Origin of the sequence: Rossellomorea oryzaecorticis, from assembly GCF_038405515.1 — a bacterium.
Classification (GTDB): Bacteria; Bacillota; Bacilli; order Bacillales; family Bacillaceae_B; genus Rossellomorea; species Rossellomorea oryzaecorticis_A.
In genome coordinates this window covers 57,473-115,143 of record NZ_JBBYAF010000001.1, presented here as the reverse complement: position 1 = coordinate 115,143, position 57,671 = coordinate 57,473, and the positions used below count along the sequence as shown (strand labels likewise).

50 protein-coding genes and 1 riboswitch (1 of these 51 cut by a window edge) are annotated in these 57,671 nt (G+C 40.0%); of the genes, 12 read left to right on the top strand and 38 right to left on the bottom strand.

All coding sequences use genetic code 11. The features are described from left to right. The first annotated feature begins 106 nt into the window (after positions 1-106). Complete coding sequence (treR, locus tag AAEO50_RS00560) at positions 107-829, top strand: trehalose operon repressor (protein WP_341979300.1); 723 nt, start codon at positions 107-109, stop codon at positions 827-829. 255 nt (positions 830-1,084) lie between these two features. Here the strand turns inward: treR and AAEO50_RS00555 are convergent, their stop codons facing one another. Together AAEO50_RS00555 and AAEO50_RS00550 are read right to left on the bottom strand one after the other, a co-directional pair. Next, positions 1,085-1,762 (bottom strand): response regulator transcription factor, encoded by a 678-nt coding sequence (locus tag AAEO50_RS00555; RefSeq protein WP_341979296.1) that lies wholly within the window; start codon positions 1,760-1,762, stop codon positions 1,085-1,087. A 32-nt stretch (positions 1,763-1,794) separates the two neighbouring features. After that, positions 1,795-2,937: a sensor histidine kinase gene (locus tag AAEO50_RS00550; protein WP_341979295.1), complete on the bottom strand. Its 1,143-nt coding sequence runs from the start codon at positions 2,935-2,937 to the stop codon at positions 1,795-1,797. A 551-nt stretch (positions 2,938-3,488) separates the two neighbouring features. On the opposite strand from AAEO50_RS00550, the gene AAEO50_RS00545 reads away from it, so the two are divergent. Both AAEO50_RS00545 and AAEO50_RS00540 read left to right on the top strand, forming a co-directional pair. Then, positions 3,489-4,124, top strand: a complete 636-nt coding sequence (locus AAEO50_RS00545; RefSeq protein WP_341979293.1) for a YigZ family protein — start codon at positions 3,489-3,491, stop codon at positions 4,122-4,124. 134 nt (positions 4,125-4,258) lie between these two features. Continuing rightward, positions 4,259-5,272 carry an LCP family protein gene (locus tag AAEO50_RS00540; protein WP_341979291.1) on the top strand — a complete coding sequence of 338 codons (1,014 nt, stop codon included), beginning with the start codon at positions 4,259-4,261 and terminating at the stop codon, positions 5,270-5,272. Between the two features lie 47 nt (positions 5,273-5,319). On the opposite strand, the gene AAEO50_RS00535 is transcribed toward AAEO50_RS00540, so the two are convergent. From AAEO50_RS00535 to AAEO50_RS00455, 17 genes are all read right to left on the bottom strand, one after another. Beyond that, entirely contained in the window at positions 5,320-5,985 is a 666-nt protein-coding gene (locus AAEO50_RS00535) for a hypothetical protein (RefSeq protein WP_341979289.1), read from the bottom strand. After that, entirely contained in the window at positions 5,957-7,450 is a 1,494-nt protein-coding gene (locus tag AAEO50_RS00530) for an O-antigen ligase family protein (RefSeq protein WP_341979287.1), read from the bottom strand. Before AAEO50_RS00530 ends, AAEO50_RS00535 begins: the two co-directional genes overlap by 29 nt. Before the next feature lie 49 nt (positions 7,451-7,499). Next, on the bottom strand, positions 7,500-8,210 hold the full coding sequence (locus AAEO50_RS00525) for an acyltransferase (protein WP_341979285.1): 711 nt from the start codon (positions 8,208-8,210) through the stop codon (positions 7,500-7,502). A gap of 12 nt (positions 8,211-8,222) precedes the next feature. After that, complete coding sequence (locus AAEO50_RS00520; RefSeq protein ID WP_341979283.1) at positions 8,223-9,335, bottom strand: DegT/DnrJ/EryC1/StrS family aminotransferase; 1,113 nt, start codon at positions 9,333-9,335, stop codon at positions 8,223-8,225. Further along, entirely contained in the window at positions 9,332-10,579 is a 1,248-nt protein-coding gene (locus tag AAEO50_RS00515; RefSeq protein WP_341979281.1) for a glycosyltransferase family 4 protein, read from the bottom strand. Before AAEO50_RS00515 ends, AAEO50_RS00520 begins: the two co-directional genes overlap by 4 nt. A gap of 22 nt (positions 10,580-10,601) precedes the next feature. Next, positions 10,602-11,726: a glycosyltransferase family 4 protein gene (locus AAEO50_RS00510; RefSeq protein ID WP_341979279.1), complete on the bottom strand. Its 1,125-nt coding sequence runs from the start codon at positions 11,724-11,726 to the stop codon at positions 10,602-10,604. Positions 11,727-11,793: 67 nt separating this feature from the next. Further along, on the bottom strand, positions 11,794-13,125 hold the full coding sequence (locus AAEO50_RS00505; protein ID WP_341979277.1) for a nucleotide sugar dehydrogenase: 1,332 nt from the start codon (positions 13,123-13,125) through the stop codon (positions 11,794-11,796). 14 nt (positions 13,126-13,139) lie between these two features. Continuing rightward, positions 13,140-14,153 carry a Gfo/Idh/MocA family oxidoreductase gene (locus tag AAEO50_RS00500; protein ID WP_341979275.1) on the bottom strand — a complete coding sequence of 338 codons (1,014 nt, stop codon included), beginning with the start codon at positions 14,151-14,153 and terminating at the stop codon, positions 13,140-13,142. A gap of 95 nt (positions 14,154-14,248) precedes the next feature. Then, positions 14,249-15,577, bottom strand: coding sequence for a flippase (locus AAEO50_RS00495; RefSeq protein ID WP_341979274.1), 1,329 nt, complete (start codon positions 15,575-15,577; stop codon positions 14,249-14,251). Further along, positions 15,567-16,838 carry a glycosyltransferase gene (locus AAEO50_RS00490; protein WP_341979272.1) on the bottom strand — a complete coding sequence of 424 codons (1,272 nt, stop codon included), beginning with the start codon at positions 16,836-16,838 and terminating at the stop codon, positions 15,567-15,569. The genes AAEO50_RS00495 and AAEO50_RS00490 overlap by 11 nt, the downstream gene beginning before the upstream one ends. A gap of 51 nt (positions 16,839-16,889) precedes the next feature. Beyond that, positions 16,890-17,948: an MraY family glycosyltransferase gene (locus AAEO50_RS00485; RefSeq protein ID WP_341979270.1), complete on the bottom strand. Its 1,059-nt coding sequence runs from the start codon at positions 17,946-17,948 to the stop codon at positions 16,890-16,892. Positions 17,949-18,145: 197 nt separating this feature from the next. Continuing rightward, entirely contained in the window at positions 18,146-20,359 is a 2,214-nt protein-coding gene (locus AAEO50_RS00480; protein ID WP_341979268.1) for a cell wall-binding repeat-containing protein, read from the bottom strand. 86 nt (positions 20,360-20,445) lie between these two features. Next, a complete protein-coding gene (locus AAEO50_RS00475) occupies positions 20,446-21,945 on the bottom strand; it encodes a cell wall-binding repeat-containing protein (protein ID WP_341979266.1) in 1,500 nt (499 codons plus the stop codon). Between the two features lie 33 nt (positions 21,946-21,978). Continuing rightward, positions 21,979-24,300: a cell wall-binding repeat-containing protein gene (locus AAEO50_RS00470; protein ID WP_341979264.1), complete on the bottom strand. Its 2,322-nt coding sequence runs from the start codon at positions 24,298-24,300 to the stop codon at positions 21,979-21,981. A gap of 22 nt (positions 24,301-24,322) precedes the next feature. Next, complete coding sequence (locus AAEO50_RS00465) at positions 24,323-24,646, bottom strand: hypothetical protein (RefSeq protein ID WP_341979262.1); 324 nt, start codon at positions 24,644-24,646, stop codon at positions 24,323-24,325. Positions 24,647-24,974: 328 nt separating this feature from the next. Continuing rightward, positions 24,975-25,919 carry an NAD-dependent epimerase/dehydratase family protein gene (locus AAEO50_RS00460; RefSeq protein WP_341979260.1) on the bottom strand — a complete coding sequence of 315 codons (945 nt, stop codon included), beginning with the start codon at positions 25,917-25,919 and terminating at the stop codon, positions 24,975-24,977. A gap of 114 nt (positions 25,920-26,033) precedes the next feature. Then, complete coding sequence (locus tag AAEO50_RS00455; protein ID WP_341979258.1) at positions 26,034-27,761, bottom strand: cell wall-binding repeat-containing protein; 1,728 nt, start codon at positions 27,759-27,761, stop codon at positions 26,034-26,036. A 279-nt stretch (positions 27,762-28,040) separates the two neighbouring features. Here AAEO50_RS00455 and AAEO50_RS00450 point away from each other — a divergent pair, with 279 nt between their 5' ends. After that, positions 28,041-29,099: a LysM peptidoglycan-binding domain-containing protein gene (locus tag AAEO50_RS00450; RefSeq protein ID WP_341979480.1), complete on the top strand. Its 1,059-nt coding sequence runs from the start codon at positions 28,041-28,043 to the stop codon at positions 29,097-29,099. Between the two features lie 113 nt (positions 29,100-29,212). Here the strand turns inward: AAEO50_RS00450 and AAEO50_RS00445 are convergent, their stop codons facing one another. Then, complete coding sequence (locus tag AAEO50_RS00445) at positions 29,213-30,094, bottom strand: helix-turn-helix domain-containing protein (protein ID WP_341979256.1); 882 nt, start codon at positions 30,092-30,094, stop codon at positions 29,213-29,215. 199 nt (positions 30,095-30,293) lie between these two features. Here AAEO50_RS00445 and AAEO50_RS00440 point away from each other — a divergent pair, with 199 nt between their 5' ends. From AAEO50_RS00440 to AAEO50_RS00430, 3 genes are all read left to right on the top strand, one after another. Continuing rightward, positions 30,294-30,425, top strand: a complete 132-nt coding sequence (locus AAEO50_RS00440) for a hypothetical protein (protein ID WP_341979254.1) — start codon at positions 30,294-30,296, stop codon at positions 30,423-30,425. A 294-nt stretch (positions 30,426-30,719) separates the two neighbouring features. Continuing rightward, complete coding sequence (locus AAEO50_RS00435; RefSeq protein WP_341979252.1) at positions 30,720-31,049, top strand: hypothetical protein; 330 nt, start codon at positions 30,720-30,722, stop codon at positions 31,047-31,049. Positions 31,050-31,209: 160 nt separating this feature from the next. Beyond that, positions 31,210-31,731 carry a DUF6843 domain-containing protein gene (locus AAEO50_RS00430; protein WP_341979250.1) on the top strand — a complete coding sequence of 174 codons (522 nt, stop codon included), beginning with the start codon at positions 31,210-31,212 and terminating at the stop codon, positions 31,729-31,731. 77 nt (positions 31,732-31,808) lie between these two features. On the opposite strand, the gene AAEO50_RS00425 is transcribed toward AAEO50_RS00430, so the two are convergent. From AAEO50_RS00425 to AAEO50_RS00345, 17 genes are all read right to left on the bottom strand, one after another. Then, complete coding sequence (locus AAEO50_RS00425) at positions 31,809-32,804, bottom strand: hypothetical protein (protein WP_341979248.1); 996 nt, start codon at positions 32,802-32,804, stop codon at positions 31,809-31,811. Then, positions 32,797-33,324, bottom strand: a complete 528-nt coding sequence (locus AAEO50_RS00420; RefSeq protein WP_341979247.1) for a sigma-70 family RNA polymerase sigma factor — start codon at positions 33,322-33,324, stop codon at positions 32,797-32,799. Before AAEO50_RS00420 ends, AAEO50_RS00425 begins: the two co-directional genes overlap by 8 nt. Before the next feature lie 259 nt (positions 33,325-33,583). After that, positions 33,584-34,525, bottom strand: a complete 942-nt coding sequence (gene hutG / locus AAEO50_RS00415) for a formimidoylglutamase (RefSeq protein ID WP_341979244.1) — start codon at positions 34,523-34,525, stop codon at positions 33,584-33,586. Beyond that, the gene (gene hutI, locus AAEO50_RS00410) at positions 34,503-35,783 is read right to left on the bottom strand and encodes an imidazolonepropionase (RefSeq protein ID WP_341979243.1); all 1,281 of its coding nucleotides are present in this window, start codon (positions 35,781-35,783) and stop codon (positions 34,503-34,505) included. Before hutI ends, hutG begins: the two co-directional genes overlap by 23 nt. Before the next feature lie 4 nt (positions 35,784-35,787). Further along, positions 35,788-37,458, bottom strand: coding sequence for a urocanate hydratase (hutU, locus tag AAEO50_RS00405; protein WP_341979241.1), 1,671 nt, complete (start codon positions 37,456-37,458; stop codon positions 35,788-35,790). After that, positions 37,451-38,974 carry a histidine ammonia-lyase gene (gene hutH, locus AAEO50_RS00400; RefSeq protein WP_341979239.1) on the bottom strand — a complete coding sequence of 508 codons (1,524 nt, stop codon included), beginning with the start codon at positions 38,972-38,974 and terminating at the stop codon, positions 37,451-37,453. Before hutH ends, hutU begins: the two co-directional genes overlap by 8 nt. A gap of 210 nt (positions 38,975-39,184) precedes the next feature. Further along, positions 39,185-39,631 carry a hut operon transcriptional regulator HutP gene (gene hutP / locus AAEO50_RS00395; protein WP_425383129.1) on the bottom strand — a complete coding sequence of 149 codons (447 nt, stop codon included), beginning with the start codon at positions 39,629-39,631 and terminating at the stop codon, positions 39,185-39,187. A gap of 232 nt (positions 39,632-39,863) precedes the next feature. Next, positions 39,864-40,367 carry a hypothetical protein gene (locus AAEO50_RS00390; protein ID WP_341979235.1) on the bottom strand — a complete coding sequence of 168 codons (504 nt, stop codon included), beginning with the start codon at positions 40,365-40,367 and terminating at the stop codon, positions 39,864-39,866. A 143-nt stretch (positions 40,368-40,510) separates the two neighbouring features. Continuing rightward, complete coding sequence (locus tag AAEO50_RS00385) at positions 40,511-40,840, bottom strand: hypothetical protein (protein WP_341979234.1); 330 nt, start codon at positions 40,838-40,840, stop codon at positions 40,511-40,513. Positions 40,841-40,975: 135 nt separating this feature from the next. Continuing rightward, on the bottom strand, positions 40,976-41,857 hold the full coding sequence (locus AAEO50_RS00380; protein ID WP_341979232.1) for a helix-turn-helix transcriptional regulator: 882 nt from the start codon (positions 41,855-41,857) through the stop codon (positions 40,976-40,978). Positions 41,858-41,980: 123 nt separating this feature from the next. Beyond that, complete coding sequence (locus AAEO50_RS00375) at positions 41,981-42,637, bottom strand: 4'-phosphopantetheinyl transferase family protein (protein ID WP_341979229.1); 657 nt, start codon at positions 42,635-42,637, stop codon at positions 41,981-41,983. A 73-nt stretch (positions 42,638-42,710) separates the two neighbouring features. Continuing rightward, on the bottom strand, positions 42,711-44,900 hold the full coding sequence (locus tag AAEO50_RS00370; protein WP_341979227.1) for an MMPL family transporter: 2,190 nt from the start codon (positions 44,898-44,900) through the stop codon (positions 42,711-42,713). Positions 44,901-44,911: 11 nt separating this feature from the next. Beyond that, entirely contained in the window at positions 44,912-45,859 is a 948-nt protein-coding gene (locus AAEO50_RS00365; RefSeq protein ID WP_341979225.1) for a tetrahydrofolate dehydrogenase/cyclohydrolase catalytic domain-containing protein, read from the bottom strand. Positions 45,860-45,871: 12 nt separating this feature from the next. Continuing rightward, positions 45,872-46,375, bottom strand: coding sequence for an HXXEE domain-containing protein (locus AAEO50_RS00360; protein WP_341979223.1), 504 nt, complete (start codon positions 46,373-46,375; stop codon positions 45,872-45,874). Then, entirely contained in the window at positions 46,372-49,734 is a 3,363-nt protein-coding gene (locus tag AAEO50_RS00355; protein WP_341979221.1) for a type I polyketide synthase, read from the bottom strand. Before AAEO50_RS00355 ends, AAEO50_RS00360 begins: the two co-directional genes overlap by 4 nt. Next, positions 49,718-52,858, bottom strand: a complete 3,141-nt coding sequence (locus tag AAEO50_RS00350) for an amino acid adenylation domain-containing protein (protein WP_341979219.1) — start codon at positions 52,856-52,858, stop codon at positions 49,718-49,720. The genes AAEO50_RS00355 and AAEO50_RS00350 overlap by 17 nt, the downstream gene beginning before the upstream one ends. Positions 52,859-52,902: 44 nt before the next feature. Next, on the bottom strand, positions 52,903-53,058 hold the full coding sequence (locus tag AAEO50_RS00345) for a hypothetical protein (RefSeq protein ID WP_341979217.1): 156 nt from the start codon (positions 53,056-53,058) through the stop codon (positions 52,903-52,905). 224 nt (positions 53,059-53,282) lie between these two features. On the opposite strand from AAEO50_RS00345, the gene AAEO50_RS00340 reads away from it, so the two are divergent. After that, entirely contained in the window at positions 53,283-54,005 is a 723-nt protein-coding gene (locus AAEO50_RS00340) for a thioesterase II family protein (RefSeq protein WP_341979215.1), read from the top strand. Positions 54,006-54,061: 56 nt separating this feature from the next. On the opposite strand, the gene AAEO50_RS00335 is transcribed toward AAEO50_RS00340, so the two are convergent. Further along, on the bottom strand, positions 54,062-54,220 hold the full coding sequence (locus tag AAEO50_RS00335; RefSeq protein ID WP_341979213.1) for a hypothetical protein: 159 nt from the start codon (positions 54,218-54,220) through the stop codon (positions 54,062-54,064). 200 nt (positions 54,221-54,420) lie between these two features. Beyond that, positions 54,421-54,495: riboswitch (cyclic di-GMP riboswitch) on the top strand. Between the two features lie 24 nt (positions 54,496-54,519). On the opposite strand from AAEO50_RS00335, the gene AAEO50_RS00330 reads away from it, so the two are divergent. From AAEO50_RS00330 to AAEO50_RS00315, 4 genes are all read left to right on the top strand, one after another. Beyond that, complete coding sequence (locus AAEO50_RS00330; protein ID WP_341979211.1) at positions 54,520-54,648, top strand: hypothetical protein; 129 nt, start codon at positions 54,520-54,522, stop codon at positions 54,646-54,648. A gap of 125 nt (positions 54,649-54,773) precedes the next feature. Continuing rightward, positions 54,774-55,439 carry a hypothetical protein gene (locus AAEO50_RS00325; protein WP_341979209.1) on the top strand — a complete coding sequence of 222 codons (666 nt, stop codon included), beginning with the start codon at positions 54,774-54,776 and terminating at the stop codon, positions 55,437-55,439. 22 nt (positions 55,440-55,461) lie between these two features. Continuing rightward, on the top strand, positions 55,462-56,694 hold the full coding sequence (locus AAEO50_RS00320) for a hypothetical protein (protein WP_341979207.1): 1,233 nt from the start codon (positions 55,462-55,464) through the stop codon (positions 56,692-56,694). A 105-nt stretch (positions 56,695-56,799) separates the two neighbouring features. Then, positions 56,800-57,671, top strand: the 5' portion of a protein-coding gene (locus tag AAEO50_RS00315; RefSeq protein WP_341979205.1) for an alkaline phosphatase. It continues 742 nt past the right edge of the window; the window shows 872 of its 1,614 coding nt (coding positions 1-872); it begins with the start codon at positions 56,800-56,802; the stop codon falls past the right edge of the window.

The following is a 57,671-nucleotide window of genomic DNA, read 5'->3' as shown; positions in this document are numbered from 1 at the left end:
CTTTTCTAAAATTTGCACTATCTCCATTCTATTGAAAATATTCACAACACTCAAGTTCAATCTCATTTCCAGTTGAAATTATGGTAAAATAATAGATGGTGATACTATGACAAAGAGTAATAAATACAAACAAATCTTTGAAGATCTGTCTGAAAAAATTCAAAATGCGACTTATAAGGCGAATACCATCCTTCCCTCGGAGAATGAGCTCGCAGTGATGTACGCCACTTCTCGTGAGACTATCAGGAAAGCGCTTACACTCCTGGCTCAAAAAGGACTTATCCAAAAGCTGCGCGGTAAAGGCTCCCTGGTCCTTGATGTATCGCGAATGGACTTCCCGGTCTCAGGTCTGGTGAGTTTTAAGGAGCTGCAGTCTTCTATGGGACGGGAGGGCATCGAAACGACTGTTCATGAGTTTGGACTTGTAAATGCCAATCAAAACCTCTCTTCCATTTTTGGTGTTTCAGAAGACACTGAAATCTGGAATGTCGTGCGCGCCCGCCAGATTCAAGGTGAAAGGATCATCTTGGATAAGTCTTACTTCCTGAAGTCGGAGGTTCCACTTCTGACAAAAGAAATCTGCGAGAACTCGATTTATGAGTATCTGGAGAATGAACTGAAGCTGCCGATCGATTTTGCCAAAAAGGAAATCGTGGTTGAAGAATGTACCGATGAGGACCGGAAGTATCTTGATCTGGATCAGTATGATCATGTCGTAGTCGTGAAGAATTATGTACATTTGAAGGATGCTACGCTGTTTGAGTATACGGAGTCGCGGCACAGGCTGGATAAGTTCCGGTTTGTCGATTTTGCGCGGCGGAAGCATTAATAAAGTCCACTTCCTTGGATGGGGAGTGGATTTTTTGTGAGGTTGGTTGGTGCCAGGCACAGAAACCACACATTGAGCCAGGCTCAATCTGCCTAATTTGAGCCAGGCTCAATTCCGCTATTCCGAGCCTGGCTCAAACAGACCACTTTGAGCCAGGCACCCCTCTCCCCCCTAATAGACAACTGACACAAAAAAAACAGCCCTCTATCAAAAGGGCTGCTCTCCTAACAACAAATTACTAATCCTGTATTCTATTTATCGCACCTCTACCCAGCCATTCTTAATCGCTGTAACAACAGCCTGCGTACGATCGTTCACATTCATTTTCTGAAGAATATTACTCACGTGGTTCTTGACGGTTTTTTCACTGATGTACAGTGCTTCACCGATGCCGCGGTTGCTTTTTCCGTCAGCAAGCATCTGAAGAACTTCGCACTCACGACGTGTTAATAGATGTAACGGGCGGCGAACTTCGGATTGCTGGAATCCACCTGTATTTTGTGCATTTGCCAGGCGCTTGTATTCTGCAACCAGGTTATGCGTAACTTTTGGATGAACATATGATCCACCATCCGCAACCACTTTGACAGCGTCAATCAGCGCTTCTGAATCCATTTCTTTCAGCAGGTAGCCAAGTGCACCTGTTTTTAATGCGTGGTTTACGTAGTTTTCGTCATCATGGATAGACAGGATGATGACCTTTGTTTCAGGATATTTGTTCATCAATTCGCGAGTGGCTTCCACTCCGTTTGTTTCAGGCATGTTGATGTCCATCAATACGACATCCGGTTCGTGGCTTTCAACCAGGTTGATGGCTTCTGAACCGTCGTCTCCTTCAGCTACTACGTTGAAAGATGGTTCGAATTCAAGAATGCGTTTAACTCCTTCTCTGAATAACTGGTGATCGTCAATGATAACAATATTTGTTGCCATGTCATTCGCCTCCCTAATCCTTCGAAAAAAATTTACTTATTGAGCGGAACGTGAATCAGTACAACGGTCCCTGCCCCAACTTTTGAGTCAATCGTGATGTCTCCTTCGAGAAGGTCGACACGTTCTTTCATCCCCATGATGCCAAAGGATCCTGTTTTTTGTAATTCTTTATCGAATCCTTTGCCGTTGTCTTTGACGACAACTGTTATTTTGTCTTTCTTTACTTCTACTTTAACTTGTATTTGTGTCGATTCAGCATGCTTCAGTGCATTCTGTACACATTCCTGAACCAATCGGAACAAGGCGACTTCATATTTTGACGGAAGCCTCATATCTAGGCCAATGTTCACGAATTGAATACTAGTCCCATGGTTATACTCTTCGATGGTGCTTAAGTATTTTCTGAGGGTCGGAATCAATCCAAGGTCATCGAGCGCCATCGGTCTTAAATCGTAGATGATGCGACGGACCTCATATAGCGCGGACCGGACCATCTTTTTCAAGTCCCTGATTTCTTTGATCGCTTCGTCTGATCCTTTTTCCCTGTACACTCTGTCGATCAGATCGGATCGCATCAGGACGTTCGCCATCATCTGCGCCGGACCGTCATGGATTTCACGGGATAACCGCTTTCGTTCATCCTCTTGTGCTTCAATGATCTGAAGCCCGAAATCCTGCCGCTGTTTCGCATCTTCAAGCGCTTCATTCACTTGCCTCAAATCACTATTGAGGTAATTAAGGACAACAGAGATCTGCGTGCATAGATGCTCGGCGCGGTCAATTGTGTCTCCCAATGACTGTAAGCGTCTTTGGAGTTCATCTCGGCGGTCACGCAGCTGCTTTTCAAGCTGTCTGTTTATCGAGATCTTTACTTGCAGGTCATGCGCCACTTCATACGCTTCTCTGACTTGAGTCTCCGAGTATGTCTGGAAATGCTTGCTCACTTCAGAAAGCCGGAGTCTCGCCTGCCGTGATTTCCGGGTCAGTTCATCACCTTCATCAATGACCTTGACTACCATCTCTTTTACTTCTGCCAATTCTTTTGTCAGTTCTTCAAAATCATTTCGACATTGTTCACCGATATGAAAGATTTCATCCTTACTCTGGTCGACCGTATCCACCATTTTCTCAAGAATGACATCCAACAGCTTGGTGTTAATTTTTTTTAGTGACACGGTACACCCCTCTTTTGGTTCCACATTTCGTCTTACACCCAGAAGATAATATGACTGATATTCACAAAGTATTATCCTTCTATACTAATTTATCGGTTATTTTAAAACTGAGGCCGCACACGGATTCGTGTCCAACTACCTATAATCTCATTTATAAAATATACCTATTAATATTTCAATGCAAAATCATAAATCTCCTTTATTCATCTAGGCATATTTCGATGCAATACTTCTATACAAGGGATTTCACGGTCTTTCTATTATTTTCGCAAGCCGGTCCCAAAAGAGACCATTCACCTACGAACAGTAAATAGGAACACAAGAAGTATTACTTTCAGCGTCAATTATACCATGTCACATATTGTCGGAGATTAAAGTTTCGTTACATTGTATTACCATTATTTCATGTAGAACCATTTATTTCCTTGTCGAACTTTCAGAACCTGTGCAATTTTTCTCTATGTCCTTTATAGTAGAAAGAGAAATAAAACCTATGATATATACCCTTTTTACATAATCGTTAAACATCTTTAAAAGGAGGAGAATGAAATTTGTTACATCACTATAATACCGTTAAAGGCTACGGGGAAAATGAAATCAATATAGAACGCTCACGATTCACCGCATACGTTAATCGTGCGGAAACCGAAGAAGAGGCACAAGCCTTCATAGCTGATATCAAGAAAAAACACTGGGACGCGAATCACAACTGCTCTGCTTATATGATCGGGGAAAATAACCTGATCCAGAAAGCGAATGATGACGGGGAACCAAGCGGAACTGCAGGAGTTCCTATGCTAGAAGTGTTAAAGAAACGCGATCTTAAAGACACCGTGGTTGTTGTCACACGCTATTTCGGCGGAATCAAGCTTGGGGCAGGCGGACTGATCCGGGCTTATGGGAAAGCCACGTCTGAGGGGTTGAATGCCACAGGGATTGTGGAAAGAAAGCTGATGCGGATCATCAATACGAAGATTGATTATACTTGGCTTGGGAAAGTCGAAAATGAAGTCCGTGGCTCCAGCTACCAGCTGAAGGAGATTCATTACCTTGATGCAGTGGAAGTCGAGGTCTACGTCGAAGAAGCCTCTAAAGGACAATTTCATGAGTGGATGACTGAACTCACTAACGGACAAGGAGAAATTACAGAAGGCGATGTCGAATACCTGGAAACTTTAGCACAGTAACAATTTTGGTACAACAAGAGACTTTTAATGCAATTACCACCTAAGAGTAACTGAATCGTAATATTACTTATTATTTTAAATCCTCCTCCAATCGTTTATAATGAATAATGGATAAAACTTAAAGGATGATACGAATGCAGGACTTCAATCAGGAGAGACTTCGGCATCGAAGGACGATCCGACGAAAAAGAAGAAAGAGAATCATACTATCGATTGTTACTTTATTCCTCATCATTACGACTGCAGGATTGAGTTTAATGGCATACAAATCCTATTCAGCTCTGGATGGGACTTACAAGGAAATAGAACGTGGTGAGAAATCCAAGATGCGTGATGAACAGGTCTATGTTTCTGACGACCCTTTTTCTGTTCTTTTACTCGGAGTTGAGGATTACTCAGATGAATACGATCAAGGCAGATCCGATACGATCATGGTAGCCACTTTTAACCCTAAAGATCAAACAATGAAATTAGTCAGTATCCCCAGGGATACATTAGTGGATATTCCCGGTTATGAAGAGAACAAAGTCAATCATTCCTTCTCCTATGGAGGGAAAGAGTTGGTCATTGATACAGTAGAAGACTTCTTGGAGATACCGATTGATTATTATGTAACAGTGAATTTTGACGGATTCAAAAATATTATAGATGAAGTGGGCGGAGTCACCGTTGACGTTCCTTTTGATTTCTATGATATAAATAAGGATTGGGAAAAGTTCACCTTTAAAGAAGGGAAACAAAAGCTGAATGGCGAAGAAGCACTGGTTTATGCCAGAATGCGTAAGAAAGATCCCCGTGGTGACTTTGGCCGTAATGAAAGACAGAGACAAATTGTAACGAGCCTTATGGATAAGGTTTTATCTCCTAAGACGTTCTTAAAAGCTGATGATTTGGCTGAAGAAGTTGGAGATAATATTGAGACGAACATGAAAATCAAAGAAGGTTTGGCCTTCGTTCAAAAGTATAATGATTTCTCAAAATCTTCACTTGAGCAGATTGAATTCAGTGGTACTGATCAATACTACAGCGGCGTTTATTATTTTATTCCTGATGAAGAAAGAACTGAAGAAATTAAAGAAGAACTGCAAAATCACTTAGATTACACGGAACCTGAGAATACAGCTGAAAATGAGGAAACTTCATACTAAGAAAAAAAGTGAGCTATCAGATAACTGATAGCTCACTTTTTTCTTGTTTAATCTCTATATTCTTTAAAGAGTTCAGGGACAATGAGGAGGAACAGGCTTAGCATAGCACCTACTAAAAATCCAAATACAGCTCGTTTGAGAGGGTTTTTATAAGATGCTTCCGAAGCAACTTTTTCTAGAGGTTTGGTTTCTCTGATATTTGTGATCGTCATTTCAGTGTCTTTTTTAAACTCGAATTCTTCTTCAATCAAGTAACCCCTAGCTTCTTCGGTTTTTTCCACTTTTTCTACATAATCCTTTAATAATGTTAATTTTTCATTATACTTTTCTTTAGATATTTCTAAAAAGTAGTCGGATATCGCTTGAACAATTTCTTCAGATTCTTTCTTATCAGCAGAAGTATGTTTAAAGACGACTATATATTCGCCACCTTCTTCAATATTTAATCCATTTTTCATTTCTTCAATTGAATAGTCTAAGTTAGAAGCTTTTTTTACTTTTTGAAGATATTCATCCTTTTGGAAATAGTCTTTAACTTTACTTTTACCCGTCAGCTTCTCATTCTCAAAATTCCCTAATTCAAACGGAACACTGGCAGTATAAGTTGTTTCCTTTCCCATTTCCATAAAGAAAGCTACTCCAGCAGTAATAAGGGGGATAATCAAAAGCAATATAAAAAATCGTTTAAGTCTGTGAATGATTGACAAACCCATTTTTTTTAGCACTTACATCTTCACCTTTCGTTTTCATATAAACAAATCCAATACAAACACCTACAAACAGCCAATTATAATGAAGAGCCATGAAAGAATTGGGACTTATGCTGGCCATGGTAAATGCACCAAGTCCGCACAATAATGCTTCCGCCATCAACTGTTCACTTCGGTGGGTACACTTCTTTAAAATTTTAACCAGCTGCACAAATAAGTACGCTAATAGTACAACATATCCGGTAAAGGTTATAACACCGTAGTGGACAAGAACTTCTGCCCACCAATTATGAACGTTGTAATCTCCGAATGTATTGTAGAATTGGAATTTTTTCATATATAATTCGATGTTACCCGGGCCCACGCCGAATCCATAAGTATTCTCAATAAAGACTTTTACATTTTTCAGGAGATTCCCTCTAATACTGATGGAATCTTCCTGTCCCTCGGTTGGAAGCAAGGTCTTTATGACACCGTACACTTTTTCAGCTCCCGCAGCCACTTTTTCCGGCATAAAAATGAAAACAGGAACCGCCAAGATAATACCCATAATAACCATTTTAAGTCTATGAAGGGGCTTTAAAACAAAGATAAACCATACAAACAGCCCAATTAATATAGCAATATAATTGGCCCGGGATGAAGCCGCACCGATCAAATAGACAGAAAGAAGCAAACCTGTACCGCCTACAACTTTATAGAAAAATGCCCTTCCATTTTTAAGCAAAGATAGAAAGAAGAAACTGGCAATTGCCAAGAAGCTGGCAAAGTCATTTTCGTTGGTGAAGACTGCTGTAGGGATATGTTTCTGATATTGAGCAACCGTATTTATTCTTGATACTGGAAGATGAATTTGAAAAAAATGATTAATTAGTCCAATAGCAATGAGTAAAAGAGACATCACAATCCAATAAAAGAATAACTCTTCATAATCCTTCTTATTCCTATATACGAGAAGGATGAAGTAGATTGTAAATAGCCCGCTCAGGAGAAAGATAATATCCTGAATGGTGTTCATTGTATTGACCGACCAGGCAAGTGACAAAAAAGCATAAAAAATCCAAAATAACCCGAGGTAAGTGAAAGAGTTATCTTTCAGGGATTTCAGGGAATGTATAATCGTTTGATTCTGGTAATAGAAAAATCCTGCCAACATAAAAGCACAGATGCCGAGTAAGATTCGAAAAGGATAGATGGTAAATCCGGCGACCGTAAATAAAGGCAGAGCCGCGCCTATAAATGATGAGATGACCAAAAGACTTACAAGGAGGTGAAATCTATGGGCCCCTCTCCACCATTTATGCCAAATGAAAGTTAATCCGGCCAGTCCGATTACTCCGCCAAATGTAAGGAGGAAAAGCTTTTGAAGGCTAATCCCTTTAAGCATGGCAGCCAGGTAAAGGATTAGGAGGATTGCTCCCCCCATAGATATACCTATATTTTTTTTTGATTTCCAATATGTATTCATAGAGTATCACCTAATAATTAGAGGCTGTACGAAACAGCCTCTAACAAGATTATTGATTTCTTAACAATTGATCATCCGGTACTTTGCGGAGAGGCTTGGCAGGAGAGCCCACAACGAGGGTTTCCGGTTCGACATCCCTGGAGACGATGCTTCCTGCAGCCACTGTTCCATCCTCGTGGATCACTTTACCTGGAAGAATTAAAGCATTCGCTCCTATTCTTCCGCCATCTTTGACTGTTACACCTTTAAATTTATCATATCGTTCTTTAGAACGTGCCATGTAATTATCGTTGGTGGTGACAACGTAAGGTGCGACAAAAACATAATTGCCCAGAGTGGAATAAGCAGTGATATAACAGTTTGTTTCCAGCTTGCACTTCTCTCCCACTGTACAATCATTTTCTACAGATACGCCGCGTCCAACGATTGTCTGTCTCCCAATCGTCACCCTCTCTCTCACGGTGGCCAGATCGGCAACAAACACTTCTTCTCCTAGTTCTGCATTTGCATAAATGATAGAAGATGTTCCCAAGGTCGTTCCGTCCCCGATGACACACGGCGGCAGTTTCTTCACTTCAGGAAGAATTGAATTCTTTGCGCGGGCCGGCTGTTTTCCGATGACCACGTTATCTTGGATCATGACATTGTTTCCAATTTTGGAACCAGCATAAATGATGACATTGTGTCCAACCGAGACGTTCTCTCCAAATTCCACACCGTCTTCAATAACAACATTTTGTCCTATTTTTACAGGCTTCATTTTATTTCCCCTTTATCCTTTGTAGAACTCTTTAATATTAGCCACTACATATTCCTGCTGTTCTCTCGTTAACTCAGGGAACATCGGTAAAGAAATCGCTTCTTTTGCCGCTTTTTCCGTTTCAGGAAGGTCCCCTTCTTTGAAACCTAATTCTTTGAACACAGGCTGTAAGTGAAGCGGCTGAGGATAATAAATCATCGTCGCAACACCTTGTTCTTTCAGATGAGCCTGTAACTCATCACGTTTCGGTACTCTGATTGTGTACTGGTGATACACATGATGGTTGAATTCCTCTTCATAAGGAGTAACAACGATATCACTCAGTTCTTTATTAAGTAATTCATTGTAATAATAAGCATTTTCACGTCGTTGATCACTCCAATCATCCAAATGCTTGAACTTTACATTTAGGATGGCAGCTTGAAGTTCATCAAGACGACTGTTGTAACCAAGTACATGGTGATAGTACTTTGGCTTACTTCCGTGTACACGGAGCACACGCATACGTTCACCGACTTCGTCGTCGCTAGTAATGATCATACCCGCATCTCCGTAAGCACCCAGGTTCTTTGTAGGGAAGAAGCTGTAACATGCTGTGGTACCAAGTTCTCCTACTTTCTTGCGTTTATAGGTTGAACCGATAGCCTGCGCAGCGTCCTCGATGATTGCGATGTTGTGCTTGTCGGCAATTTCTTTGATTCTATCCATATCGGCCATTTGACCATAAAGGTGTACTGGAATGATTGCTTTCGTCTTAGGGGTGATCGCAGCCTCAATTTTTTCTGGATCTATATTGTAGGTTTTAGGATCAATATCTACAAATACCGGCGTTGCTCCCGTTCTTGCTACAGCTCCAGCTGTCGCGAAGAAAGTGAATGAAGGAACGATCACTTCATCATCAGGACCAATCTCCAGCCCTAGAATCGAAATGTTCAAAGCATCTGAACCATTCGCTACCCCGATACCATGCTTGGCATTACTGTATTCAGCAACTGAAGCTTCTAAATCTTTCACATTTTGCCCTAGAATAAAATGTGCTTTGGACATAACATCTTCCATTGCTGTGTGAATTTCTTCTTTTAAATTTTGATATTGTTCAGTTAAATCTAACATAGGTACTTTCATTGGGCATTCTCCTTGTTTTTAGAATGATTTTGCTTACAAACCGAAAGAAATTGATCTGAGAGTTTCTCAATATTGTGGTGTTCGTCCAAATAACGGTATCCATTCAGCTTTATCGCTTGTTTCTCTTCACTTGTTAAGTTTAATAAAGACTCCAACCCTTTTGCAAATTCTTCCGGTGCTTCAGGAGTGACAGTGATCCCTGCTTCTGCATTTGCCACAATATCATTGAATACCCGGCCGGAAAAGATGATCGGCTTGCCTGCCAACAAATAATCATTCAGCTTATTTAAGCTGATTCCATATTGATATAGATTCGTATCAAGCATCGAAACCATTAAGACATCGGCAAGGTTCAAAGTGGAAAGCACTTCTCTCTTAGGGATGCCGTCCAGAAAATATACATTGTCCAGACCCAGCATTTGTGCTTGTTTTTTTAAGTTCCCTTTTTCAGGGCCCTCTCCTACAAATACAAATGCAGTATCTTTTCTTGGTAATTTAGAAGCGGCACTTACGACTGTTTCTAATGAGTTGGCAACGCCATGAGAGCCTAGATACATGGCAATATTCGAATAATTTTCTCTTATCTTATCCAAAGTCGGTTCAAGGGATGCCGCATTTTCCAATTCATGAATCTTGTCCAAATCTATTCCGTTCGGGATATACACGATCTTATCTTTTGGAATCCCCAAAGAAGTAATATATTTATAAGCTCCAGGGAGCGTCACGATGATCTTCTCGGATTTTTTATAAACAAATTTTTCAATCCATCCGAACAGTAAAGCTACGGGATGATTCTTGGAAAATGCGCCAAAATCAATCAATGTCTTTGGCCATAGATCACGAATTTCAACAATGAACGTTGAGCCCTTAAGCTTGCTTAAAATGTATGCTGCCAAACAAGCAAACAGATGGACGGAGGAACCTACAATCACGTCAGGTTTCTCTTTTTTCTTCATCCCTCTTTTAACAGCTGTCAGCATATAGCTCATCATATTCAAGAGCCTCTTTGGACCGTTCCCGTTATAAGGAAGTGTCCATACCCATTCGAACAAGACTCCATTTACATTCTCTGAGTAATTCTTCTTTTTAGGGTCCCGCCATTTAAATAGATAGACTAAGAAACTGCTGGCGAATATGGTGATCTCATGACCCTTATCCGCCATATGCTTAGATAAGTCATAATGACGTGTTATCCCTGTTTCATTAGGTTTTAATGCTACTGCATTGAGTATCCAAATTTTCAACAATTTTCACCCTTTAAAGCCATTATAAACTCTTATAAAGCTCAACTAACCGGACACTTTCCTGTTCCCAGTTATATTTATTCATGATTGCCTTTCGGCCGTTCTCACCCATTTTTCTTGCTTCTTCTTTGTTATTTAATAGATATCTGACTGCATCCGCAATTTCACCAGGGCTCATTGGATCAACACAGATTCCGCATTGGGCATCTTCGACGATCCCCCTCCATAGCGGGAAGTCACTTGCTATGACAGGTAATCCGGCAGACATGTATTCAAATAATTTTATCGGGTAAGAAACAACATAGCGTGGTTCAGGATGAAGAATGACTAAACCTACTGAAGAAGTATTCAATAAGTCCGACACTTCTTTTCGGTTCAGATATCCCTCGAAGTTGACATGCTTCCACCCTTCTAATTGTTCCATTTCTTCCTGAAGGGAAGGAGGCGCAAACGCCCCGGCTAAATGTAGGGTGACGTCAGAAGAAGCGGTATCTTTGTTCAGCTCCTCCATTGAGCGAACCATCTCTTCTATTCCACGCAGTCTGGTTATCCCGCCGATGTAAACTATTTTGTTTTTATCCATTGGCTTCACTGCATCCGCAGAACCCTCTCCTATTAATTCGTTCATAATCGGAAAGTTATGAATCGTAACGGAGTTCTGTTGATATGTAAGGAACCGTTCATTGATTGTAGGGGTAGCTGTCACGACAGCATCGAATCTATTGGACGCGTACCTTTCCAGTCCTTCTACCATTCTGGATACTAGTTTTCTCAATGGCTTCGGAATCCATTGTTTCGAGAGTACTTGCTGCGGTACATCCTCATGTACGTCGTAAATCACTTTTTTACCCTTGGATTTTAAGAGCAGTCCGACTGGAAGCAGTTCGGGATCATGGAAGTGATAGACATCAGCATCCACTTCAAGTGCTTTCTTATAAACACTCTGAGGACCCTTGAGCATTCTAAGATAACGATTAGATGATCTTACTGGCGCCCCTATGATGTCTACACCATTCTTCGTATATGATTCACTGTTTCCTACTACCAGGCTCACGTCAAATCCCGCTTCGCTCAGATAAGAACATTCTTTCACAAAAATTCGAATATCTTCAGTTGGATGAACAGAAGTTAAATGACAAACTTTCAAGTTAGATCCCTCTTTCGGAGAACACTGGTAAAAAGAGTCCAGACGTGAGGACTCTTTTTACTGTAATTTATAAACGATAATAATTTTTGATATCATCGCGATAGTTCTTCATAGCATTTCTTGTATCAAAAATAACCGGTGATTTTTCTGCAATCATCTTGTAATCAAAGCTGCTATGGTTAGTAGTGATAAGGACAAGATCTGCATTAACAAGTGCTTCTTCAGTCAGGTCTACAGGCTCGATCACTTGGCCGTTTAATCTGAACTGCTTCACATGCGGATCCACCACAGTAAAGTCAGCACCTTCTTTACTCATTTCACTTAAAATATCTAAAGCTGGAGATTCCCGGACATCATCAATGTCCTTCTTGTACGCAACACCCAGAACAAGAACTTTAGCCCCATTAAGTGATTTTTGATTCTTATTCAAGATTTGCATAGTACGGCTGACCACATATTCCGGCATCGCGTTGTTGATTTCACCAGCAAGTTCAATAAGTTTCGTATGGTATTTGTACTCCCTTGCTTTCCATGTTAAGTAGAACGGATCGATAGGGATACAGTGTCCGCCCAGTCCAGGACCAGGATAGAACGGCATGAAACCATATGGCTTTGTTGCTGCTGCATCAATGACTTCCCATACATCGATCCCCATACGGTTGCACAGGACGGCCATTTCATTTGCAAGAGCAATGTTGATATGACGGAATGTATTCTCAAGAATTTTTTCCATTTCAGCAACTGCAGGTGATGAAACTTCATGTACATCGCCTTCAAGAACACTCTTATATAATTCAGCAGCTACTTTTGTACAGTTAGGTGTTATGCCGCCAACCACTTTTGGAGTGTTTTTAGTATTAAAGTCTTTGTTACCCGGATCCACACGCTCAGGAGAATATGCAAGGAAGAAATCTTCTCCTGTTTTTAATCCTGTTCCTTCAAGAATTGGCTTAAGGATTTCCTCAGTCGTGCCAGGATAAGTCGTGCTTTCAAGAACAATCAGCATACCAGGGCGCATGAATTTAGCAATTTCTTTACCGGAACTTTCAACATAAGAGGTATCCGGCTGCTGGTACATATCCAATGGGGTAGGGACGCAAATAGCTACTGCATCCACTTCCTGGATCATTGAGTAATCTGTTGTTGCTAGAAGTTTCTTATCCTTGATTATTTCTGCAAGTTCTTCGTCCACCACATCTCCAATGTAATTGACGCCGTCATTCACCATGTCCACACGTTTTTGCTGGACATCGAATCCAATAACGTTATAGCCGGCTTTTGCTTTCTCAACAGCAAGCGGTAAGCCTACGTAACCCAGACCTACTACGCCGATTGTCGCTTCTTTGTTTGTTATTTTATCAAAAAGGTTTTGAGCTTGTGCTGATAAGGTCGTTTCCATTGTTGATCCCATCCTTAATTAAGAATAATTGGTTTATTGTGTTCAGCTGATTCATATAAAGAAATGACTAATTCCAGAGCTTTCCGTCCATCTAATCCTGTAACTACCGGCTCACGATCCTCTTTGATCGCTTCTACCATATCTTCAATGATTCGCTGGTGTCCAGGCTTGCCCCATGGGTCATTTTTTATATTTTGGATTAACTGCTCAATTTCTGATTCGTCCATTCCTTCGATTGTAAGGTGTTCGATGTGAAGGGCATTAGCTCCACTGATCTTCACTGTCCCTTTTTCTCCAAAGATAGTGATGGATTCCTCAAAATTTTTCGGGTATATGGTTGTGGCTGCTTCAATTACGCCAAGCGAACCGTCTTCAAAGCGGGCAAGACCCGTTGAAACATCTTCCGCCTCAATATTTCTCAATCTTGTGGCAGCCATGCTGTAGACCTCTTTTACATCTCCCATTAACCAAATAAGAAGATCCAGATTATGAATAGCTTGATTCATTAATACCCCGCCATCCAGTGACTTGGTCCCTCTCCAAGGTGCCTGGTCATAATATTCCTGGTTCCGGTTCCAGCGCACTGTGGCGTTGGAGTGACTGATCTTGCCGAATACGCCGCTTTGCACGAGCTCTTTAAGCGCAACAAATGCCGGTCTGAATCTGTTCGGATGCACGACTGCAAGTTTTACGTTATTTTCTTCACAAGCTGTAATGATTTTGTCCGTATCCTCTAATGTGAGAGCAATTGGCTTTTCAACGACTACATGCTTATTCGCTCTAGCGATTTGGACAGCGATATCGGCATGGAAGCCGCTTGGAGTACAAATATTCACCACATCTATATCAGTATTTAACATTTCCTCCAGGCTGGTATAACCTTTTACATTAAATTCACTTGAAAACGTTTCTACTCTTTCAGGTTGAGTATCGCACACCGCTGCCAGGGTTGCTCCATCCGCTTCCTGGATTGCAGTAATATGTTTCTTTGCAATATGCCCACAACCGACTATGCCAAACTTGATCATTCCATTACCACCTATCTCAAATATACTCAATTGGTCGCACTACCTATCATACACAAAATGATAGAAATTTGGGTTATAAATATTTTTCAATTTGGTTACATAAAAGATTTTGTTAATTTTTTTGCTGTATTCCTGAGTAATATAATGTCCGCCTTCCTCAGAATCAATAAACTGAAAGGGGTCACTTTCGTTTCTCGAGAATATATTATCACTTTTATCACAAAACTTAAAATATAAGTAATAGTAGAAGCAATTGCCGCTCCTTTCATTCCTATAGACGGGATGAGAATCAAGTTAAGAATAACATTTAACACAACATTGAATATTGATACGTACATATTGAGTTCTGGTTTACCGCGACCGGCTAAATCATTTGATAATAGTTTCTCTACTGCCAGAACAACTATACCCGGAATTAATAATTGAAGCATCAACGAGCTGCTCTCGTACTCATTGTTTAAGAGAACATCAAAGATAAAATCGGATAATATAAATACTGCAACACCCAAAAGGATCATAAATAATGTCATGATTCTTGTAACCAGGCCGGTTATCTTGTTTCGATCAATGGTTTCTGTCGACGATGAAATCCTTGGCAGCAGCACACTGGAAATGGATTGCGAAAAGATCGACAGCCGCTCACCGATATTTACAGCGGCTGAGTATATCCCTACCGGTCCCTTACCCAAGAAAAATCCTAACAGGAAAATATCCAGGCGGTAATTCAAAAACGTCATAACGTTACTGATATGAGCTTTGATTCCATACGTAACAGCTTCTTTTAAATAGGTTTTTGAAAAACTGTGGAAATCCAGCTTCAGCTTGTCCTTAAGAAATAGATTCATTAAACAATACGTCACACTGCAGAAATATCCAAACCCGAAAGAAAAGACTGCAGCTTCCAGCCCCAAATCCATCAAAAACACCAATATCAATACTGATACAACAGTACCCATCTGTTGTATCAACAATGCGGTATTAAAGGTCTTGAATTTTTGCTGGCCCTGGAAAATCGTTTGTAAAAAGATCATCCCCAGCATAAATGGCAAAGCAAATAAACTTGCAAATAACAGCGCCAGGTTCAACTCTTCAAACTTGGATTCTTTAAACATGAACATGACGATCGTTCCGATAAGGATCCCTGATAAAGACAATAAACCCGCCATTATGACATTGGTATTAAAGATTTCCCGCAGCGAGTATTTTTCTCTGCTGACAAAATAAATCGTCGAGGAATTCAGCCCTAAATTCAGGAATGTCATAATCATGAGAGGAACATACGTGATTAAGGTGTACTCACCGTACCCTTCCTTCCCAAGCGTCCGACCCAGTACCGAAATAAGCGTGATACCAATGACAATACTTGCAACCTGTCTCGTCAATGTGATTAAGCTATTTGAGAAAAAAGAACCTTTAGTATTCATGGTCGTATAAAGCTCCTAATGATTGTAGATTTTCTGCAAATCGAACATAGTTGTCATCACTGGAATATTTATTCTTCCACGTGTGATAAGCCTCTTCCCTCTTAGGCTGCAAGGTTCCAGGCTGCATAAATAAATCATTTAGAATCTGTGTGATCTGTTCAGGATCAAAGTCTTTGTCCAAAAGCCAACCATTTCTTTCATTCACTACCTCGGTGGTGCCGCCTACATCGGTTGCTATAGCAGGGATTTTTGCGCTGAATGCCTCCATGATCGTCACAGGAATTCCTTCACTTTCACTGACATTCAAGAACACATCAAATGGTTGGCTTCCCAAAGTCTGAATGACTTCATCATTGGTGAGATTTCCTGCCAACTCTCCTTTACTTTGTTCCGGAAATTCTTCAATGATGTTTTGAATCCTTTCTTTCTCTGGTCCATCTCCTATATGTACCCAGTGAATCGGGACTGCTGCCTTTTTGATTGCTTCCGCTATCAAATGTACCCTCTTAACCGATTTTAAGTAGGAAACAGAAACGAGTTTCAAAACGTCAGACTTTCGCTCCATCTCTCCATACGAAAGTTCTATTCCCTTTGTACCCAATCGGTTAACCTCAATTTTATGATTTATTTCCGAGAACTTATTTGTTAAATATTGTTTTCCATTCCCCGAAATGCTGAACGTTTTATCCAAAAACCGGATGACTTCTTCCTGTAATGGTAAATAAGGAGGCGAGTGTCTTTCGGAGTATAAATCTCCTCCATGCACCCTTGATACAGCCTTGATAGACCGCCTTTCTTTTTCCATAGCCAGGGAAGCCGCGGCAGGGGTCAGCCAATACGAGTAGTATATACTGCCGCCCTCTGCTTTTTTCTCAATAGGGCCTATTTGATTTCGAATTTGATTGGCATCTGCCACCCATTTATACAACTTGATTTTGCCTTTTAAGCCAAATTTCCCGGCATTATGCACATCCTTTTTATACCAGGACCGTACCTGTGAATTAGTAAGCCCTTTAACGAGGTTCAGCATTTTTCTGTACTTGATATTTTTAATTGGGCTTTTGAGAATTTCCACTTTTACATTACCAGGTAATTCCCTGTTATGTGGTTTATCTAGATTCCAGCACTCTTGATTCGTAGGAACAATGATGATCTTATCGAATTTCTCAGCCAGAACCTTCACTTCGTTATAAATAAATTCTTCTCCTGGCGAATAAGGAAAGCGGCTTGTGAGAAGAATAAGACTTTGAACTTGTTTCATTGCAAATCTCCTTAGAAATAAGATAAAAAGCTGCAGGAGTGCTCCCACAGCTTATTGACGCCCTAAGATTTTCTTATAAAAACTTAGGAAAGGTTTATGTTTTTCATTTACCAAGCCAATAACTTCAGCAATCGTCTGAATCGTAATCAATAATGCCGCTATTAATAAAACGGAGCCCCACAACGTAGCTTTTGTAAAGATAATGGCAGATATACTAAAGAATAACCCAAGAGCGTAAATGATCAATACTGTTTCTCTATGCGAAAACCCCAAACTGATCAGGCGATGATGCAAATGGGATTTATCCGGAGCTGATATCGGTTTCTTATTGACAACCCTTCGGATAATGGCAAAGATTGTATCAAATAATGGAACACCCAATATCAATACCGGAACAACGAAACTGAAGAGTGTCACACTCTTATAAAGACCTAATAAAGATAATACAGCTATCATATAACCTAAAAATAATGAGCCTGTATCCCCCATGAAAATCTTGGCAGGATGAAAATTATAAAAGAGGAACCCTACAGCACTTGCGAGTACAATCAAGGCAAGTGTCAATATAAGGACTTTCCCATTCATAAATGCCATGAAGGCTATTGTGGCCAAACTTATGGATGATATCCCGGCTGCCAATCCATCGAGTCCATCAATCAGATTAATCGCATTGGTGATTCCAATCACCCATAAAATTGTCATAGGGATTGCCAGGAATCCAATATCGATGCGATCGAAAAATGGGATGTATAAAAACTCAATCGTTAATCCAGAATATACCACAATACCGGCTGCAAGCAGCTGACCCAGCAATTTGAGTTTTGGAGACAGTGCGAACTTGTCATCCAATAAACCAACAGCGACGATTACCAAAGCGCCTACTGTAATAGAAGCGATCGGTTCTTTATATAATCCGGACGCGAAATACCCGGCAAGGACTCCGATGAAGATGGCAAGTCCACCCATCCTCGGCATTGCCTTGGTGTGCACCTTCCGTTGGTCGGGCTGGTCAACCACGCCGATAAGCTTAGCAAGTTTTATAACCCATGGAGTGACAATAAGGACGGAGACAAAAGAAATTAGTACCGACAATAGTAGCGTAATGTCCATTATATTTACTCCTTTGATTTCTTGATTAATTCCTAAATCAGTTTAACACAAAATACATTCTTGGAAATGAAAATTTTTTTACAATTTCATTTCATATATACCCTGTCTGTCTTATTCTCTAACCTGAAAGTAAGTTTATTAGTGGTAATATTCACTAAGCAAGTTACTCTAGAGAAAAACATATAACGTAATCAGTCTTACTTCAATAGTTCATTCAATGCATTTTGTGTCATTATTTCGATTTTTTGATTATAAGAAGCTACATTCGTGTGGCCATAAGGGTCGAGGAACCAATTCCAATAGAATGTCCCAACTGAGAAAGCTTTGGTTCCATATGGTTTTTCCCACCAGGTAACATCAGCGACACTATTCTTTCCATAAAGGCTTATCGGTGATCTTGCAATCAATTCCACTCCGGGAATCTCTCCATCGTAATGATCAATCTCTCCGCCGATGATACCGGGTATTCTGTCACCATTTTTCAGACCTGTTCCTTGATAAATCCAATGAGATGCATCGGTGACTAACATTGGATAAGTTTTATCAGGAATACCTCTGTACATAGTTCCAAACAATTCATTTTCCGGTCTGTTAACCGGAGGATTCCTAAATAGAGTTGTCACTTTGCTTGGATCTATCTTCTGATAAGGATCCTGACTTGCTTTAGCTTTATAGCTCACAATGGTAGAAGCAGCATCTTCCAACCGAACTTGCCAATACCCCACATTAGCATTGAAGTTTGCAAGATTCATATTGTTCTTGGTCAACGTCTCGATACTGTCTCTGGTTTCTTTCGTCCAATATTCATCGTGCCCCGGTATGATAAGCAATTTTGGATTATCCTGTGCCAATTTCCCTTTAGCTATGTCAACATTTGAATAATAGTTTAATTTATAACCTTTCTTTTCAAGCCACCTGATTAGATTATATTCATAATGAAAGAATTGGCCCGCTCCATTCCCATCTTGATACGGGCGGTGATAAGATAATTTAATGGCTGGTTCTTTATTCGTGCTGTTATATCCGTAAAAACTTTTCCCGCCCCAATTGTTGTATGCCTGGTAAGTGTTTGTTGCCAGTACAATACCAACTTCATTCTTTACATTTGAATTCACGACAATCGGAATATAGGAAGTGTTCAATCTGCTATCTACAAGCTTGATTAGGTACATACCACTCTCCCAATCTTTCGGAATTGAAAAGTGAACATTCTTTACCCAGTTAGCATTTAAAGTAACAGGATTTCGTTTACTATTTGACTGGGTATATGCAGACATATAACCGAGTGATTTCTTCAGCACTGCACCTTCCCCATTGTAGTGGCCCATCCTGTAAATTTCTGCACCGTAACCATATTCACTAGAAATATATAGATTAACAGTATCACCAGGCAGATAGGAAGTCTTGTCCGAATAACCCTTAATGGAGGAAGTCTTTTTAGTAATCTCCCAGCTACCAAGTTTATATATGATACCCTCGTTAACTGAGGCAGGACCACCAAATATCGTTACTTTCTCAGGCTTGCGGCTGATCAAATAAGAATGTACAAGATCAGGTGTGTAAGTCGGTCTGGTCAGTAACACAGGGCCATTCGCTTTTGCAGCAACTGTCGACCCGCTTAATGCATCGGCAAAAGAGAGTCCGGTTGCCATAAAGGATTGTCTGGATCCCGGAAAAAATTCTTTCGCGATATTGGCAGATACCTCATATCTGTCTTTGCCCCCAATTCTCTTCTTTACAGGCAATAAATCTTCTACATCTTTACTTACACTCGCAATACCTCCAACAATGGTAACTTCGGATACCTTCTTATCCTTTATCAAGCTTAAAGTGGAGGAAGGCAGGCTGTTTGATCTTGTTAGTAAAATGGGAAGATTATTGATAGAAGCATACGGAGCAATGGATAATGCATCCGCGAAAACCAGACCATTGGCTAGAATGACGTGAGAGGAAGGAGGAAGTTGCTTAGCAATGTTTTCCGATACAGCAAACCGATCCTTTCCCGGAACTCGTGAAATATTTTGAAGTCTGGATATGTTGGCTTGATCAATTTCTTTGACAACCGAAGGGTTGATGCTGCCTTCTCCCCCTATCACTATGATCTCCCGTGGATTTAATCGTTTTAATTCATCGAGTGTGGTGCTTGTCAAACGATCATTTCTTGTAAGCAGTATGGGAGCATCTTTATAATAAGCAAAGGGCGATGCTGAAAGAGCATCTGCAAATGCTAAGTGGTTTGATAGGATAACCGTATCAGCACCATTTCCCCAATATTTCTTTGATATATTTACAGCTACTTCAAAACGATTTTGACCATCAATTCTTTCATTTACCGTTTCCGCTTCAGCAGTACCTGCAAAAAAGCTAATATACACTAAGATACCAGCAAAAAATAAAATAATTCTTTTCACGTATGTCTATCTCCTTGTAATTTTATAAAAAGACACCTGGAACAAGCATATTCCAGGTGCCTTTCCGATATTATTCCTTACTTTTATTATCTAAAGAAAGTAAGCACTCCATTAGAGATTGCAATTGCAGCTTGTTCTCTGTAATAATCACTTCTTAATTTCGCTGCGTCTTCTTCATTTGTTATGAAGGCCAGTTCAACTAGAACACTTGGCATCGTGGCTTCCTTGATAACCTTAAAGCCGACGTTTTTAACTCCTCTATCATTTGTATCTAACTTTTCTACTAATTCATTGTTAATATAAGTAGCCAATTCCTTACTTAACTGACCTGCGTACGTATCATCATAGAATGTTTCAGTGCCTTGTACATCAGAATTGGAATATGCGTTTGCGTGAATGCTAATAAACGCATCCGCACCTTGCTTATTTGCTAATGCTGCTCTTTCAGAAAGCGTAGGATAAGTATCTGTCTCACGAGTCATGACAGTATACGCACCATTTGAATCTAATTTTCCTTTTACTCTTTTTGAAACATCAAGGTTCACTTCTTTTTCAACAACACCATTCCCGGAAGCACCAGGATCACTTCCCCCATGCCCAGGATCTACGACTATCATCTCACCTGCCAAAGGACCTGCTACAGCCTTAACCACACTGTTTGAAACAGAAGCTGTGCCGCCTAAAACAACAAAATTCGTCATTCTCTTCTGACCTGTAATTTCTTTCGTCGCTTCAGGTAGAGAAGAATTTCTTGTTAATAAAACCGGAGCGTTTTTCTTGGCTGCTAAAACTGACCCAGTCAAAGCGTCAGCAAAAGTCTGCCCGGTAGCCAAGAATCCTGTTGAAGTTGATAGATTCAATTTTTTAATAATGTTAGCTGCAACTTCATATCGATCTGATCCGCCGATTCGAAGAGGGCTGTAAGCTGATAAATCGGCATAAACCCCATTGCTTACACTGGCAGTTCCACCCATTACAATGACTTGGCTTGGTTTTCTATTTAGTAAGCTTGAAACCGTTGGAGCTGGAAGCTCGTTATCACGTGTCAATAAAATTGGCATGCCGTTTCTTGAAGCATGAGGTGCAATTGCCAAAGCATCTGGAAAATTTAAACCATTTGCTACTACTGCTTTCGAAGAGCTTGGCATTCTTTTCGCAATTTCAGCTGATACTTCAAAACGATCTTTCCCACTAATACGTTCAACTGAAGAAATTCCTAAGCTTTTCACTTCATTAACGACATTATTTGAGATGCTGGCTGTACCACCTACAACAAAAACTTTTGAAGGCGATAATTCGCGCAGCTTATTTTTAGTTGTGTCACCTAAACTAGTTGGACGCGATAACAAAATCGGTGCATTCATTTTGTAAGCTAGAGGCGTAGCTGAAAGGGCATCAGCAAACGCATCATAGTTTGCAAGGAAAACTATATTTGCACCACTAGGCCACCCTTCCTTTGCTACATTCGCCGCTACTTCAAACCGATCCTTACCTGCTAAGCGTTTATGCTGTCCTTCAGCACTGGCTCCATGTGCTAAACCCAAAAAGACGATAGAAACAACCAGTGTCATTAATATTTTTTTCATTATTTCCTCCATTTTTATGAGATTTCTAGTTTATTAGTTTCCTAGTGTGGTATTAGGATAATAGAAGTTTAAAATTTGTTGGTACGTTTGACCATTATTCGCCCGGTTGTTGGCGCCTTGCTGGCTCATCCCAACACCGTGGCCGAAGCCTTTACCATAAACAAGGAAAAAGTCATCATTGTTATTATCAACATTTTCAATTAATGTACTACGTAAGTTAAGTGTTCCAAATAAATACCTTACTTTTTCATAATAGGGAACATTAGCGCCATGCTCTAATATATCTAATTTTTGCTCATAAAGTTTTATTGGACTACCAATCCCTTGGTCTCCAAAACCATCTTCATAATAATAATCTTTTGTGCCTTTTTCTCGCATATAAAATTGTACTGTTAGGTAACTTTTCTCGATTCTCTTCCCAGCATTTAATTGAGGGTCAATTTCATATTTTGAGATTTGTTTAACTTTTATATCTTTATTAACATAACCATGTTTACCAAGATATTTCTTAACATTGGTTACTAATTGACTTGATTTACTAGTGTAAATGTCCTGATTATCATTTTTATCGTCTAAGTAAACTGTGTGACTTTCATTTACATTATCAAACCACCAAGAAGGGCTTATTAAGGCTTTATCAATACTTATATTAGGGTATCCAGTTGTTTTTTTTGAAATTGATATAATATCTTGATCATCGAAAAGATTCTTGGGGACTTTTAACTTCCATTTATAATCATCAAAAGTGTCAGTTCCATTTGAGAGATAACTTAGCTTCTTTTCTCCCCCCCATTCATCAATATTGGTCGCTTTTTCCCCTCCATTACTAGATGAAAAGAAAGCTGTGATTGGCTCACCACCTGACCTCAATATCAATCCTTTTGTACCTTCAACAGCAGCGGAAGTTTCATCCTTCCAATCATACCCTCCGTATACCTGAAAGCTCTGATCATCAAGTACTGTTTGCCCTACTTTATGAATAGCATATGTCCGTGCAGCAACCGCTTGTGCTTTTAGTGCTTCCGCATGGTACCAATAAGGTGATTCTCTTGGAACCACGCTTTTTAAGTAGTCTTCATAAGGAATATTTAAATTGATTGGCCTTACATATCGATCTGACTCTGATGTGAATTTCATTTTCCCAAGATATTGTCTATTGGCATTCCCCTTAACTATTAGAGCATTTTCCTCTGAATAAATTAAAGGTTTCAACACAAAATCAGATTGACCAAAATCCGCAACCTTCGTACTGCCTTGATACATGGCTAATCTTCCCGATTCATTTTTCACGACATAATCCGTTCCAGCTTGCAGTTTAAATTCATTTGGCAGTTGATTAACGACTTTCTCTTCAACAGAAGCAGGACCGCCTAAGATGTTGAATACATTATAATCCTTATTATCTATTAAGCTGTTAATTACATCAGGTAGACTATCAGCTCTCGTCAATAATAACGGAGATCCATTTTTCGCAGCGAGCACTGAGCCTGTTAATGCATCAGCGAATGTTAAACCGTTTGACACGTATGCCATTGGTGAATTGATATTCAATTCATTTACGATATTTGCTGAAACTTCATAACGATCTTTACCATCAATTCGTTTAGTCGCTTTTGCACTATTATAAACATTATTATCAACACTTCCGGTACCGCCAATGACCGTTACATCAGATTTCCCCTTAATAGCTTCATAAGTTGGAGCCGGGATACTATCTTTCCTAGTAAGAAGGATAGGGATCTCATTCTTTGCAGCATAAGGTGCTATAGCTAAGGCATCCGAAAAGATCAATCCGTTGGTAAGAAACGCTTCACTTGACGCTCCAAGATTTTGTGCGATTTTTTTTGATACCTCGAAACGATCTTTCCCATCAATACGGGAGACATTAGCTGTAATGGACTTTAATTTATTTTCAACTGCCCCATTTACACTTCCAGTACCACCGACAATGATAATCTTATTCGGGCTAAGTGTTTTAATTTTATTGAACGTAGAATCAGGAATATCTCCTGCTCTCGTTAATAGGATAGGTGCATTATATTTGTAAGCAAGCGGAGACGCAGCAAGCGCATCAGCAAATGCTACTGAGTTTACCACAAACACTGTTTCAGCTGTATCCCAGCCGTTACTTGCAACATTTTCCGCAACCTCATAGCGATCACCACCAGAAAATCTCTTATTGTTATTTTCTAGTTTATAAGTACCTTGACTGTTTACTACAAGACTAGTTCTGTTGCCAATATAATTTTTTAATTTTACTGAGATAGTCGATGCGCTGGCTTCTGTAATAGGAGAATAAGCTAAAATCACACTGGCACTAACAACTGATACAACTGTTTTTCTTAAAAAACCCAATACTCTTTACCTCCATCATTTTTCATTTCATTATTTCTACTAATTCAATCTGGCCTTTTTCATTTTCTTTTACCTTCAACTGATATTCTTTTCCTTCTTCCATTTCTTCAATTTGATCAAGAATATCCGGGTTGAATTGGATTGACTTTATTTCTCCATCCATTTCTACTTCCATGGTGTGAGGGTCAGCTAATCCATTAAAAGTGACCATTTTAGTCTCTTCCTTATTATCGGTAACTTCACTACTTCCTGAAGTGCTAGTTTCTTCCACTTTTGTTTCTTGTGTTCCACATGCTGTAAGCAATAGGAAAGATGAGAGCAAGGATGCCGCAATCTTCTTTTTCATTTATTTATCACTCCATTAAATTTTTATTACATATTTTACAATGTTAATACTATCTAAGCTTACAAACATTGTAAATACAAAAATAGAATTTACTCGAAATTGTGTAATTAGTAGGGTTTTATGTCGAATAAAGGTAAAAATAAAAAAGTCACTCCTAAGAATGACTTTTTTCATTATGATTAAATATTTTTATACTTTTAAAAACTATGGTGCGATTATTATCAATGATTCTGCCGGGAGGATACGACCCTTAAGTTCACGAGACCCCCGGACAGGAAGGCCTTTGACAAAAATCAAGAGCGGTGTTTAACAAGCTTCATAAGTAAAATTAACTACATTCGTTATTCCAATACACCTTGAGACCCTCTTCCAGGGAATAATCAGGAGTATATCCAATAGCTTTTATTTTTTCAATACTGGTGTAGGAAAACTTAATGTCTCCAGATCTCTCTTCTTTTTCAATAATCGGAAGAGAAAGTCCTGTAACCCTTTCATATATTTCTATAAGTTGTTTTAAACTTGTAGAGATACCGGTTCCCAAGTTAAATATCTCCCCTACGGCCTCTTCTCTTTCCATGACCAATATAAGAGCTTTAACTACATCTTTTACATGAATGAAATCTCTTGTTTGATCTCCTTCTCCATATAATGTAAATGAATCTTCCTCATTATTTTGGATTTTTTTAAATTTATCCGTGAGAATAGACACAACTCCTGAGTATGGGGAGGAAGGGTTCTGCCTGTTACCAAAAACATTAAAGAACCTTAAAACCGTGGTAGGTAAATGATATAGCCTGTTATATGCAATAACATATTGTTCTGACCCATACTTATCAATGGCATATGGCGTGAGCGGTTTAATTATCGATTCTTCTGACTTCGGCAAGGTTGGTTCGTCTCCAAAAATCGCAGCTGAAGAAGCAAAAATAAAACGACCTACACCATATTTTTTTGCTGCTTCTAATAAAATTAAGGTTCCATCCATATTTGTTCTATGTGTTTCTGATGGGTTTTCTATAGAAGCAACTACACTTGCAACAGCTCCCAAATGAAAAATTGTATTGATATCATATTCACTGAATAACTTATTCACTAACTTGGAATCAGATAAATCCCCTTTAATAAAAGTAATATTATTATCATGGGGCAGGTTATTTTCATCTCCCATTGAAAGGTTATCAATTACTATAACCTTTTCGTTTCTCTCTAAAAGGGCGTCTACTAAGTGGGACCCTATAAATCCTGCGCCACCAGTTACTAAAATTGAACTCATGCATATACTCCTTTCATAAAGGTGTTTCTATAGATGTCAGCTTTATTTTACCCTAACCCCATAAAAATAAAAAATTATCATTCTGTTTCATTAATGTTACTCACTAAAGAAACTTCACTTATGAATTTTCGTAAACATTTGATTTTCTAAAGCATTAAACTGAGACATTACAGAATGATAGCCATTACCATACAAACCGTTCTCCGGTTCAAAAAGTTTGTACTCGTTAATTCCCTTTTTAATATATGGCTCATCTAAAGGATTACTTAATATAACCTTCACTTTTTCAAAAGGTATATTAATAGAAGAAAAACGATCAGTATACATTGAAACAAAGTAAGATGTTTGAAATGGATACAATTCATTTTTTTGTTCCATTTCTTCTAATGTCCTGCCAATCAAAGCATGTTGACTATGAGCGTCAAACTTGGACATTGTCTTAAAATCCGCACGTGGGTATTTGCCAATATATTCTTTGATAATCCCCTCTAAATTTTCGCTAGTGAATTCATTTTTTGAAAGAGCATGTGAAAAAATATTCTCTTCAGGGACCCCTAAAGCGCTCGTTGCTCTGAAGAAATCTTCTTCCCTTAATTCCCCAAAGGTTTCAACATCTAAATGTCCATGGAGGTAATTTTCTTCGATGGGGTCATGATACCTTTTATGCCAATGACAATATGTCCGCATACCTTGCATAGAAGATAAAATAAACTCTCCATCATAGAAACCATTTTGAATGCTTCTTGCAGAAGAATCTTCCCCTTGGGACATTAATACCAAGTAGGTTGGCTTTCCTTCCCTGATCATATTTCTTATATCCACAGCATACGATAGCACTTCATCATCTGCGTGCGGCACAAAATATACCACTGGAACAGTGGAAGAATTCCGGTGAAACAACTGATATTCAATTTCTTCTCCAACAGATCCTTGACCGCCCAGCAATAAAAAGCTGCTGACACTATTTCTTGTTATTGCTGCTAGAGATGACTCAGGCAGGCTGTTTGGTTTTGTTAATAATATTGCTGTATTTTCTTTCGCTGCAGGTACCGAACCTGTAAGGGCATCTGCAAACGTTAATCCCGTTGCAATAAAGGCAGCACTTTTATCAAAGTTAAATTGCTCAAATATTTTTGATGCAACTTCATAGCGATCTTTACCTCCTATTCTTGTAGGAGAAGGTAAATCTTTTTGAACTGCATTACTTATGCTCCCGGTTCCTCCGATAACATATGTATGGTGAATGTTATTTTTGACTATATAATTTTTTGTCTCTTCCCCTAACGTGTTTGGACGAGTCAATAAAATGGGGAGCCCATTTCGGGAAGCATAAGGGGAGATCGACAAAGCATCTGCGAACGCCTGACTATTTGTGAGGATGGCTGATTGAGGATCACTGAATTCCTTCGCAATATTTACTGCTACTTCATATCTATCTCTTCCGCCATACCTTGTTACGCTGATTCCCATCCTAACAAGTTCGTTCTCAATTTGTTCCGAAACACTCCCCTTACCCCCAGCAATTATTACTTTAGAAGGAGAAAGCCTGGTCAACTCTTCTTTTGTCGTTGAAGTAAGTTTGTCAGGATGAGTCAATAAAACAGGTGCATTATGTTTATATGCTAACGGACCTGCCGCCAGTGCATCTGCAAATGCATTATAATTGGATAAAACAACCACTTCAGATGACTTCGGCCAATATATTTTTGATGTATTCACAGCTACCTCAAATCTATTCAGACCCCCAATCCTCTCGTAGTTAAATTCCTCGGCTTTAACTCCCTTACTCCCCGTTCCAAAAAAAGATGCAGACAACACAACAATAATTAACCATTTTTTCACACATCAAATCTCCTATATAATTTCTATTAAGTTCCAAATACATGAGCTTTTTCAAATATTAATACATTTTACAAGGAAATGGAATAGGGATTACCAAACTACTTTTAAGGTATTTTATGGTATTTATAAGGCTTATGGATCCACCATCACAATTAGTTATTTTAGACTATTTTAATATATGTTTTTTATGGATTTAAACCCTTTTTTTATATTAATTGTGATAAAATAACAGTATATTTATCAATCTATGACAAAAAAGGAGAAGTAAATGTGAAAAAAATGTTGTTTACTGTAGCTACTACTGCAGTTATTTCTACTTCTTTCGCTGCCCACGCCTCTGCCAATACCCATAAAGTCGAAGCAGGCGACACGTTATGGTCTATATCTAAGAAATATGATGTAAGTATTTCTGAATTAAAGCAGATGAATAATCTTCAAAATGCAGTCATCTTTCCAAGACAACAGCTAGTCGTGACTAAGAACCCGACTTCTTCTGTGCCTACTAATTCAAATACAACTCCTCCATCAGTGGGTGAGGGCAGCAAGACTTATACTGTAAAGTCAGGAGACACACTGATAAGAATTGCTAACTCTCATTCTATCTCTTTAGCTGACCTGAAAAAGTGGAATCAAATTTCCTCTCATATTATTTATCCAGGTCAAAAATTAACTGTTGGAGCCTCTAATCCAGCACAAGTAAAAGAGCCAATAAAAAAAGAGGAAGATACCACTACAGCAGTAAAAGATAAGATCGAAAGTACGACCACACAACCTGTTTCTAATTCCGATAATGTTGTATACTCCGTTAACCCAGGCGATACACTGTACAAAATCAGCAGAGAGTTTTCTGTCTCAGTTCAGGATATTAAACAGTGGAATAGTCTTAAATCCGATGTCATTCACATAGGACAGAAGTTAGAGTTAGCCAAGCAGCAGGCTTCCAATTCACCAGACAGGGAGCAAGTGACAGTTGGACAGGATTCTAATAAGATTACTTCTGAAGCACTTGCTAACTTAGGAGCTCCTTATAAATGGGGAGGATCATCATCAAGCGGTTTTGATTGCAGCGGTTATATCTATCATGTATTTAATAAAGCAGGATCTGATATCAAGCGTCAATCTAGTGAAGGGTACTTTAATAGATCTTATTATGTGAACACACCTGAATTAGGGGACCTGGTCTTTTTTGAAAATACATATAAGAAGGGAATCTCTCATGTAGGTATTTATATTGGAGATCAACAATTCATTCATGCCGGGGATAATGGTGTTGAAATCAGCAGTTTAAACAATCCATACTGGAAATCTAAGTTTGATAGTTTTAAGAGGTTTTACTAACACTTTATACAATAGAAAAAAGGAGACGTCAGTCAATGCTGATGTCTCCTTTTTTATTAACTACATATTATCGGCACCTTCCTAACATCGTTGGAAACTCGCCTATATTAGCGTCATGAATTTGCAGTGAGTTCTTTAATTTTCCCTTTAATGAACTGGGTATATTTATCATCCTGCTGAAGTTCGAAGACAATTAGGGCTTTTTCCATATACGATTTGGCTTCCTCAGGTTTTTCTAATAATTCCAAGTTATATCCGATGTGATAGTGTAATTCTCCCAATAAATATAAGCTGTCTTTGTGAAGTGCCCACTTAATCGCATTTTTACAGTATTTATTCGAATCTTCTATTCTTTTAAGCCTTGTTAATGTCCTGGCCAGGTTATAATAAAGTCTCGTTTTAATGGAGTAGTTATTTAAATGAGGTAGAAGTTGTAAGTGATCCTCAATCTCTTCAAATACTTCCAAAGCTTTTTCCAAATCTTCGTAAAAATAAATTGCCCCAAGTGATAATAGGATTTCCACTTCCCTCTCTTGAAGAAGCTTCCCTTTTTCATTTGTAATGCTAATTGCCTCTCGAAGAGTTTTCACTGAAGCATCCAGATCTTTTTTTACTTCATATAAATATATGCCTTTATGCCATAATAAGAGTTGAAGGTTTTTATTGTTTTGTATGAATAAAGGGTTATCCTCCTCTGCTCTCACAATGTCCATCATTTCTTCAAATTTTAAATTCCTTCTGAGAATTTGCAGTTGATGAAAAACCTCTTGTACATAATCTAACCTTGGTGTGGTGCCAATATCAAAGAAATAATTTACATCCACCCCTAATTTTTGTGAGATTTGATATAATGTAGATGCGTAAGGAAAGACGTCCCCCTTTTCAATCTTGCTTATTTGTGCTTGAGTACAGACTCCTTCTGCAAGATCCTCTTGAGAAAGCCCACTATTTTTTCTAAGTTCCTTGATTTTTTTTCCAACCGCCGTGAAGTCCATTAACATCCTCCTCTAAATATGCCTAGAGTTATATTTTTTGATGAAAATAGGTGTAAAAACTATGTAAGATTAAAATAAATAGGTATTTTGGCATCACACTCTAAATTTATAAAGATTGAATATGTGTTTTAATTATAATAACATATATATCATCAATCTTATCGAATATTCATTTGAATAAGAAAGGGAGGAAAGACCCATGAAAAAACATTTTCTTGCCATTCTAACCGCTTCAATCCTTCTTCTGGGTGTTGCAGGATTTACAAGCAATACGACCGAAGAGGCAGGGGCAACCATTCAAAAGCTAGAACTTCCTGGCAGTGCTCATTAATCACTTAACTTAAAACTTCCCAATTGGGAAGTTTTTTTCTTTCGGATGTTTCTTTTTTCAGTCTCTTCACTTTGCACAAGTTTCTCATCTGCCACACAATTCCAATACTCATAGGTAATTACTTTACTGAAAATATTCATGTAGGAATATTCCTATAGTTATACAAAAGAAGGAAAACATTCTTTTCTGCACAAATTCCCTAAATATTCGCTTCCATACCGATAATGAGTCAAAATACACTTTAAAGTTTGATGTGATAGGATAAAAGTACAATAAAAGAAAGGGGGCTTCATGATGAAAGATATCAACATGAAAGTAAATCCTCTATATTCCGATGTAGATTTGTCGATTCAATTCCATTTTGAATTTACTCAAGGTGACACCAAAGTTGGGGAAGCATCAGTGTCCACCTACTCCATTGCAAACGACACCCATTCCCCCAGCCAAACAAAAAATGTTACGTATCTAAAAACTCAAAAATGTGCAGTCATCGATCGATTTGATGTGATTAATGAAACAGAAGAATTATGCATGAAAAAGATTCAGCATTTCCTTCACGTCATTGGCATGAAAGAAATTCATTCTGGTTATGACATTAAAGATGTACACATTTCTGGATTATAAAATGAGAACCTCTTCTGCAATTGTGGAAGAGGTTCTTTTTTATGATTGCTAATTCCTTAATGATAAGAAAAGCCCTGTTTTTCTTTTATATAAAATCCTTATAATGGAATAAGACACTTATAGAAAGTGAGGCATGACATTGAAAAGATTCATCTTAACGTTGATTGCAGTATTACTTATTGGGGGATGTGCCTCACCAGGCTACACTAATCATATTTATTTAATCCCTCAAGAGTATGAGGGATCTTTCACTGTATTCTTTAACATTCCAGGAGCCCCCGAATTGAAAAAAGAAGGAGAATTTGCTGTTATTCCCCTAGAAAAAACAAATATCGAAACCTTACATCAAACCAATTATTCTACCTATGGTTATGCCCTAACCTCAAGAAAGGAACCGTATCTTCCAAAAGCTGCTACATATCAATATAATAATAAATATTATTATATTGATAAAGCAGGAAAGCGAAAAGAAATTGATCCATATTGTGTGCATGAACGAGGTGTTGGAGGAAACACTGAGGCAAACGGGAAAGAAATTGGTTACGTTGATGTGCAAGTCACCCAATCCGAATGTGGTGAAGATTTTTATTTAAACGGTAAGAAAGAGTACACTACTCAGAGTAAGGAAGCCAAAAAGGAATTGTTAATAAACTTGCTTAGTGGTAAAAGCCCCTCCCCCTGAGCGTTAAAGCAGAGGGAAGAGCTTTTGTTTGGTAAAACCCTTAGTAATTACCAAGGTATTAAAGGCTTGAGGGGAATCTATTCTTCTCCAGCACTAATTTCGGTGTTTTTATTCAATAAGGTTTCCTCGAGCCATTTTCTACTTAGCTGTAGTGTGGTCAGTTTTGCATCAGAATCTACAAACACCACATCAAGATCTGCGTTTGTATCTCTCTGATTGAGTTCCACTTTTCCCTCCACCCTCATTGTCACTTGATAATTCCCATAAATGTATGCCATATAAACCCCATTTGTTGACATCGCATCATGATAGAAGTATGGGATACCCAAAGCATTCACCATTTGTTCCACTGTCAGGTTTGTGTTTATTCTTCTTTTAACTTCTACCCTATGAAGGATCCCTTCTCCTTTTTCGTCGAAGGTCAACAAATAGTCACTGCCTAAATTATGTTTATACCCTCCTTCCGCTCCACTCACAAACGGAAGATCGCCGTACTTTTCTGCTATACTTTCAAATGATTCACCAATGATTGTATTTGTTCCATGCAAAATACCTTGTGATGCTTCGGCTGTAAATGCTGCTGGATTTTGAAGAATATAAGAGAAATCGAAAGGCGGCACCTGGATGGTTGTTTCATTTGGCTTGGGTTCCTCTTTTTCAGGTTCTTCCTCTTCAGATGATGGAGCAGGATCGTTTATATTATCTTCTACAACAGGCTTTTGCTTTTTCCGGATCTCTTTCTTCTCCTCGTTTATTTCATCCTTCAGGTCATCTTCTGGTATGAACATGGAGTGCTGATCCGTCATTTCAGGGTTCTTTATTTCTTCCCCCGGGTCTTCTTCAGTTAATTCCTCGTTTGAAAGATAACTGCTGCCGAGTATGGAAAGCAGGCAAATAACGGCGGCAGTTACACCAATATTCAAGAATATATGCCAATTTATCTTCTTTTTAGTATGTTTATGATGGATCTTTGACATGATAAGCCTTTTCTGACTGGTAATTTCTATTTTATCGAATAATTCTTTGTCCAAATCCTCTTTGAGGGTGAATAAAGGGTCCTTTTCGTTATTCATCCTTATCCCTCCTTTGCAGCATTGTTTTCAGCTTCTGTCTTCCTCTTCCTAATCTGGTACGGACTGTAGAGGAGTTGATATTCAGCAGTTCGCTGATTTCCTGGGTTGTGAGTTCTTCATAATAATATAATAGGATGATTTCTCTATATTTAATTGGAAGGGTAAAGATAAGGGCGGACATACTGGTTTGTTCCTCTGATTGAAGCAGGACTTGTTCTGGGGTAGCAGCAATTTCTTTATTAAAGTATTTATGAAGCTTATCTACGACCGTATTTTTTCTGAAATAAGCTGATTTCCTGTAATCTTTACATTTATTGATCGTAATGCGGTAAATCCAAGTTTTATAGGACGACTGATGATTGAAGTGGTCGAGTACATCATATACTTTAATAAAGACCTCCTGGCAGATGTCCTGAGCTGTCGGCCAATCCCTGACATAAAAGTAAGCAAGCTTCGTTATTGGTGTTTCATATTCATCGATCAGTGACTCAATCAAGTGATTCTTATGTGTATCTTCCAAATGAAGGACCCCCCCTTTCACTTGATGATTTTAGAGTTTTTACAAGACACTCATTATATAAGGTGATTAAGTGTTCATATTCAGCCTTTTGGACTTCCATGCAGTAACCCATGTAATTGATTAACAAATCCTCTCCAGCTGCAATATCCTAATTATTTTCCTTTACATGTTAGACGATAAGCATGAATTAAATGGCTCATATTTTAAAATAAATTTAAAAAGTGTATCCCATGATAGCAGGATACACTTTTTGTTTATCTTACTTTACTAATGAATTGATTATGAGCAAGCTCGCAATCCGGCTGGTCATATCCCGGGTGTCAAGCGTCGGGTCGATTTCCACGATGTCCATGGTTTGGACCTTCGGGTGCTTGATGGCTTGCTGGACCGCTTCGGCAAGTGTGTCCGGATCCATTCCACCGGGGCCGATTGCCGGGCAGCCCGGGGCGTATGCCTGATCGAGGACGTCCATGTCGACGGATAGATAGATGGTGTCGACTTTGGATTCCAGTTGGGATAATGCTGACTGGATCAGTTCTGCGATTGCGCGTTGTCTGACGTCCTTCATCGTATATACGGTTACACCGTTTTCGATGGCATAGTCGTGATAGGCTTTGGCATTGGCGTAATTGCGGATGCCGATTTGGATCAGATGCTCGCCTTTGAGGTGCCCCTCTTCTATTAATCTTCTGAAGGGGGTTCCGTTAGTCGGGCCGCCGTCTTCGGTGTTGCGGAGGTCATGGTGAGCGTCGAGCTGGATGATGCCGACCGTGCCTTTTGTTTCTTTAATGGCTTTCACTGTTGAGGTGGTGATGGAGTGGTCACCGCCTAGAATGATGGTTAACGGTGCTGCTTGGGCTTGTGCGACTTCTTTGGTTGATTGATAGATTCTCTGGTGACAGTCTTCGATTGATGTTGGATGCATAGTGATGTCGCCGAAGTCTATGATTTTTCGGCTGCTGATGTCCGTTTCTTCTTCGATGTTATACGTAGTGAAGGAGTTTAGGCATCTTCTGATTACGTCTGGTGCAAAGCTTGCTCCCGAGTGGGAAATAGACGGCTTTGAAAGCGGGGCGCCTATGATGGCGACATCCCCCTTTGAGCCCTCTGTATACGGTGTTAACAGTTCGGCAGCTTTGGTTGTATGTCGGTCCTTGAACTGCGCTTTTCCTGCCGGCTTAATGTGTTGAAATGTGCTCATGAAGCTTCTCCTTGCGGTATATGATGCATCCGTTTTTCATGACAGTATGCGTGTGGTTCACGCCGTAATGATAAGGAACATAGTGATAGTTCGGTGCATCCCAGAGGACGATGTCGGCTTTGCGCCCTTTTATGAGCTTGCCTGCCAGCTCTCCTCTGTTGATTGCGTATGCAGAGTTGACGGTCACCGCGTTCCATATTTCTTCCGGTGTCATTTTCAGCTGCAGGGATGCCAGGTTCATGATGAATTGCAGGTTCTCTGTCGGCGAGCTCCCAGGATTGAAGTCGGTTGACAGCGCGACTGCCGCTCCCGCTTCGAGCATGCCTCTGGCGTTGGCACACTTTCCTTTGTTTAAGTAGAAGGATGTGCCTGGCAGGAGGACGGCGATGGTGTCGGTTGCTCCCAGTGCCTGGATTCCTTTTTCAGACGCGCCTACTAGATGGTCTCCGCTTGTCGCTCCGATTTCTGTTGCCATTTCTGTTCCGCCTAGTGGATCGATTTCATCGGCGTGAATTTTTACGGAGAAGCCTTTTTCTTTTGCTGCTTTTAAGAACTGGCGGGACTGATCGACTGTGAAGACTCCGGTTTCGCAGAAGATGTCGACGAATTCTGCGAGGTTTTCTTTTTCGATGTCTACGAGCATGTTAAGCATTTCTTGTAGGAATTCATCTGAGCGTTCTTTATATTCCGGCGGGATTGCATGTGCGCCTAAGAACGTTGATACTAGGTCGGCTGCGTGTTCTTCGTTTAATTTTTTCGTCACTCTTAGCTGCTTGAGCTCTGTATCTTTGTCTAATCCGTATCCGCTTTTTGCTTCGACTGTTGTGACTCCGTAGGAAATCATTCTGTCTAAGTGAAAACGGGCTTTTTTGAGAAGTTCTTCTTCTGATGCTTCGCGTGTAGCTCCTACTGTTGATAGGATTCCTCCGCCACGTTTCAGGATTTCTAAGTATGGGACCCCCTGCTGCTTCAACGCCATTTCATGTTCGCGGGAACCTCCGAATACAAGGTGGGTGTGCGGGTCTACGAGACCTGGTGTCACGAGTTTTCCTTCGGCGTCGATTCGCTCGGTTGCTTTGTGTGTTTGCGCGTCTTCTTGAGTGCCGACCCACTCGATGAGTCCGTCCTTGATCCCGATTGCGGCACCAGTTACGACCGGAAGCTCGTTCATTTTCTTCCCTTTAAGTGGACCGTCCCCATGGTCCATCGTCAGCAGCTGCCCTATGTTTTCAATGATTGTGTCGAATTGTTTTGTCATTAGATTATTCTCCTCCTTTTTTCATCGGGATTTGAATGTTGTGTTTTTCCGCTGTTTTTTCAGCGATGTCATAGCCTGCGTCGACGTGGCGGATGACGCCCATGCCCGGGTCAGTAGTCAGGACTCGTTCCAGTCTTTCTTGAGCCAAATCAGTACCATCCGCAACTACCACCATTCCAGCGTGCAGGGAGTAACCCATGCCTACTCCGCCTCCGTGGTGGAACGAGATCCAAGAACCACCGGCAGCAGTGTTGATCAGCGCGTTCAGGATCGCCCAGTCCCCTACAGCGTCACTTCCGTCCTTCATGCTTTCCGTTTCACGGTTCGGTGATGCAACCGATCCGCAGTCGAGGTGGTCACGGCCGATGACGATTGGTGCTTTCAGCTCTCCTTTTCTTACTAGCTCGTTGATGGCAAGCCCCATTTTCACACGTTCGCCGTAGCCAAGCCAGCAGATACGCGACGGCAGTCCTTGGAACGATACCTGCTCTTGCGCCATGTCGATCCAGCGGTTGAGTGCTTCGTTTTCTGGGAACAACTCTTTGATCAAGCGGTCAGTTCTGTAAATGTCCTCAGGGTCCCCTGAAAGTGCTGCCCAGCGGAACGGCCCTTTCCCTTCACAGAATAATGGACGGATGTAGGCAGGAACGAATCCAGGGAAATCGAAGGCATTTTCGACTCCTTCGTCTTTTGCAACCTGACGGATGTTGTTGCCGTAGTCGAATACGATGGAGCCTGTCTTTTGGAATTCAAGCATCGCTTCCACGTGCTTGGCCATGCTTTTTTGTGAAAGCTTGGTGTATTGGGATGGATTTTCTTTTCTTAGACGTGCCGCTTCTTCTAACGAGTACCCTTCTGGAACATAGCCGTTTAGTGGATCGTGAGCGGATGTCTGGTCGGTCACGATATCGATTTTCACGCCTCTTTTTAAAAATTCGTGGTGAACTTCCGCCGCATTTCCTAGTAATGCGATGGAAAGTGCTTTCCCTTGGTCTCTTGCTTCGTAAGCCATTGCAACTGCTTCTTCCAAGGAATCCGTCTTCACGTCACAGTATTTTGTATCCAGACGCTTCTGGATGCGCTCTGCATCGACGTCGACCGCAATGACGACACCGCCGTTCATCGTGACCGCCAATGGCTGCGCCCCGCCCATTCCGCCAAGACCGGCTGTTAGGGTGATGGTCCCTTTTAAGGAGTTATTGAAATGCTTTTTGGCCAATGCTGCAAACGTCTCGTATGTTCCTTGAAGGATTCCTTGCGTTCCGATGTAAATCCAGCTTCCCGCCGTCATTTGGCCGTACATCATGAGGCCTTTTTGATCAAGCTCATGGAAATGCTCCCAGTTCGCCCACTTTGGCACGAGTACTGAGTTGGAAAGAAGAACCCTTGGTGCCGCTTTATGCGTTTTAAATACGCCGACCGGCTTACCGGATTGGACAAGCATCGTTTCATCGTTTTCAAGATTGCGGAGTGTGTTGACGATTGCATCGAACGACTCCCAGTTACGCGCTGCTTTCCCGATTCCTCCGTAGACCACAAGCTCTTCCGGAATCTCTGCCACTTCAGGATCCAGATTGTTGTACAGCATGCGGAGAACCGCTTCCTGCTCCCATCCTTTACATTCGATTTCCGTCCCTTTTTTCACATTCACGATTCGTTTGTTTGCATTAACCATTTGTCGTTTCCTCCTTTGTTTTGGTAATGGATTTTAGTTGGAACTCTTTAAGCCAGCTGTTCACTTTCTCTATGTCTTTCGAGAAAATCCGGTCCTTAGTAATTGAAGGAACAACTTTTCTCGCTTCTTCGTAAAATTTGCGGGTCGTGCTTGCTAGAAAATCCGTACCGCGGTGTTCGACTGCCTGCAGGCTGCAGATCAGTTCGACCGCCAGGACCCGTCTTGTATTCTGTAAAATTTGATATGCATGTCGGGAGCCGATCGTTCCCATGCTCACATGGTCCTCCTGGTTTGCCGATGACGGGATCGAATCGACGCTTGCCGGATGGGCCAGTGTTTTGTTCTCTGACACGAGTGAGGCCGCGCAGTACTGCATGATCATCGCCCCGGATTGAAGCCCTGGCTGCGGACTCAGGAATGCGGGCAGGTCATTCAGCTGCGGATTGACGAGCCGTTCGATTCGACGTTCCGAGATGTTCGCCAGTTCCGCAACGGCGATTTTCATGAAATCCATCGCGAAGGCGATCGGCTGGCCGTGGAAGTTACCGCCGGAGATGACCTTTTCCCCGTTTTCGAAAATCAGCGGATTGTCCGTTGCTGCGTTCATTTCGATTTCGAGCTTTTCTTTTACATAATCGAGTGCCTGCCAAGAAGCACCATGTACTTGCGGGATGCATCTCAGAGAGTAGGCATCCTGCACGCGGATATCACCCTGTTTGGTTGTGAGCTTGCTGTCTTGCAGGTAGGTTCTGATTCTCTTTGCCGTTGCTACCTGTTGCGGATACCCTCTTACTAAATGTATATCTTCGTCAAACGCATCCATGATTCCTTGCAGGCCTTCCAAGGTCAGGCTCGCGATCATTTCACTTTGATATGCAAGCTCCTCTGCTTCCAGGTAGCCGATGACTCCCATCGCCGTCATGGCCTGTGTGCCGTTGATGAGGGCTAGACCCTCTTTCGCCTGAAGCTGGATTGGGAAGATATTTTCTTTAGAAAGTACCGGCAGTGTCTGATGGACCTCGCCTTGGTAATGAACTTCACCTTCGCCCATAAGAGCCAGTGCCAGATGGGAGAGCGGTGCGAGGTCGCCGCTCGCTCCAAGTGACCCTTGCTGCGGAATCACCGGATGAATTTCTTTATTCAAGAACTCTACTAATCTTTCAACAATGACCGGCCTGACACCGGAGTACCCCTTTAGGAGGGCATTGGCTCTGAGGAGAAGCATGGCCCGTGACACTGTTTCCGGAAAGGGGTCGCCGACTCCGCACGCATGGGAATGAATCAGATTGAGCTGCAGCTCCTCCACATCATCCGAATCAATCAGCACATCACTGAACTTTCCGAAGCCCGTCGTGATCCCGTACACCACGCGTTTCTCCTTCACGATCTTCTCAACCGCCTCCCTGCTCTTTTTCACACGTGCCATACTCTCCGGGGATAGAACAACCTCCTCCCCTTCATAAATGATCTTTCTCGCATCCTCTAAACTCAACGAACTTCCTGTTAACACAACCATCTATATCACCTCAACAAATTAATTTTTACTTTCACACTTTAAAGCACGCTGAGACGGGCTTTTAGCCAGGCAGCGCTTTAACGTGGTCTGGGACAGGACTTCAAAATCACTTAAATAAACAGAAAAGGAGGCTCGACCTCAAGACAGACTTCTGCCTTGGGTCGAGCCTCCTTTTGACTGGTTTCTATAGGCTCTTTTCTTATTTATATGTTAAATATGATTGATGCCTAAACCGATTGTTTCATGTTCCAATCCTTTAATGGGCGCGCCAATCGTTCCATACAGTGCGACCGCAATCCATTCACCTTCTTCTTCGTTAGCGTAAGGGGTCCCCCTTACGATGGAGAAGCGAAGGCCGACCGTTCGAAGGACTTCACCGATTTGGGTGTGTCCCCTGGTCACCCCGGTCAGAGCTTCCATGGTCGCATGGTACAGCGCATGCATTTCACGATAGAGATCTTCTCGTACAAGATCACTTCTTTTTGCTGCCGTTTCGATGGCAGCGACAATCTTTTGACTATCCATGGAGCCGATCTTGCCTGTGCAATAGCTCCAGTTCAGTTCATTGAAATGCCTGTTCCACTCTTCCTCTTCCTGATCGAGAAGCAAGAGCAGCATGGCGTTCTTTCCAATTTTGGTATGCTCCATTTTTTCCAAGCGGCATTCGCACCTTAACTAGAAAATTCTAAAAATACTAATAACTACTTTTATTGTATGGTGAACCATACGATAGGTCAACGGAAAATGTCGCGATTTTAGAAACTTAGAGAGGTAGTTTGGTAGCGTGGTAAAGGGTTTTGGGATGGTTTGGGAGAGTAGGTCACTCGAGGCAGCGAACTATATTAAAAATAGACGTCCCTAACGATCAGGTTCGCCTGGTGTCTTCGTATTATGAATCATCTTTTTTTCTGCCTTCTCCCCTATAAACGTCGGGATTTTCCAAAAACCTTCTGACACGTACGTCATCAGATGTATGCCTTAAATATGAAAGGATGTCTTCCCTGTCTTCATCTGACAAAGAATCATGTTTAGGAAATCTAGGAAGTATGATGATTTTTTCTTCTCCGTTTTTAGAGTCAAGTACGATTTTACAGTCCAGAGGTTTTCGATGCCTGTCATCAATTCGAATAAATTTAAACGGAATAGAACGTTTTGAATCAATTGGAACAGTAAATAGCGTTGTGTATCCCGTAGATCCATTGATTTTATCCGAAATCATAATACTTTCGAATGCATTTGAAAACCCTGGCGGACTGTTCACCACGACAAGTCGATTGGAGTATTGTTGTCCTTGAAATAGTATCAGGTGTTTCGCTTTTATTGCTAAAAACTTTTTTGACACAAGAAGATCTTCGAATACGAGTATAAATTCCTTGGTTAACCCTCTCGGCATTATTTCCTCCTCTTAATTCTCGATATTTATAGGTATAAACACCTATCTATATAATCATTCGACACTATTTTCCAATTTCCTGTAAAATATTATATTTTTCCTTATTTTCTTATTCATTTCCCTCTTCTTCAACTGATACTAAATCATTCCTTCAATCCTTTCTTTCCTGTATACACGATTCGTTCATTTTCTTTTATAAAACAAGTAAGTATATTGGTTCTATGTTGAGGGGGGAAATTATATAATTCTATAAAATATTTGTCTTCTTTAGTCTGAGAAATAAAGTTGACTCTCTTCTTACCATAAATACCTGCACGAAAACACCTTTTATTTTCTGCAGATAAATGAAAACTCATCCTGTTCAAGGAAAGATCTTTATTGGGCTGAAGAAAGTACCCTTTGCTTTCAATATTGTTTATTTTTGCTGGCCCCCCCGCTGCTTCGGTATTTACACCTTCCCAATTCCCATCCATTAACTTCCACCTTTCTCTCATATTTTACAACATATGACAATGTTATAGTTCTATTATACTATTAACTTGTGTTATTTTGTATATAATTCGTCATGTTTACTCCCCTAAAATAAAATATAATTTCTTGAATTATTCTTAGCTAAGTTCAGCTTTGTGGATACACTCTAATTCTTTTATATTATTTTCAACGATCAAAATATTCTCACAGCTATCTTCAAGTTTAAACGCATAAGATGCTTTCTTTAAGTAATTCAAGGCTTCTTGATTTTTCCCTTTTCTCTTTAGTACAGTGGCTATCAAGTGCAGGATCTCACCCAAACAATAGTTTAAATGATGAGCTTTAAGATAATATAATAGCTCGTACGCTATTTCGATCGCTTCATCCATAAATTCCAAATAATACAGAATATACGCATAGTTATAACCTACTCTTGGGAAAAGCGTTAAATCTTCCACCAAAGTTGGAATTTCTTTTAATTTCTCAAATGCATGCCGGGTGTAATGTCTTGCTTCTTCATACCTGTTCAAATCTAAATAAATCAGGCCGATTGAGTTAAGGATTCCAATATCTATTTCATTAATGGCATATTCAATATCTACTAATGACTCTAACAGCTCTATTGCTTCCAGGTATCTTTTGTGAACTTTATGAATAATGATTGCTTTATGCCAGTCTATAAATTTTTTTGTATCCCTGGCTGTATAAGAAATATCAAATTCAAATATTTTTTCTATTTCTTCTAGTGCCATTTCAAGAACTGCATAGTCCTCAAAATATGTAAGTTCACGACAAAGTTTTTTTAACCTGATTAAGTCCCTGTCATGTGGAAAAAGAAGAGTGTGCAGTGGAATGTCCAGTTTCTCCGCAATACCGTTTAAAATCTCCAACCTGGGCAGCTGCTTGGATTTTTCCAAACGGAATATGGTGGATTCATCACAAAGGTCCTCCGCCAGTTTTTTTCTTGTAAAACCTTTTCTTTCTCTATAAGCTTTTACTCTCTCCCCTAACCTGTTCATAAATACCTCCATATATGTAATATTTAGGTAACGACTTACTTATTCTATCATCTTTTTCGCTATTAAAGTAATGAAATGATAGGCTAGTAAAGCTGAACTAGTAAAGAGGAGAACACATTTCCCTTACAAACGTAAGAAATGGACCTTATTTATTTGATCATTTCTATTGAAACAGACAGCAAGTTGGTAATGCAGGTGTATAGGGACAAGTTCCAACATGAACTCATGAGTCAATTCCTTTAAAACCTTACTGCCTCTAACCACTGAAAAAGAATCGAGCGGTAAAGTTAATCCCTTGCCCACTGCCTTCATGTAGCTTTCTTTTAATGTCCAAATTTGGTAGAAATGCATAAGTTTCATTTTATCCGAAGATGTTTTCGTTATGTAATCATACTCTTCTTGAGTGAACATATTTCTGGCAATTTTCAAATTGATATTCCTGATTCTTTCAATATCTACTCCTATCCTGTACTCGCTGAATGCTGCAATAATGTAATTAGCTGAATGGCTTAGATTAAAATGTAACCCGCACCCTTCTTTCAATTGAGGTTTGCCGTGCTTATTCCGTTCCAATTTAATATCATACAGCCGCTTACCTGTCAGGTCCGATATCCCTTTTCTTATCAACACATCCCCTAAAAGCGACGCAGCCACGCCTTTTTTATTAGGATTTTCTCTATATTTCTCTTTTTTATACGGGCACGCAGGTTTTAGAACTCCCCTGTTATTCAGTTCATCCATTGAGATCCCCTCAGTATTAAAGTAATATAATTCTGCCATCTTTCCTCTCCTTTTTACAGAAATAAAACAACTTGCAGACATAAATGTTCTACAAGCTGTTTTCAACTGGATACTATGAAGCTTTTCTTGGGAGACGGGGCGATGGCTTCTTTCTAGCCAGTGGAAAGTACCAATTCCATTTTCCCAATAAATACATGGAAGATGGGACAAGAATCGTTCGTACAATCAACACGTCAATCAGAATAGCATAGGCCAAACTCGTCCCCAGTTCCCGGATGATTTGAAAATGGGCAAAAATAAACACTCCGAACACCACAATCATGATTGAGGCTGCCCCATTAATCATACCGGCTGTTTCTTTGAAACCTTTCATAATACTTTCTTTAAGCTGTCCTGTTTCAGCGTAATACTCTTTAATTCTTGAAATGATAATGACTTCATAATCGATGCTTAAGCCAAAAAGTAATGCAAACATAATAAGAGGAGTGTTCACGTTGATTGGCGCGGGATTCGTTCCCGGCAAGTTCCCTTGTTGGAACATAAATACAATGAAACCTACTGAACTGGCAGTGACCAGCGTATTCATAAGAATGGCTTTAATAGGAAGTACGATTGACCTGAAAGCAATCAACAATAAGACATAGGTTATTAGAATAATTAATCCAATGATGAGGGGCATGGAATCTGTGATTTTCTGATCAATGTCTAATCCATTTGCTGTCTCCCCCGTCACCATACCTTCTATCTCATCTTGATACTTTGGTAGAATTGTCTCCCTGATGGTTCTAACCAGTTCCCTGGATTCCTCGGTGTAAGGTGCTGTCTCTGGAATCACCTTGATCAAACTGTACTGATGCCCTTCACTCAGTAATGATGAAAGGTTTTCCTGCACCTCTGCCGGCAATTTTTCTATCATTTTATTTTCATACAACTGCTGATATTCATTAACAGATGAAAATTCCGGATTCCAGTTAGTGATACTGTAAACGCCCTCTATTCCTTCTAACGATCGCAATTCATTTGTCAGTCTATCAATCGATTGGACAGCATCCGAATGCGTCATTCTCGACTGATTTTCATCGTTCAGTAATATTTCTATAGGGAAGATATTTCCGATTCCTAATCGATCGGACAATACTTCCATCCCTTCTCTTGATTCGGTTCCTTCAGGCAGCTCTTGAAAGGCACCGACAGGGATATGCATAATCAGCTTGGAAGAGAACGGGATTAAAAAGGATACCAGTAATATCCCCCCAAGAAGATAAAGTACTGGCCGCTTAAAAATATTGTTCACTAACTTTTCCCATACAGAACTTTTGGATTCTCTTGTCTTTCCGATTTTCAAAAAGTTCACTTTATTCCCCAGCAGAAAAAGGATGACCGGCAGCAAACTGAGCGACAGTAAAACGGAAGTGATCACAACCGTAAATCCACCTATCGCTACTGAATTGGTAATCAGAGTGTCAGGTACAAAAAGTGAAAGCAGCGTCAAGGCGACAGTCAGTCCTGCATAAAACACTGACTTTCCTGAGGTTTGTACAGCTTTCTCGATTGCTGCTTCTTTTCCATTTCCATTTTCAAGTTCTGATTTAAACCTTCTTGTAATAAATAAGGCATAATCAATGGCAATTCCTAATCCGAGCATCGTCACCACATTGGTCAATAGAGGTGACAGGTCCATATACCTTGAAATGATGGACAATACAGCAGATGAGATTAGAATGGAAAAGATTCCGATGATAATTGGAAGCAGTGCCGAGGTCACAGACCTGAAAACAAACAAGAGAAGAAGAAAGACAATGGGCAGGCCGATCCTCTCGACAAGTTTTACATTATCTTTACTGACTTCCCCGATATCATATGATATCGCGGGACTGCCTGTAACAAGAATTTTCAACTCATCAAATTCTTTTGCTTTTTGTCTGAAGTCAGCAACGAAAGCGTTCCCGCCATCTGTTAAATGAACTTTTAATACAACCTGATCGTCTGTTTGTAACTCTTCGACAGCCTCTACGCTTTTGTAGGAGTTGATAACATCTTTCACCATGCTTATGTCTTTTTCTTCTACTGACGATAAAGAGGACAATAGAATGCTCACGCTATTTTCAGAACTGTTTGCAAATTCTTCATTTATCTTTTCTGATGCTTTATAGGATTCCGAATCCTTCACTTTCACTCCGCTGGATAATAGTTGTTCCTGAAGTGAAGAAGCTAGAGGCAAAGAACCAATAAGGATTAAAACCCATATTGCCAATACCACTCCGGGGAATCGAATGGTTAAATTACTAAAGAATTTAAACATTGAATACCTCCTTATGATTGGACAAGTTGTTTACTTGAAAGGGCTTTGAGTGCAGCTAAATATACATTGTTCATCAATACACCCAGCATGACAGGGCCTACTCCTCCCGGTACAGGAGCAATGTATTTTGCTGTTTCCTGAACCGATTCAACATTTACTCCCCCTTTTAAGATAGGGATGAACTGCCCCTCAATGGATGGATGAGGCTTAAATCCTGCAGGTATCGGATTAAAATCGATGACACATGCCCCTGGCTTGACCCATTCTTTTGTTACGATCTGAGGTTTTTGAGTCGAGATGACCAGCACATCAGCTTCTTTACAGTGAACGATGATATCTTCTGCCTCCATATTGATGATTTTTATACTCTTGGCTTCTTTAGGTGCCATTGTGACGGTGCCGATACGGGCTACCATATTCGCAATCACATTTGTTTCTTCCAGTTCTTTATCAATCGCCACCACATAATTAGCTTGTTTATATTGTTCTTCCAATGAATCAAGGACCTTATGTACTGCAGTGGGTACACACATCGGGTATTTAATCGATTGATTGCTAGTTGGAAAAAGGCGGGATGCATTTTCCGGGTGAAATCCTTCCAGTTCCTTATCCGGGTGAATAGCGTTGATTAAGTTTTGAATTGAGATGTTTTCCGGCAAAGGCAGCAGCACCAGAATCCCGTGGACTTGGTCATCTTCATTATATTGATTGATTACACTTACTACTTCTTCTTCAGAAGACCCTGCAGGTAATATACTTTCAAACACATTAAAATGAAGGGCTTCAGCCAGAGAGGTATGTAAACGGTAATTCACTTTTGCAAGAGGATCTTCACCATTTATCATGATTAATGCCAAGCCGGGAGTAACACCTTTTTCATTTTTCAATTTCACTACATTTCCCATCAACTCTGCCAAGATCTTTTCTTGAATCTTTTTTCCTTCAATAATTGTTGTCATGTTTCTTCCTCCTTAGTGGATCATTAATTTTGAAACAAGCAAAAATAATATGATAATAGGATTCATTGCTACAAGACTGATTGTCAGGTAGACAAGTATCTGCTTTTTTGTCAGTCTTTCGGATTTAAATAGGCCGTAAAAAATATAAGACAAAAAGGGTATCAATAAAAAGCATGCCGAAATTAAGCCTGGGACATATTGCTTAAAGATAAGGAATTGAACAAGGTGAACAATACCGTTCACCAGCAGTAAACACACACTTAACAAGGACAGGACATAGGTCACTCTATTTCTGAATTTGTACTCAAAATAAATCACGACACCAACTGTGATGGTAAGAAGTAGCATTGCGAGGGCAACACTTTCAAACGTGTATAGGTCACTTAGAAAAGGAACCTGTCGTTCATCAAAGACTTTATCAGCCCATTTTTCCATTTGCGGTAATTCTTCTACATTATGAATAGCGAAAATAATTGGGACTAACCAAAGAATCTTATAGGGGGAATCCCTTCTCATGAAAGGACTCCCGTCTCTATTACAAGGCTTTCGGCTGTTTCTTCTACTAATTCTGCCAACTTTTTAACATTTGCAGGGTCTCCGAACATAGAATAATGATCTCCGGGGGCTTTATAGATCTTTAGGTCACCTGATATATGGTTTTTCCAAACTTGTTTATTCACTCTTTTGATTTTCAAAAGCTCCAGTACTTCATCTGATTCTGTTTCTAGTGCCTCGATAAAAAGAATGTCTCCATTAAAAGCTCTTCGAGGGAAATACCCCTTCAGGGCATTATGGTTATGCTTCCATACCTTGAAAAAATCACTTAATTCTGAATGAGTCAGTTTTCTATCTTCTCTTTCAATAATGGATTCAATCACTTCATCAAGAGTTTGATCCCTATACGCCTCTAATTGTTGGACATTAACTTTTTTTCCATGCAAATACATATCCAGGACAAGAGGGAACGCATTTACAAAGTATTTATGTGTGATTGAATTTCCAAAGTATGCTTCTGGTGTATGGGAATCAAACAAGATCAGAGTCTCAACCTGTTTCCTATTTTTCTGCAGCTGCAAGGCCATCTCGAAAGCAACATTGCCACCGAATGAATATCCGCCTAGTTGATAAGGTCCCTCGGGTTGAACATCTTCGATTGCTTCTAGATAATAAGAAGAGATTTCCTCTAATGACTCGTTATTAAAAACTCCATTAGGATAGGAAATGACATAAATGTTTTTATTGAAATTCTTTATACACCTGTTCAATTGACTGTAACAAAGGTTGTTGCCCCCAGCCGGGTGAATAAGAAACAAGTTCTCGTCACACTCTGTGATCTCCCTTATTTTCTTGATGATAGGATGCTTCACCTTTACATTCTTCTGTTCTTCAATAAATGAGATGAGTTCCTCCGGGGTTTCCATTTCCGTAAATTGATCGATGGAGATTTTTACTTTCAGTAAATCTCTGAGCTCGCTTACAATCTCTACGGCAGCCAGTGAGTCTCCCCCTAAATCATAATAATTATCATCAATAAGGACAGAATCGACTTCCAGATATTTCTTCCACGTGTCTAAAACAGTTCGAATAATATCATTGTTATCTTCTAACCTTGCAGGTTGGTTGGTTTGAATGACTGTTTTTCTATCGATCCAGTAACGCTGTTTCTGAAAAGGATAGGTAGGAAGCGGAACTCTCTTATGGCTTCCCATACACTCCCATGCGAGTTCAAGCCCACACTTCCATAAAGAACCTACGATCTGTAAGAAGCGGTTATAAGGTTTTTTTATGGAGTCATGCTGTATTCCACTCAGAGTCATTCCGCTGAAGCATAGTAAGCTGTAACTCTTTGATACCCCAATACTTGCCTGGACATCCTCCGTGTCTGGGAGAGTCGTACTTTCTAAAATCTGATCTTTCCCTATTTTTTCGTAGTACTTTCCATCTGAACACAATAATGAGTATAAAGAATTTGCAGCATCATTTTTTGAAATGATGGGCTGTTTTGTAAGCAGGGAATAGAGTGCTTGTTCCAAGGTTATGACATCTCCCAAGACAAAAGAAACCAAGTCCTCTATTTTATTGTGAGATATTACTAGTTCGGGACTCACTCCAAGATTAATCAATTTGTTTGCCATAACTAAGTTATAGATAAAATGGTTAAGTTTTTTATATTTTGTCTCCGTTAACAAAGATATCTGAGTGACTTCCGGATCTATTTCACTGCATTCCTTTAATATTTGTGATATCTCATCCTGAAACAGCGATTGAGGTGTAAGTGCTTCCTCCCAAAGCTCACTGTTGTACCCTTGCTCAAATGATACATTTATGGTTTTTTCATCATTTGCAGTAATTTCCGAAGTTAATTGCTCAATTAGTTCTTCTTTAGAGCCAGCCACTGCAGCAAATCGAGTGCTGAATTCCGTTCTCCCGTTGGCCAGGGTATAAGCCACATCACCTAGAAATAGATGAGGATTCCTCTCTAACTCATTTCGAAGACGGTTTTTCATCTCGATTAGCGATTGATTATTCTTTGCCGATAAAGGAAAAACATAGGATTGATCTGCGGTTGATTTACTATTTTCTTGACTCCAATGCTGTAAAATGACGTGTGCATTGGTGCCTCCAATACCAAAGGAACTTACCGCTGCATAGTTGAGATTCTTTTGCTCAAGCCTATCAGCAATATAAAATGGTGTTTTATCCAGGAAGAGGTTTTTATTTTCATTTTCGAAATTCGGCGTTGGAACGACGGTTTGATGCTGCAGCGACATTGAAGCTTTCATTAACCCGATTATCCCCGCTGCGGCATCTGTATGTCCGATGTTAGCTTTGACGGACCCCAATGCGCACTGTTTTTGAACAGAGCCTCCGTACATTCTATTAAGTGCCTGGACCTCAATGGGATCCCCAAGGGAAGTACCCGTTCCGTGAGTTTCTATATATCCTACGTCAGAAGGGGAAATCCCCGCTTGGAATAATGCTTCTTCTATAACAGACTCTTGTCCTTGGACACTTGGTGCTGTAAAACCTATTTTGTCGGCCCCGTCATTGTTGATCGCAGTGCTTTTTATGACAGAATAGATGGTATCATTGTCTCTGATAGCTTCGGATAAGCTTTTAAGTACAACAACTCCGCATCCATTTCCTTTTACAGTACCGCTTGCCTTCTCATCAAACGGACGGCAGCGTCCGTCTCTTGATAAGATTCCTCCCTCTTTATAGAGGTATCCGGTTTTTTGAGGTACGCTAACGCTTACACCGCCAGCTAAGGCTATATCACTTTCCCCATTTAATATACTCTGGACAGCATAATGAATGGCAACAAGGGAACTGGAACACGCTGTTTGGACGGTGATGCTAGGACCTTTAAGGTTCAACTTATATGAAATGCGGGTGCTTAAAAAATCTTTGTCATTGCCAATGAGTACAGGATAATTCACCCCGTCTGCATTGACCTCTTCATTTGGAAGTATATTGTTTATTAGATATGAACTCATGCTTGTACTTCCAAAGAGGCCGATCCTCCCCGTATATTTACTTGGTGCATATCCGGAGTTTTCAATTGCTTCCCACACACTTTCTAAAAAGATTCGGTGTTGCGGGTCCGAGACCTTCGCTTCATAGGGAGTATAACCAAAGAAATCGGCATCAAACATTTCGATTTCTTCTAGTGGGATGCCTACTTTTTTATATTCGGGGTTATTGATTTGTTCTTCTGTTATCCCATTCGCAAGAAGTTGATGATCTTGAAAAGTTTGAGTGAAATCAGTTGCGTTCTTTAGATGTTCCCAGAATTCCCGGGGTGTATTTGCCCCTGGAAACCGCCCAGCCATTCCAATAATGGCTATATCAGTAGATTCAATGCTTGAGTTCACGGGTACGCCTCCTATTCATTCGTCTTCGTACGTGCATAGCAGGTTTTTGACTTACCTTCTTGTTCTTATTTGCAGGAGCCTTCATTTCATCTATATGGTTTGCCAATTTTCGAATCGTTGTATATTCAAATAAATCAGTTACTTGGATGTCTTCCAGTCCCAACTCTTCGGTCAACTTATAATAAATTTCAGTCACATGTAATGAGGTTCCGCCTACATCAAAAAAGTTATCGTCCACTTCAATATCACTATTTTTCAAAGTAACCATCCATATATTTCTGATAGTGTCTAATGTTTCTCCTTGTTGATATACAGCAGGGCTATTGTCAATTGGCAGTGGCAGTCCCTTAACATTGACTTTCCCATTTATCGTGAGTGGAATTTCGTCAACCACCATGAAATGCGAGGGAATCATATAAGCCGGCAGTTTATTCTTCAACTTGTCACGCATTTTCATAAGGTCAATCTGACCGTCCGTTACCAGGTAAGCAATTAACCTGTGATCATCTTCCGTAAATTTATGCACTGTTACCAGACAGTCCTTACAGACATTTAACGATTTTACTGCGAACTCAATTTCTTCAATTTCAATTCTGAATCCTCGCAATTGAACTTGATTATCTTTTCGATGTAAGTATTCAATCCTTCCATCCGGAAGGTACTTTGCTAAGTCTCCAGTTTTATAAAATACACCTTGTTTATGAGGCAGGTGTATAAACCTCTCCCTTGTCAGTGCTTCTTGTTTGAAATATCCTTTGCTGACTCCTTCGCCTCCTACCAACATCTCACCCTCTATACCAATGGGACATTGCTGCAGGTCTTCATTCACTATTAAAATGTCTAAGTCTTTGATAGCTGCCCCAATTATACTTCCACACCTACGATTGATATCGTCTCCGCTGATTTCGTAATAAGAAACGTGAACGGTCGTCTCCGTTATTCCATACATGTTAACGAGTTTTACTGACTGTCCATATTTGTCCCACCAAGGCTTTAATATGGAGAAATTCAGCTTTTCTCCTCCAAAAATGACATTTCTAAGACTCAAGGTATGATCAACTTCCCGCTCATCCACCTTAATCAATTGCCGGAAAGCCGATGGAGTCTGATTTAATATCGTGACCTTTTCCTCCTTAAGAAGCTCATAAAACTGAGTGGGTGACTTGGTTACTTCCTCAGGGACAATGATTAGTTTGCCTCCGTAAAACAACGCTCCAAATATTTCCCATATTGAAAAATCGAAAGCATATGAATGGAACAAAGTCCATGTGTCACGCTCTGAAAAGGAGAAAGAATCATTTGTAGATTCGAATAACCGTATGACGTTATGGTGAGTTACTTGAACACCTTTTGGTTTACCGGTGGATCCTGATGTAAAAATAATATACGCATCTTCATTGTCCTTGATCTGTATTTCTCTTCGTTCTTCAGTGGATCGAAACAACACCTCAGGATGTAGTAGTTGAGTGTCGGATACCGAATCAGTACGTTCTGTAATCATTGGTGCATCTCCAATTGATTCAAGGATATAGTTAACCCTTTCTACCGGGGCATCGGGATCAATTGGGACATACGTTTTTCCAGCTTTTAAAACTCCCAGGATCACGGCGATTAACTTCTCTGATCTTGGCAATGAAATAATGGTGTACTTTTGTTCTGCGCCTGTATTCTCCAGCAGATTGTAAGCAACCAGATCTGATAAGTGATTCAATTCCTTATAAGTCAACTCATTTGTGTTGTACTTTACCGCTACTTTGTCAGGGTACTGTTTTACAGATTTCTCAAAGGCAGTTTGTATTTTCTGTTGCCGGGCTGCTATCTTCAATTTGCTTTTATTGGGTTGAGTCGTTTCTTTTTGTTCGTTCAAGAGACTGATGCGGCTAATCAATACTTCAGGGTTTGCTTGGACCGTATTGAAGATAGTAAGGAATATATTTTCAAAGTCGACGTGATTAAAACGGGATGCATACTCGATATTAACAATTAAAGTACTACCAGCATCTTCTACGTTCATTGTGAAAGGAAATTTAATATAAGATAATTCAAGGGGAATTCTACATATTGAACAGTTGGTCAATTGAAAGTTCAATTCCTGTTTGTAATAAGTAAATGCATTATTCATCTCTAATCGACCATTCAAATGTTTTAGTTCTCCAGTATATTGAGAAAGATTACTATCCTGGTATCTGATTAAATGGCGGATATTTTTCGTTATTTGATTGCACAATTCTAAAAAGCTTTGATTAGAATCGCAATCAATTACAAGAGGCAACGTATTTACAAAGTAGCCAAATACACCTTTTCTTTCTTTCGATCTGCGATTCGGCAAAGGAATACCTACTGTAATTTTACGCTGGTTTGTAATTTTCTTCAGAAACAGAGTGTAACAACCAAGAAAAAAAGTGAATTCCGTCAGACTATGCTTCTTTAAGAATGTTCTAATATGATTAACGGCCTCTGAATCGACCTTAAAAGAGAGATTTTTTCCCTCTAAAAGGCCCGACGTACTCCTATTTTCATCTATTCCTTTTAAAGCTAAGTTTTCTACTTCTTTTAGATGATTTTGAAAGAAGATTTTTGCTTTATTTTCAGAACCACTATTTGGTTCTGTTTGAATGAGTTTAAAGAAGTCCCCCTGCTTTTCCGGAAGAATTCTCTCATTATAGATTTTTGATAGATGTTCAAGAAACGTATAGTAACTGAAGCCATCTGAAATAATATGAGAAATTCTAATGGATAGATAATATTTACTTTGAGGGGCTTTGTATAAGACAGCACCATATAAAGGCGGATTTAACAAATCAATTGGCCTATTGTTTTCCAAAACGGCACGGTCATAGATCTTTTGCTCATAATCAGGGTCATTTGTGTAATCCAACACTTCAATTTGGTGATGATAATCTTTTGCAGCCGTTTGTTTCGGCACCCCTTTTACTTCTAAAAAATACGTATTGAGGACGGGGGTATTTTGAATAAGATGATTGATCGAATCGATAAATCGGCTTACATCCAGACTACCCTCAATTTGATACAAGAATGCCAAATTATAAGATGGATCATTAGGATACATCTTTTGATGAAGATACAGTTTTTGTTGGTTCCATGACAAGTCAAATACGTCCATGACTAATTGATCCTCCTTTAATCGTATTCTTTTCTAAATACTCTTTAATGCTTACCGCCTATCAAGTCATCTTCTTCACTTAAACTTGGAATTCCAATGATGTCTTCGGTATTGGGAGCATTCACTTCATCGTAATATCCACTTGTTAAAGTCAAAGTTAAAGCACTAACGACAAATAAGATATTTAGGAACTTTTTCATATTTCCATCTCTCCTTAATAGGTCTTTTGTTTACTAAATTCACTATAAGTAGAAATTATATTAAAATAAATAGGATGTTTTGCCGATAAATGACACAATTTCCACTAGTATCATGAAACATGTAGGTATAAAGGGAAAAATTTGATTATTTAAATTTCAATAATCATTGTATTTTTTTACCTTATTTGTTATTTTTTAATAAAATATTGTTTTGGAGATGTGCTATGAAAATATTCTTACTCCCTTACGCCGGAGGTTCCGCTTCTATTTACTACAAATGGAAGAATTTTTTTGAAGAGAAAAGTCCAGCTTTGGAATGTATCCCAATTGAATTGGCCGGAAGAGGCCGGAAATTTAAAGAGGATCTTTATCAAGATTTTGAAGAAGCGATAGAGAAGTTGTCCTTAGAAATAATTAGACATATAGAAAACAACGATTCTTTTTCGATTTTTGGACACAGCCTCGGAAGTTATTTGGCGTTTGAAGTAGCGAGGAGATTGGAGACGACTAATGGTAACGGACCTAAGTGGCTCTTTGTATCTGGTTCCAACCCCCCCCATCTGATCAATACTAAAGCTGAGTCTTCCTTACCAGACTCCCAATTTTTAGAGCACGTAAAAAAACTGGGAGGCACTGCTCCCAGTTTTTTCGAATCAAAAGAATTGGTGGAGTTATATACTCCCATTCTTAAATCAGACTTTCATTTACTTGAAACCTATTCGATTGACCCTTATACCCCGCCATATGTAAATGCCAATATCATGGCTTTTGGCGGCGAGCAAGACCTTCTAAGCACCCATGTCCAAATTTGGGGAGACTACACGAAGGGCAATTTTAATCATTTAACTTTACCGGGAGACCATTTTTTCCTAAACCCCTGGTATAAAGAAATAATCCAAGCAATAACGGGACAGATTACCAATGACAAAAATTCTTTAACAGTATAATCTCTACATGCATGAAATTGCTAAAAAAAAGCACACTAAGTTTCCCGATAGGGTTCTTAGAGTGCTTTTTCGTTCTGGAATGTATATTCACTTTGAAGTTCTTGTTTTAGCCAATTTAACATTTTATTCGCATCCATGTTTCCCTGCTGTCCTTTGTCGAATGCTTTTTGCATGACAGAGAGAACGTGCTGGTCTTTACTTGTGCTCTTATTCAAAAAAGACAACCTCCTACAGTTTCAAACAGTTTATACTACTTTAATACACCAGTTGTCGAAAGTTCAAACCTCAATATATAGGTATATTACCATATTTATACACAAAGTGACATTATTTTTTTATGTGAATTTTTTCTTAGAAGTTACTATTTTCCTATAAACATTTCCATCCAATTGTCCGATAATATATTTTGGTAAACGTTTGAAAATGGCAAACTTATCAAAAGGTGACGGCGTAAAATTATAGGGGCTAAATCAGCCAGCCAGTTACCAAACCATGAACAAAGGGGGATATACAGTTGGCATTTCTTACACCTGAAGAAGCAATGAAAAAAAAGAAAACACAAAAAGTCATCATGTACATAAGCTTTTTTCTAATTACAATCCTGCTGATAGCAGGGACTACTTACCTAACATATCAAGTATAGTAAAAAAGCGTCTTTTGACGCTTTTTTTATGTTCTCTATAAATTCATTCTACAATTTATGGAAAAGTTCGATCATTTTCGATAGAATAAGAGAAGGAATCAAATCAAGCTGGAGGCCAACCATATATGCATAGAGAAGTCAGACTCTTCAAGGGTATAACACAACCATCCATCTTCTTTTATCAACTAACTGAAACAGAAAAACTTGAAAATTTTCGCAGAAAGATGTTTCTCTTATTCTTCTTTTCTTGTATAACTTTCGGGTTCATTGCTTTCTTTGGACTGGGAATGGATTCTTTATCAAAAGAACTAACGACAATATCTCCAATAACCTACGAATTAGAAAAATTTTTATTTTTCCTGGGGAGATTGCTGGCGGGATTGTTATATGCAGCCATTATATTATTTATCCCTTCACTGATTTTTTGGACGATTTCTGATAATGGTGAATATAAAAAACTTGTGATGACACAAGGAATCATTCTTATTATTTTATTATTGGAAAAACTGACCTACATACCTTTATCCTTGTTTTTATCGCTGGATTGGCATTCATCTCCGCTATCCTTGGGAGTACTTGCCCAGTACATCACATCAAATTCTTTGGTTATGTATTTTTTAGGCATCGCTAGCATATTTAAGGTTTGGATCTTCTACATTCAATACAAAGGATTGAAATCTCTCACACAGCAGAAAAATTGGCTCGTCTGGCTAGTTATTCTTCTAACAAATCTAATCTTTTGGGCTATTACAGCTTTACTTGCATATTTAAATATTTCCACCCTTATCTAACAAATTAAAGGCTGTGATAATCTTGAATAAAAAAAGGACATTTTACATTATTCTCATTTTGGTCATCCTCTTTACAGGTACCAACCTCTATTTTATTGAAAAGGCAAACAGCAAGGTTGAGCGTGAAGTCCGTCTGAATAATTGGGATTTTCTAAAAAAAGATGACTTACAAAAAGTTCTGCTTAAATCAGGCGTAGTGACTTCCGCTGAAGAAACCTACCTTTATTTCAACGATGAATTCGGCTCCTTCAAGAAGTTCCTTGTAAAAGAAGGCGACGAAGTGAAAGCAGGGACGCCTCTATTTGAATATGAAGTGACCGATTTCACCGGGCAGAAAGACGTCCTCGAATCAGAAGTCGACCAGCTTGAAGATGAGATCGACAGCATTGAAGACAATATCTCGGATTTAGAGCGCCTTGAGAACTCGCTCCCCTCCTCTTATGATGAAGAAGAGATGCCGCTTGAAGCAAGTGCCCTTGAAACAGAATATGATTTAAAGAAGGAAATTGCTTCCCGGGAACTTGAAATCGATCGCCTGGAAAACCAGGTTGACAGCCTCGAGAGTCAAATTTCCGACCTTGAATCGTATGAAACGACGCTGATAGTCGAAAGCAGCAGTGAGGGAATCGTCAAAGACCTTTCCCACTCAGTCCAGAATCCACTGATGACAATTGCTTCAAACGCGGTAATCGTCACCACGGACCTGACGGAAAAAGAGATCATGGACGTGGAAGAAAACATGAACGCCAAAGTCCAATCAGAGGTTGAAAAGAAAACCAAAAAGGGGCTTGTAACACACGTATCTTCACTTCCGAAAAGAGATCCGCATCTGCAAACGGACAGCATGTATCCGATAAAAATCCAGCTTCAGGATGAAGAGAACAAGCTGCTTCCAGGACACCACGTTCTTGTATCGGTTATCACCGATGAAGTGAAGAATGCATTGGTCGTACCGGTTACGGCAGTTGAAAAATCAGGCTCTAAAAAGCATATCTGGGTGCTCACTGATAAAGGTCTCGTCAAAAAGAGGACCGTTGAAACCGGACTTCAGGTTGACGGCCAAGTCCAGATCAAATCCGGGGTAAAAGCTGGAGAGTCTTATATCGTGAACCCTGATGAAGTCCCTGCACTGAGGAACGGCGCATCTTTCATCACAGCCCTTGAATGGGACAAGATCAAATTGAGAGATTTGAAAAAGATGGACCGTCCTGAAGTCCTTGAAAATCTGCTGTTGGGGATTTTAGAAAGAAAATAAATTTGTAGTGACCCGTTCTTACTGGAACGGGTCTTTTTATACATAGTCTCTTTATGAGTGTTGATACTAAGTGTATCCCACTCGATTTCATAAGGAGGCGAAACTATGAAAACCATCAAATCCGTACTCATTGTCACCATACTTCTTTCACTGCTTGCCTTCTCTCTGCCCGGCTCCTGCGGGTTCGCAGCCAGCCCCAAGAAAAATGTGATCTTCATGATCATGGACGGAACCAATTCCGATGTCGTCACCCTTTCACGCTGGTATAAGGGTTCTGGGCTTAATCTGGATAAGATCCTTGTCGGGGGCGTGCGCACGTATTCCGGAGAATCCGCGATCACCGATTCCGCTGCGGCTGGCACGGCAATGGCTACGGGAGTAAAGACCCGTGCTGACTACATAGGAATAAACGCAGAGGGTAAACCAGTCCTGTCCATTTTGGAGGCTGCCAAGCTGTCCGGTTATGCCACCGGAATCGTATCCACCTCCCCCGTTCAGCATGCCACCCCGGCAGCCTTCACTGCCCACGTCCTGAACCGCGATGAATTCGGTGACATCGGAGAGCAGCAGGTCTATCAATACCTCGACGTCATCCTCGGCGGCGGTGCAGCTTGGCTAAAACCAAAATCCAAAAACTCGGTCAAAAACGACGACGGCATGCTCAAAACCAAACAAATCTCCCGCGAAGACGGTGAAAACCTTGTTACCAAGATAAAATCCGACCCCCTTTACTCCTTCACCGCAACGAGGGACGGGCTTTCAAAAAGTCGCGGGGCCGATAAGCTGTGGGGGGCTTTTGCAGAGGAGGATTTGGCTTATGATGTTGACCGGAAGACGTTGAAGCCCGATGAACCGACGCTTGCTGAGATGACGAGATCCGCGATTGAACGCTTATCCAGTAAGGAGAAAGGTTTCTTCTTGATGGTGGAAGGAAGCAAGGTGGATTGGGCCGCACATAAGAATGACCCGGTCGGGAT

What these genes read in the sequence shown, in the direction of transcription:
- treR (WP_341979300.1), top strand. Translation starts at nt 107, where the DNA reads ATGACAAAGAGTAATAAATACAAACAAATCTTTGAAGATCTGTCTGAA.
- AAEO50_RS00555 (WP_341979296.1), bottom strand. Translation starts at nt 1,762, where the DNA reads ATGGCAACAAATATTGTTATCATTGACGATCACCAGTTATTCAGAGAA.
- AAEO50_RS00540 (WP_341979291.1), top strand. Translation starts at nt 4,259, where the DNA reads ATGCAGGACTTCAATCAGGAGAGACTTCGGCATCGAAGGACGATCCGA.
- AAEO50_RS00535 (WP_341979289.1), bottom strand. Translation starts at nt 5,985, where the DNA reads ATGGGTTTGTCAATCATTCACAGACTTAAACGATTTTTTATATTGCTT.
- AAEO50_RS00530 (WP_341979287.1), bottom strand. Translation starts at nt 7,450, where the DNA reads ATGAATACATATTGGAAATCAAAAAAAAATATAGGTATATCTATGGGG.
- AAEO50_RS00525 (WP_341979285.1), bottom strand. Translation starts at nt 8,210, where the DNA reads ATGAAGCCTGTAAAAATAGGACAAAATGTTGTTATTGAAGACGGTGTG.
- AAEO50_RS00520 (WP_341979283.1), bottom strand. Translation starts at nt 9,335, where the DNA reads ATGAAAGTACCTATGTTAGATTTAACTGAACAATATCAAAATTTAAAA.
- AAEO50_RS00505 (WP_341979277.1), bottom strand. Translation starts at nt 13,125, where the DNA reads ATGGAAACGACCTTATCAGCACAAGCTCAAAACCTTTTTGATAAAATA.
- AAEO50_RS00500 (WP_341979275.1), bottom strand. Translation starts at nt 14,153, where the DNA reads ATGATCAAGTTTGGCATAGTCGGTTGTGGGCATATTGCAAAGAAACAT.
- AAEO50_RS00495 (WP_341979274.1), bottom strand. Translation starts at nt 15,577, where the DNA reads ATGAATACTAAAGGTTCTTTTTTCTCAAATAGCTTAATCACATTGACG.
- AAEO50_RS00490 (WP_341979272.1), bottom strand. Translation starts at nt 16,838, where the DNA reads ATGAAACAAGTTCAAAGTCTTATTCTTCTCACAAGCCGCTTTCCTTAT.
- AAEO50_RS00485 (WP_341979270.1), bottom strand. Translation starts at nt 17,948, where the DNA reads ATGGACATTACGCTACTATTGTCGGTACTAATTTCTTTTGTCTCCGTC.
- AAEO50_RS00475 (WP_341979266.1), bottom strand. Translation starts at nt 21,945, where the DNA reads ATGAAAAAAATATTAATGACACTGGTTGTTTCTATCGTCTTTTTGGGT.
- AAEO50_RS00465 (WP_341979262.1), bottom strand. Translation starts at nt 24,646, where the DNA reads ATGAAAAAGAAGATTGCGGCATCCTTGCTCTCATCTTTCCTATTGCTT.
- AAEO50_RS00460 (WP_341979260.1), bottom strand. Translation starts at nt 25,919, where the DNA reads ATGAGTTCAATTTTAGTAACTGGTGGCGCAGGATTTATAGGGTCCCAC.
- AAEO50_RS00450 (WP_341979480.1), top strand. Translation starts at nt 28,041, where the DNA reads ATGTTGTTTACTGTAGCTACTACTGCAGTTATTTCTACTTCTTTCGCT.
- AAEO50_RS00445 (WP_341979256.1), bottom strand. Translation starts at nt 30,094, where the DNA reads ATGGACTTCACGGCGGTTGGAAAAAAAATCAAGGAACTTAGAAAAAAT.
- AAEO50_RS00440 (WP_341979254.1), top strand. Translation starts at nt 30,294, where the DNA reads ATGAAAAAACATTTTCTTGCCATTCTAACCGCTTCAATCCTTCTTCTG.
- AAEO50_RS00435 (WP_341979252.1), top strand. Translation starts at nt 30,720, where the DNA reads ATGAAAGATATCAACATGAAAGTAAATCCTCTATATTCCGATGTAGAT.
- AAEO50_RS00425 (WP_341979248.1), bottom strand. Translation starts at nt 32,804, where the DNA reads ATGAATAACGAAAAGGACCCTTTATTCACCCTCAAAGAGGATTTGGAC.
- hutG (WP_341979244.1), bottom strand. Translation starts at nt 34,525, where the DNA reads ATGAGCACATTTCAACACATTAAGCCGGCAGGAAAAGCGCAGTTCAAG.
- hutI (WP_341979243.1), bottom strand. Translation starts at nt 35,783, where the DNA reads ATGACAAAACAATTCGACACAATCATTGAAAACATAGGGCAGCTGCTG.
- hutU (WP_341979241.1), bottom strand. Translation starts at nt 37,458, where the DNA reads ATGGTTAATGCAAACAAACGAATCGTGAATGTGAAAAAAGGGACGGAA.
- hutH (WP_341979239.1), bottom strand. Translation starts at nt 38,974, where the DNA reads ATGGTTGTGTTAACAGGAAGTTCGTTGAGTTTAGAGGATGCGAGAAAG.
- AAEO50_RS00390 (WP_341979235.1), bottom strand. Translation starts at nt 40,367, where the DNA reads ATGCCGAGAGGGTTAACCAAGGAATTTATACTCGTATTCGAAGATCTT.
- AAEO50_RS00385 (WP_341979234.1), bottom strand. Translation starts at nt 40,840, where the DNA reads ATGGATGGGAATTGGGAAGGTGTAAATACCGAAGCAGCGGGGGGGCCA.
- AAEO50_RS00380 (WP_341979232.1), bottom strand. Translation starts at nt 41,857, where the DNA reads ATGAACAGGTTAGGGGAGAGAGTAAAAGCTTATAGAGAAAGAAAAGGT.
- AAEO50_RS00375 (WP_341979229.1), bottom strand. Translation starts at nt 42,637, where the DNA reads ATGGCAGAATTATATTACTTTAATACTGAGGGGATCTCAATGGATGAA.
- AAEO50_RS00370 (WP_341979227.1), bottom strand. Translation starts at nt 44,900, where the DNA reads ATGTTTAAATTCTTTAGTAATTTAACCATTCGATTCCCCGGAGTGGTA.
- AAEO50_RS00365 (WP_341979225.1), bottom strand. Translation starts at nt 45,859, where the DNA reads ATGACAACAATTATTGAAGGAAAAAAGATTCAAGAAAAGATCTTGGCA.
- AAEO50_RS00360 (WP_341979223.1), bottom strand. Translation starts at nt 46,375, where the DNA reads ATGAGAAGGGATTCCCCCTATAAGATTCTTTGGTTAGTCCCAATTATT.
- AAEO50_RS00350 (WP_341979219.1), bottom strand. Translation starts at nt 52,858, where the DNA reads ATGGACGTATTTGACTTGTCATGGAACCAACAAAAACTGTATCTTCAT.
- AAEO50_RS00345 (WP_341979217.1), bottom strand. Translation starts at nt 53,058, where the DNA reads ATGAAAAAGTTCCTAAATATCTTATTTGTCGTTAGTGCTTTAACTTTG.
- AAEO50_RS00340 (WP_341979215.1), top strand. Translation starts at nt 53,283, where the DNA reads ATGAAAATATTCTTACTCCCTTACGCCGGAGGTTCCGCTTCTATTTAC.
- AAEO50_RS00325 (WP_341979209.1), top strand. Translation starts at nt 54,774, where the DNA reads ATGCATAGAGAAGTCAGACTCTTCAAGGGTATAACACAACCATCCATC.